This is a genomic window from Parafrigoribacterium soli (genome assembly GCF_040227235.1).
Classification (GTDB): Bacteria; Actinomycetota; Actinomycetes; order Actinomycetales; family Microbacteriaceae; genus Parafrigoribacterium_A; species Parafrigoribacterium_A soli.
In genome coordinates, this window is record NZ_JBELNZ010000001.1 from 508,772 (window position 1) to 565,720 (window position 56,949).

49 protein-coding genes and 1 tRNA gene (2 of these 50 only partly in view) are annotated in these 56,949 nt (G+C 67.1%); 24 read left to right on the forward strand and 26 right to left on the reverse strand.

Annotated features, from left to right (window positions below; translation table 11 throughout):
* On the reverse strand, nt 1-215 hold the 5' end (the start) of the coding sequence (gene glmU, locus ABUA37_RS02445) for a bifunctional UDP-N-acetylglucosamine diphosphorylase/glucosamine-1-phosphate N-acetyltransferase GlmU (RefSeq protein WP_349897524.1). 1,237 nt of this gene lie to the left of the window's left edge; the window shows 215 of its 1,452 coding nt (coding positions 1-215); the start codon lies at nt 213-215; its stop codon lies beyond the left edge, outside the window.
* Nucleotides 216-242: 27 nt separating this feature from the next.
* Nucleotides 243-314 (reverse strand) — tRNA-Gln (locus ABUA37_RS02450).
* 91 nt (nt 315-405) lie between these two features.
* Here ABUA37_RS02450 and ABUA37_RS02455 point away from each other — a divergent pair.
* On the forward strand, nt 406-897 hold the full coding sequence (locus ABUA37_RS02455) for a MarR family winged helix-turn-helix transcriptional regulator (protein WP_349897525.1): 492 nt from the start codon (nt 406-408) through the stop codon (nt 895-897).
* A gap of 3 nt (nt 898-900) precedes the next feature.
* On the opposite strand, the gene ABUA37_RS02460 is transcribed toward ABUA37_RS02455, so the two are convergent.
* The gene (locus ABUA37_RS02460; RefSeq protein WP_349897526.1) at nt 901-2,697 is read right to left on the reverse strand and encodes an ABC-F family ATP-binding cassette domain-containing protein; all 1,797 of its coding nucleotides are present in this window, start codon (nt 2,695-2,697) and stop codon (nt 901-903) included.
* A 112-nt stretch (nt 2,698-2,809) separates the two neighbouring features.
* Between ABUA37_RS02460 and ABUA37_RS02465 the strand changes: the two genes are divergently transcribed.
* Nucleotides 2,810-4,330 carry a GntT/GntP/DsdX family permease gene (locus ABUA37_RS02465; protein WP_349897527.1) on the forward strand — a complete coding sequence of 507 codons (1,521 nt, stop codon included), beginning with the start codon at nt 2,810-2,812 and terminating at the stop codon, nt 4,328-4,330.
* A 52-nt stretch (nt 4,331-4,382) separates the two neighbouring features.
* On the opposite strand, the gene ABUA37_RS02470 is transcribed toward ABUA37_RS02465, so the two are convergent.
* Genes ABUA37_RS02470 through metG form a run of 4 tightly spaced genes read right to left on the reverse strand, consistent with a single transcriptional unit; the run spans nt 4,383 to nt 8,745 of the window.
* The gene (locus ABUA37_RS02470) at nt 4,383-5,318 is read right to left on the reverse strand and encodes a 4-(cytidine 5'-diphospho)-2-C-methyl-D-erythritol kinase (protein ID WP_349897528.1); all 936 of its coding nucleotides are present in this window, start codon (nt 5,316-5,318) and stop codon (nt 4,383-4,385) included.
* A 33-nt stretch (nt 5,319-5,351) separates the two neighbouring features.
* Nucleotides 5,352-6,194 carry a 16S rRNA (adenine(1518)-N(6)/adenine(1519)-N(6))-dimethyltransferase RsmA gene (gene rsmA / locus ABUA37_RS02475; RefSeq protein WP_349897529.1) on the reverse strand — a complete coding sequence of 281 codons (843 nt, stop codon included), beginning with the start codon at nt 6,192-6,194 and terminating at the stop codon, nt 5,352-5,354.
* Between the two features lie 45 nt (nt 6,195-6,239).
* Nucleotides 6,240-7,148 (reverse strand): TatD family hydrolase, encoded by a 909-nt coding sequence (locus ABUA37_RS02480; protein ID WP_349897530.1) that lies wholly within the window; start codon nt 7,146-7,148, stop codon nt 6,240-6,242.
* A 13-nt stretch (nt 7,149-7,161) separates the two neighbouring features.
* A complete protein-coding gene (gene metG, locus ABUA37_RS02485) occupies nt 7,162-8,745 on the reverse strand; it encodes a methionine--tRNA ligase (protein ID WP_349897531.1) in 1,584 nt (527 codons plus the stop codon).
* Nucleotides 8,746-8,856: 111 nt separating this feature from the next.
* Between metG and ABUA37_RS02490 the strand changes: the two genes are divergently transcribed.
* The 3 genes from ABUA37_RS02490 (at nt 8,857) to ABUA37_RS02500 (ending at nt 12,301) form a co-directional block, all read left to right on the forward strand.
* Nucleotides 8,857-9,723 carry an aldo/keto reductase gene (locus ABUA37_RS02490; protein WP_349897532.1) on the forward strand — a complete coding sequence of 289 codons (867 nt, stop codon included), beginning with the start codon at nt 8,857-8,859 and terminating at the stop codon, nt 9,721-9,723.
* A gap of 3 nt (nt 9,724-9,726) precedes the next feature.
* Entirely contained in the window at nt 9,727-11,001 is a 1,275-nt protein-coding gene (locus ABUA37_RS02495) for an LCP family protein (RefSeq protein ID WP_349897533.1), read from the forward strand.
* A gap of 145 nt (nt 11,002-11,146) precedes the next feature.
* Entirely contained in the window at nt 11,147-12,301 is a 1,155-nt protein-coding gene (locus ABUA37_RS02500) for a hypothetical protein (protein ID WP_349897534.1), read from the forward strand.
* Here the strand turns inward: ABUA37_RS02500 and rsmI are convergent.
* Complete coding sequence (rsmI, locus tag ABUA37_RS02505; RefSeq protein ID WP_349897535.1) at nt 12,298-13,116, reverse strand: 16S rRNA (cytidine(1402)-2'-O)-methyltransferase; 819 nt, start codon at nt 13,114-13,116, stop codon at nt 12,298-12,300. The two genes, ABUA37_RS02500 and rsmI, sit on opposite strands and share 4 nt — an antisense overlap.
* Nucleotides 13,117-13,169: 53 nt before the next feature.
* Here rsmI and ABUA37_RS02510 point away from each other — a divergent pair, with 53 nt between their 5' ends.
* The 5 genes from ABUA37_RS02510 to ABUA37_RS02530 all read left to right on the forward strand — a co-directional run bounded on the left by ABUA37_RS02510 (nt 13,170) and on the right by ABUA37_RS02530 (nt 20,733).
* Nucleotides 13,170-14,855 carry a dolichyl-phosphate-mannose--protein mannosyltransferase gene (locus tag ABUA37_RS02510; RefSeq protein ID WP_349897536.1) on the forward strand — a complete coding sequence of 562 codons (1,686 nt, stop codon included), beginning with the start codon at nt 13,170-13,172 and terminating at the stop codon, nt 14,853-14,855.
* Between the two features lie 148 nt (nt 14,856-15,003).
* Entirely contained in the window at nt 15,004-17,898 is a 2,895-nt protein-coding gene (locus ABUA37_RS02515; protein WP_349897537.1) for a DUF2189 domain-containing protein, read from the forward strand.
* 68 nt (nt 17,899-17,966) lie between these two features.
* Nucleotides 17,967-19,289: an O-acetylhomoserine aminocarboxypropyltransferase/cysteine synthase family protein gene (locus ABUA37_RS02520; RefSeq protein WP_349897538.1), complete on the forward strand. Its 1,323-nt coding sequence runs from the start codon at nt 17,967-17,969 to the stop codon at nt 19,287-19,289.
* A complete protein-coding gene (locus ABUA37_RS02525) occupies nt 19,289-19,858 on the forward strand; it encodes a CoA-binding protein (RefSeq protein WP_349897539.1) in 570 nt (189 codons plus the stop codon). Before ABUA37_RS02520 ends, ABUA37_RS02525 begins: the two co-directional genes overlap by 1 nt.
* A 2-nt stretch (nt 19,859-19,860) precedes the next feature.
* On the forward strand, nt 19,861-20,733 hold the full coding sequence (locus tag ABUA37_RS02530; RefSeq protein ID WP_349897540.1) for a sulfurtransferase: 873 nt from the start codon (nt 19,861-19,863) through the stop codon (nt 20,731-20,733).
* Here ABUA37_RS02530 and ABUA37_RS02535 read toward each other — a convergent pair.
* Nucleotides 20,730-22,676: a thioredoxin domain-containing protein gene (locus ABUA37_RS02535; protein ID WP_349897541.1), complete on the reverse strand. Its 1,947-nt coding sequence runs from the start codon at nt 22,674-22,676 to the stop codon at nt 20,730-20,732. The two genes, ABUA37_RS02530 and ABUA37_RS02535, sit on opposite strands and share 4 nt — an antisense overlap.
* A gap of 80 nt (nt 22,677-22,756) precedes the next feature.
* Between ABUA37_RS02535 and ABUA37_RS02540 the strand changes: the two genes are divergently transcribed.
* Complete coding sequence (locus ABUA37_RS02540; protein ID WP_349897542.1) at nt 22,757-23,521, forward strand: MBL fold metallo-hydrolase; 765 nt, start codon at nt 22,757-22,759, stop codon at nt 23,519-23,521.
* Nucleotides 23,522-23,578: 57 nt separating this feature from the next.
* Here the strand turns inward: ABUA37_RS02540 and ABUA37_RS02545 are convergent, their stop codons facing one another.
* Genes ABUA37_RS02545 through ABUA37_RS02560 form a run of 4 tightly spaced genes read right to left on the reverse strand, consistent with a single transcriptional unit; the run spans nt 23,579 to nt 27,974 of the window.
* Nucleotides 23,579-24,406: an aldo/keto reductase gene (locus ABUA37_RS02545; protein WP_349897543.1), complete on the reverse strand. Its 828-nt coding sequence runs from the start codon at nt 24,404-24,406 to the stop codon at nt 23,579-23,581.
* Nucleotides 24,403-25,527, reverse strand: coding sequence for a bifunctional 2-methylcitrate synthase/citrate synthase (locus ABUA37_RS02550; protein ID WP_349897544.1), 1,125 nt, complete (start codon nt 25,525-25,527; stop codon nt 24,403-24,405). Before ABUA37_RS02550 ends, ABUA37_RS02545 begins: the two co-directional genes overlap by 4 nt.
* 33 nt (nt 25,528-25,560) lie before the next feature.
* Nucleotides 25,561-26,466 (reverse strand): methylisocitrate lyase, encoded by a 906-nt coding sequence (gene prpB / locus ABUA37_RS02555; RefSeq protein WP_349897545.1) that lies wholly within the window; start codon nt 26,464-26,466, stop codon nt 25,561-25,563.
* Entirely contained in the window at nt 26,466-27,974 is a 1,509-nt protein-coding gene (locus ABUA37_RS02560; RefSeq protein ID WP_349897546.1) for an MmgE/PrpD family protein, read from the reverse strand. Before ABUA37_RS02560 ends, prpB begins: the two co-directional genes overlap by 1 nt.
* Before the next feature lie 114 nt (nt 27,975-28,088).
* On the opposite strand from ABUA37_RS02560, the gene ABUA37_RS02565 reads away from it, so the two are divergent.
* Entirely contained in the window at nt 28,089-28,556 is a 468-nt protein-coding gene (locus ABUA37_RS02565; RefSeq protein WP_407075342.1) for a GNAT family N-acetyltransferase, read from the forward strand.
* 7 nt (nt 28,557-28,563) lie between these two features.
* Here ABUA37_RS02565 and ABUA37_RS02570 read toward each other — a convergent pair whose 3' ends face one another.
* Entirely contained in the window at nt 28,564-29,124 is a 561-nt protein-coding gene (locus ABUA37_RS02570; RefSeq protein WP_349897549.1) for an RDD family protein, read from the reverse strand.
* Between the two features lie 125 nt (nt 29,125-29,249).
* Here ABUA37_RS02570 and ABUA37_RS02575 point away from each other — a divergent pair, with 125 nt between their 5' ends.
* Both ABUA37_RS02575 and ABUA37_RS02580 read left to right on the forward strand, forming a co-directional pair.
* Nucleotides 29,250-29,696: a VOC family protein gene (locus ABUA37_RS02575; protein ID WP_349897550.1), complete on the forward strand. Its 447-nt coding sequence runs from the start codon at nt 29,250-29,252 to the stop codon at nt 29,694-29,696.
* Nucleotides 29,697-30,380 (forward strand): winged helix-turn-helix transcriptional regulator, encoded by a 684-nt coding sequence (locus ABUA37_RS02580; RefSeq protein WP_349897551.1) that lies wholly within the window; start codon nt 29,697-29,699, stop codon nt 30,378-30,380.
* A 2-nt stretch (nt 30,381-30,382) separates the two neighbouring features.
* Here ABUA37_RS02580 and ABUA37_RS02585 read toward each other — a convergent pair whose 3' ends face one another.
* Nucleotides 30,383-31,852 (reverse strand): MDR family MFS transporter, encoded by a 1,470-nt coding sequence (locus ABUA37_RS02585; protein ID WP_349897552.1) that lies wholly within the window; start codon nt 31,850-31,852, stop codon nt 30,383-30,385.
* A gap of 104 nt (nt 31,853-31,956) precedes the next feature.
* Between ABUA37_RS02585 and ABUA37_RS02590 the strand changes: the two genes are divergently transcribed.
* Nucleotides 31,957-32,547, forward strand: a complete 591-nt coding sequence (locus tag ABUA37_RS02590; RefSeq protein WP_349897553.1) for a TetR/AcrR family transcriptional regulator — start codon at nt 31,957-31,959, stop codon at nt 32,545-32,547.
* Nucleotides 32,548-32,581: 34 nt separating this feature from the next.
* Here ABUA37_RS02590 and ABUA37_RS02595 read toward each other — a convergent pair whose 3' ends face one another.
* Nucleotides 32,582-33,931: an HNH endonuclease signature motif containing protein gene (locus tag ABUA37_RS02595; RefSeq protein WP_349897554.1), complete on the reverse strand. Its 1,350-nt coding sequence runs from the start codon at nt 33,929-33,931 to the stop codon at nt 32,582-32,584.
* A 217-nt stretch (nt 33,932-34,148) separates the two neighbouring features.
* On the opposite strand from ABUA37_RS02595, the gene ABUA37_RS02600 reads away from it, so the two are divergent.
* Entirely contained in the window at nt 34,149-34,988 is an 840-nt protein-coding gene (locus ABUA37_RS02600) for a formate/nitrite transporter family protein (RefSeq protein ID WP_349897555.1), read from the forward strand.
* Nucleotides 34,989-35,072: 84 nt separating this feature from the next.
* Here ABUA37_RS02600 and ABUA37_RS02605 read toward each other — a convergent pair whose 3' ends face one another.
* The gene (locus ABUA37_RS02605; protein WP_349897556.1) at nt 35,073-35,312 is read right to left on the reverse strand and encodes a hexameric tyrosine-coordinated heme protein; all 240 of its coding nucleotides are present in this window, start codon (nt 35,310-35,312) and stop codon (nt 35,073-35,075) included.
* A gap of 95 nt (nt 35,313-35,407) precedes the next feature.
* Between ABUA37_RS02605 and ABUA37_RS02610 the strand changes: the two genes are divergently transcribed.
* Genes ABUA37_RS02610 through hrpA form a run of 3 tightly spaced genes read left to right on the forward strand, consistent with a single transcriptional unit; the run spans nt 35,408 to nt 40,215 of the window.
* Nucleotides 35,408-35,863 carry a MarR family winged helix-turn-helix transcriptional regulator gene (locus tag ABUA37_RS02610; protein WP_349897557.1) on the forward strand — a complete coding sequence of 152 codons (456 nt, stop codon included), beginning with the start codon at nt 35,408-35,410 and terminating at the stop codon, nt 35,861-35,863.
* A gap of 30 nt (nt 35,864-35,893) precedes the next feature.
* A complete protein-coding gene (locus ABUA37_RS02615) occupies nt 35,894-36,334 on the forward strand; it encodes a VOC family protein (RefSeq protein WP_349897558.1) in 441 nt (146 codons plus the stop codon).
* Nucleotides 36,335-36,387: 53 nt separating this feature from the next.
* On the forward strand, nt 36,388-40,215 hold the full coding sequence (gene hrpA / locus ABUA37_RS02620) for an ATP-dependent RNA helicase HrpA (RefSeq protein WP_349897559.1): 3,828 nt from the start codon (nt 36,388-36,390) through the stop codon (nt 40,213-40,215).
* A 594-nt stretch (nt 40,216-40,809) separates the two neighbouring features.
* Here hrpA and msuE read toward each other — a convergent pair.
* A complete protein-coding gene (gene msuE / locus ABUA37_RS02625) occupies nt 40,810-41,460 on the reverse strand; it encodes an FMN reductase (RefSeq protein ID WP_349897560.1) in 651 nt (216 codons plus the stop codon).
* Nucleotides 41,461-41,566: 106 nt separating this feature from the next.
* On the opposite strand from msuE, the gene ABUA37_RS02630 reads away from it, so the two are divergent.
* Together ABUA37_RS02630 and ABUA37_RS02635 are read left to right on the forward strand one after the other, a co-directional pair.
* Nucleotides 41,567-42,721, forward strand: a complete 1,155-nt coding sequence (locus ABUA37_RS02630; RefSeq protein WP_349897561.1) for a thiolase family protein — start codon at nt 41,567-41,569, stop codon at nt 42,719-42,721.
* The gene (locus ABUA37_RS02635; RefSeq protein WP_349897562.1) at nt 42,721-43,476 is read left to right on the forward strand and encodes an SDR family NAD(P)-dependent oxidoreductase; all 756 of its coding nucleotides are present in this window, start codon (nt 42,721-42,723) and stop codon (nt 43,474-43,476) included. Before ABUA37_RS02630 ends, ABUA37_RS02635 begins: the two co-directional genes overlap by 1 nt.
* 87 nt (nt 43,477-43,563) lie before the next feature.
* Here the strand turns inward: ABUA37_RS02635 and ABUA37_RS02640 are convergent, their stop codons facing one another.
* The 5 genes from ABUA37_RS02640 to ABUA37_RS02660 all read right to left on the reverse strand — a co-directional run bounded on the left by ABUA37_RS02640 (nt 43,564) and on the right by ABUA37_RS02660 (nt 50,142).
* Complete coding sequence (locus ABUA37_RS02640; protein ID WP_455430376.1) at nt 43,564-44,346, reverse strand: amino acid ABC transporter ATP-binding protein; 783 nt, start codon at nt 44,344-44,346, stop codon at nt 43,564-43,566.
* Nucleotides 44,343-45,299: an amino acid ABC transporter permease gene (locus ABUA37_RS02645; protein ID WP_349897563.1), complete on the reverse strand. Its 957-nt coding sequence runs from the start codon at nt 45,297-45,299 to the stop codon at nt 44,343-44,345. Before ABUA37_RS02645 ends, ABUA37_RS02640 begins: the two co-directional genes overlap by 4 nt.
* A gap of 45 nt (nt 45,300-45,344) precedes the next feature.
* Nucleotides 45,345-46,226, reverse strand: a complete 882-nt coding sequence (locus tag ABUA37_RS02650; RefSeq protein WP_349897564.1) for an ABC transporter substrate-binding protein — start codon at nt 46,224-46,226, stop codon at nt 45,345-45,347.
* 231 nt (nt 46,227-46,457) lie between these two features.
* The gene (locus tag ABUA37_RS02655) at nt 46,458-47,456 is read right to left on the reverse strand and encodes a ribonucleotide-diphosphate reductase subunit beta (RefSeq protein ID WP_349897565.1); all 999 of its coding nucleotides are present in this window, start codon (nt 47,454-47,456) and stop codon (nt 46,458-46,460) included.
* A gap of 184 nt (nt 47,457-47,640) precedes the next feature.
* Nucleotides 47,641-50,142 (reverse strand): ribonucleoside-diphosphate reductase subunit alpha, encoded by a 2,502-nt coding sequence (locus ABUA37_RS02660; RefSeq protein WP_349897566.1) that lies wholly within the window; start codon nt 50,140-50,142, stop codon nt 47,641-47,643.
* 350 nt (nt 50,143-50,492) lie between these two features.
* On the opposite strand from ABUA37_RS02660, the gene ABUA37_RS02665 reads away from it, so the two are divergent.
* Entirely contained in the window at nt 50,493-51,698 is a 1,206-nt protein-coding gene (locus ABUA37_RS02665) for an MFS transporter (RefSeq protein ID WP_349897567.1), read from the forward strand.
* 29 nt (nt 51,699-51,727) lie between these two features.
* Here the strand turns inward: ABUA37_RS02665 and ABUA37_RS02670 are convergent, their stop codons facing one another.
* Nucleotides 51,728-52,726: an aldo/keto reductase gene (locus ABUA37_RS02670; RefSeq protein ID WP_349897568.1), complete on the reverse strand. Its 999-nt coding sequence runs from the start codon at nt 52,724-52,726 to the stop codon at nt 51,728-51,730.
* A 97-nt stretch (nt 52,727-52,823) separates the two neighbouring features.
* On the opposite strand from ABUA37_RS02670, the gene ABUA37_RS02675 reads away from it, so the two are divergent.
* Nucleotides 52,824-53,699 carry a DUF4349 domain-containing protein gene (locus ABUA37_RS02675; RefSeq protein WP_349897569.1) on the forward strand — a complete coding sequence of 292 codons (876 nt, stop codon included), beginning with the start codon at nt 52,824-52,826 and terminating at the stop codon, nt 53,697-53,699.
* An 18-nt stretch (nt 53,700-53,717) separates the two neighbouring features.
* Here ABUA37_RS02675 and ABUA37_RS02680 read toward each other — a convergent pair whose 3' ends face one another.
* Complete coding sequence (locus ABUA37_RS02680; protein WP_349897570.1) at nt 53,718-54,164, reverse strand: MarR family winged helix-turn-helix transcriptional regulator; 447 nt, start codon at nt 54,162-54,164, stop codon at nt 53,718-53,720.
* A 14-nt stretch (nt 54,165-54,178) separates the two neighbouring features.
* On the reverse strand, nt 54,179-55,930 hold the full coding sequence (locus tag ABUA37_RS02685; protein WP_349897571.1) for an MFS transporter: 1,752 nt from the start codon (nt 55,928-55,930) through the stop codon (nt 54,179-54,181).
* 109 nt (nt 55,931-56,039) lie between these two features.
* Here ABUA37_RS02685 and ABUA37_RS02690 point away from each other — a divergent pair, with 109 nt between their 5' ends.
* On the forward strand, nt 56,040-56,949 hold the 5' portion of the coding sequence (locus ABUA37_RS02690; protein WP_349897572.1) for an FAD-binding protein. 344 nt of this gene lie beyond the right edge of the window; 910 of the gene's 1,254 nt are visible here — the first part of the coding sequence; the start codon lies at nt 56,040-56,042; its stop codon lies off the right edge, out of view.

Consider the following 56,949-nt stretch of genomic DNA (forward strand, 5'->3'; position numbering starts at 1 on the left):
GCGACCACCGCGGCGATGGCGTCGCGCTCGTGCCGCACGACCGTGATGACGTGAGCGGCGCCGAGCTGGCCTGCTGTGGTGAGAACGTGGCCGAGCATCGAGACGCCCGCGAGTTCGTGCAGCACCTTCGGCCTCGACGACTTCATGCGCGTGCCCTGGCCCGCTGCGAGGATGATGACGGCCAGTGCCGAGTCGCGCTCTGCTGAATCGGTCATGTTCCCTCTTTCTCGTGCCTGCTGCAGCTCCGCCTCCAGGACTCGAACCTAGACCTAACAGCTCCAAAGGCTGTCGTGCTGCCATTACACCAAGGCGGACCGCACGGAGGCCGCAGCATCCGGTGCCCGTCAATTCTGCCAGACGCACGGCCCGTCACTACCCGGTTCGCGCGTCGGCGATAATGGGCGCATGCCAGAACGCGACGAAGTCGACCGCGTCGTCGGGGCCTGGGAGCGGGAGCGCCCCGACCTCGATTTCGCTCCGCTGCAGGTGCTCTCGCGCGTCGGGCGGCTGGCCCGGCACCTCGATCGGGCGAGGCGAGCGGCGTTCACGGCATCCGAATTGGACTCCTGGGAGTTCGACGTGCTGTCGGCGCTGCGTCGCGCGGGCAAGCCGTACCAGTTGAGCCCGAAGGCGCTGCTGCAGCAGACCCTGGTCTCAAGCGGCACGATGACCAACCGGATCGACCGGCTGGTGGAACGACAGCTGGTCGAGCGCCGCACCGATCCGCACGACGGCCGCGGCATCCTCGTCGTCATGACGCCGACCGGTCGCGTGCGCGTCGACACGGCGATCAGCCTGCTTCTTCGGGCAGAGACCGAACTGCTCGAGGGGCTCTCCGCATCCGACCAGGAGCGACTGGCCGGGTTGCTGCGCCGCCTCAGCCTCGACTTCGACTGAACTTCAGCCGAGCAGCTCGCTGAGCTCGAGCCATCGCGTCTCGACCGCGGAGAGTGATGCCTGCAGCGTGCTGAGCTCGGTCGACAGCTCGCCGAGTCCCGCATAGTCGCTCTGGTCGTGCTCCGCCATCTTCAGGTGCAGCGCCGCGATCTGGCCGTTCAGCTTCTCGATCTTGCGACCACCGGCGGCGAACTCCTTCTCCGCGTTGCGCAGCTCCGCGCCCGCCAGCTTCGGCGGACCCGACGGCTTCTGCGCGGCCGGTGCCTCGGTCTTGCTGCCGCGCTCGGCATCCCGCTGCTGCTTCGAGCGCAGCTCGAGATACTGCTCGACGCCCCTGGGCAGGTGCCGCAGGCCGCCATCGATCACGGCGTACTGCTGGTCGGTCACTCGCTCGACCAGATATCGATCGTGCGACACCACGAGCAGGGTGCCGGGGAAGGAATCGAGCAGGTCCTCGATGGCGGCGAGCATGTCGGTGTCGAGGTCGTTGGTGGGCTCGTCGAGGATGAGCACATTGGGCTCCGAGAGCAGGATCAGCAGCAGTTGAAGGCGGCGCTTCTGCCCGCCGGAGAGATCCTTGACCGGGGTGCTCAGCTGCGCGCTCGAGAACCCGACGCGCTCGAGCAGTTGGCCCGGTGTCATCTCCTTGCCGCCGGCGATGTAGCTGCTCTTCTGCCGCCCGAGCACCTCGCTCACGCGGTCGTTCCAGATCTCCTCGAGCTCGAACAGCTGCTGCGTCAGGGTCGCGACCTTGATCGTCTTGCCGCGCTTCACGCGGCCGGTGGTCGGCAGCAGGCTCCCCGCGACGAGGCTCAGCAGCGTGCTCTTGCCAGCGCCGTTCACCCCGAGGATGCCCGTGCGCTCGCCCGGCGCGATGCGCCAGGTCACGTCTTTCAGCACGTTCTTGTCGTCGTAGCTCACCGACACGTTCTCGAGGTCGACGACGTCCTTGCCGAGGCGCTGCATCGCCATCGAAGCGAGCGAAACGCTGTCGCGCGCGGGCGGTTCGTTCTCGATCAGGGCGTTCGCCGCGTCGATGCGGAACTTCGGCTTTGCTGTGCGAGCCGGAGCTCCGCGGCGCAGCCAGGCCAGCTCCTTGCGCATCAGGTTCTGCCGCTTCGACTCGGATGCCGCAGCCATTCGATCACGCTCGACCCGCTGCAGGATGTACGCGGCGTAGCCGCCCTCGAACGGCTCGATCAGCCGGTCGTGCACCTCCCAGGTGGCGGTGCAGATCTCATCGAGGAACCACCGGTCGTGGGTGACGACCACGAGCCCACCGGAGTTCGCGGACCAGCGCTGCTTGAGGTGCTTCGCGAGCCAGGCGATGCCCTCGACGTCGAGGTGGTTGGTGGGCTCATCGAGAAAGATCACGTCGTGGTCGCCGATGAGGAGTGCGGCGAGCGCCACCCTCCTGCGCTGGCCGCCCGAGAGGTCTGCCACCTTCGACTCCCAGGGGATGTCGGAGGCGAGTCCCGCGATGACGTCGCGGACCTTCGGGTCACCAGCCCACTCGTGCTCATCGAGATCGCCGATGATCGTCTGGTGCACGGTGAGCTCGTCGTCGAGATCATCCGCCTGGTCGAGCATGGCGAGGGTGATGCCGCCGCGCCTCGTCACCCGGCCGGAGTCGGGTTCGAGCCGGCCCGCCAGCATCCGGAGCAGCGTGGACTTGCCGTCGCCATTGCGGCCGACGATGCCGATGCGGTCGCCCTCGTCGAGACCGATGGTGACGCGATCGAAGATGACGCGGGTCGGGTATTCGAGGTGAAGCGCTTCCGCGCCGAGCAGGTGGGCCATTCGTTCGAGACTAGCCGAGGCAGACCCGGAGCATACACCGGCGATGGCCGGCGCGGAGGGCGTTGACACCGCTCAGGGCGAGGGAAACGATGGAAGAGACGAAGGGCAGAACATGACCACACTCGCACGCCTCGGCACCTCGCTCTCCGCGGTATTCACCGACGACACCACCAAGGCGATTCACGAACCCTGGGGACCGCACGACACGCAGGTGCTCATCGTGGCGGCCATCGGCATCCTCATCGTGGTCGCCCTGATCGTGTGGCTGAAGATGCACGCGTTCCTCGCGCTGACTATCGGCGCACTGTTTGTCGGGCTCGCCTCCGGCATCGACCTCGGCAAGGTCACCGCATCCTACGAAACGGGCGTCGGCGGCGTGCTCGGCTACGTCGGCGTGTTGATAGCCCTCGGCGCCATGCTCGGCAAACTGCTTGGCGATTCAGGCGGTGCAGACCGGATAGTGAACACCCTTCTGCGGGGACGGCCCGCTTCCCTGCCGTGGAAGATGGGCCTCGTCGCCGTGATCATCGGCATCCCGATGTTCTTCGAGGTCGGACTCGTTCTCCTCATCCCCGTCGTCATGCTCGCCGTGCACCGCTCCAAGGGGCCCGCGATGCGGCTCGGAATCCCGGCGCTCGCCGGCCTCTCGGTACTGCACGGCTTCATCCCGCCGCACCCCGGTCCCGTCGCCGCCATCGGCATCCTGCACGCCAACGTCGGCGACACCCTCGCGCTCGGCCTCCTCATCGCGATCCCCACCGTCATCGTCGCCGGACCGCTGTTCAGCAGACTCGCCGCCAAGTGGGTGCCGATCGGCCCCGCCGGTGCCGGGCTCGCCTTCGTCGGCGCGGGAGCGGCATCCGGTTCGGACGAGGCCGCCGGCACGGGCGCTGCGGCGACGAAAACCGCGACCCGCGCGGAGACCAAGACGGTTCAGCAGGGTGCGGCCGACCCGGCCGTCACCCGAACACCGTCGTTCGGCTGGACGCTGACGACGGTGCTCTCCCCCGTCGTGCTCATGCTGCTGAGGGCGGGATCCGACCTGTGGATCTCCCCGACGACGCCGATCTACAAGATTCTCCAATTCATCGGTGACCCGGTGGTCGCTCTGCTCATCGCCGTGCTGCTCGCGATGATCACCTTCGGAACCACCGTCGGATTCTCGGTGAGCACGCTCTCCAAGAAGATCGGCGACTCGCTGCTGCCCATCGTCGGTGTCGTGTTCATCGTCGGTGCCGGTGGCGGCTTCAAGCAGGTGCTCGTCGACGGCGGCACGAGCGTGGCGATCGGCAAGTTCGCGGTGGCCGCAAGCCTGTCGGCGCTCGTGCTCGGCTGGATCGTGGCGGTGCTCATCCGAGTGGCCACCGGTTCGGCGACGGTCGCGACCGTCACCGCGGCCGGAATCGTCGCGCCCCTGGCGGCGAACCTCCCGCCCGCCCAGCTCGCACTCGTCGTGCTCGCCGTCGGGGCCGGGTCGCTGTTCTTCTCCCACGTCAATGACGCCGGCTTCTGGCTCGTGAAGGAGTACTTCGGCATGACGGTGTGGCAGACGATCAAGACCTGGTCGGTGATGGAGACGATCATCTCGATCATCGGCGGCCTGCTGGCGCTGCTGCTCTCCCTCGTCCTCTGAACTTCTCCGCCGCCCGATTGTTCGATCCACCTCGCCGCGAGGAGAGGAGGGGTTACTCGTTTACCAGTCGGGCGCCGTGCACGGGACCCGTGGCGCGCACGACCGTGAGGCGGGCGGCGCTGAGCGCGATCTGCAGCTCGAGGGCGTGGTCGAGGTCGGCTGCGAGGAACGCGACGGTGGGACCGGAGCCAGAGATCATGCCCGCGAGAGCGCCGTTCTCCTCGCCCAGCTCGATGATGGCCGCGAGCTCGGGTTCGAGGTGCAGCGCCGGCGCCTGCAGGTCGTTGTGGAGCACCTCGGCAAGCATGTGCGGGTCGCCGGCGCGCAGGGCCTGCAGCACGAGAGCGTCGACCTGCGGCTGCACCTCGGCCGGGAAGATGTCCTGGGAGTGACGCTCGCGATGCCGGTCCAGCTCGCGGTAGACCTCCGGAGTGCTCATGCCGAAGTCGGCGAACGCGAAGACCCACTGGAAGACGCCCTTGGCGAGGGCCGGGCTCAGCTGATCACCCCGGCCGGTGCCGATCGCGGTGCCACCGCTGAACGCGAAGGGCACATCGGAGCCGAGTTTCTGTGCGAGCTCGAGCAGCTCCTCGCGACTGAGGCCGGTGCCCCACAGCGCGTCGCAGGCAAGTAGCGTGGCAGCGGCATCCGCGGAGCCCCCGCCCATGCCGCCCGCGATCGGAACGTGCTTCTCGATCTCGAGCCGCACGCCGCCGCGGAAGTCGGCCTTGCGCGCGAGCAGCGTTGCCGCCTTGATCGCGAGATTCGAGCCGTCGGTGGCGAGGCCGGAGACATCCACGGTGCCAGAGAACGACACGGAGAAGTCGTCTGCCGGGTAGGCGCGCACGTCTTCGCAGAGCGAAACGGCCTGGTACGCGGTGGCAACATCGTGGTAGCCGTCGTCGAGCAGCGCCCCCACTTTGAGGAACACATTGATCTTGCCCGGTGCTCGCGCGTGTACCACCTGTGGAGCGGCCGAGGTGGTCATGACTCCAACCTAGCCGACCGTTTCCGGCACTCGTTACTCGCGGGCACGGGCTATCGCGACGAAGTCGTCTACCGTAAGCTCCTCGCCCCGCGCGGTCGGGGCGATTCCGACCTTCTCCATGACCGCGGATGCCGTGGCACTGCCGCCGAGGACGCCCGCGAGCGCCTGCCGCAGCATCTTCCTTCGCTGCTGGAATGCGGCATCCACGAGCTGGAACGTGGCGAGGCGCTCGGCCTCACTGCCCATCGGCCGGGACCGCAGCTCGAACCCGACGAGGATCGAATCGACGTTCGGTACCGGCCAGAACACCTGCCTGCTCACCTGGCCCGCGACCCTCCATTCGCCGTACCAGGCGGCCTTCACGCTCGGGCTCCCGTAGACCTTGGAACCGGGCGGAGCTGCGATCCGCTGGCCCACCTCCGCCTGCACCATGACGAGCCCGGAGGTGATCGCCGGGAAGTGCTCCAGGAAGTGCAGCAGCACAGGCACGGAGATGTTGTACGGCAGGTTGGCGACGAGCGTCGTCGGTGCGCCCGGGAGCTCGGTGACCTTCATCGCGTCCTCCGTGACGACGGTGAGGTCGGCGCCGGGCTGCATGAGTTCGACGGTGAGCGGCAGCTGGGCCGCGAGCCGCTTGTCGATCTCCACCGCAACGACGGACGCGCCGGTCTCGAGCAGCCCGAGCGTGAGCGAGCCGAGCCCCGGACCGACCTCCACGACGGTCTCGCCAGACTGCACTCCGGCCACCCTGACGATGCGGCGGACCGTGTTCGCATCGATGACGAAGTTCTGCCCCAGCTTCTTGGTGGGCTGGATGCCGAGCAGTTCCGCGAGGTCGCGGATCTCGGCCGGGCCGAGCAGCTTCGACTCAGTCATGCGCGCTCTCCCCTTCGACAAGCTCAGGGAACGAAAGGTGATGCATCAGGCGAGGTCGGCCGGATCAATGGCCTCGTCGTAGGGCGAGCCCGCATCCTGCGTCACGGCCTCGGCGTTCCAGCTTCCGTAGACCAGCTCGGTGTTCGAGGAGATCTGCGCCGCGAGCATCGAGACCTCGGTTCCGAGGTGGTCGGCCATCGCGCGCAGAGTGTGCGGTATGAGGTAGGAGGAATTGCGGCGCCCGCGGAACGGCGTCGGCGTGAGGTAGGGCGCATCCGTCTCGACCAGGATCTGGGCGCGCGGAACGACCTCAAGCGCCTCGCGCAGGTACGCCGCGTTCTTGAACGTCACCGTGCCGGAGAAGGACAGATACCAGCCGTTATCGGCACAGATCTTCGCGAGTTCCGCGTCGCCGGAGAAGCAGTGGAACACCGTGCGCTCGGGGGCGCCGACCCGGCGAAGGGTGGCGAGCACGTCGTCGTGCGCGTCGCGATCGTGGATCTGCAGGGCGAGGTCGTGGCGCTTGGCGATCTCGATGTGCGCCTCGAAGGAGCGAAACTGTGCCGCCCTGCCCGACTCGTCGGTGCGGAAGAAGTCGAGCCCGGTCTCGCCGATCGCCCGAACCCTCGGGCGCGTGGCGAGGTCGTCGATCTCGGCGAGCGCGGCATCCAGTTCGCCCGCCGCCTCATACCGCGGCGCCTCGTTCGGGTGGATGGCCACGGCCGCGAGCATCCGCGGCTCTCGTGCCGCCATTTCGGCCGACCAGCGCGAGGACTCCAGGTCGTCGCCTACCTGCACCACGCCGCGAACGCCGACGCTGCTGGCCCGATCGAGAAGCTCGAGGTAGTCGAGCGAGTCCGGCCAGTCGCTGGGATTGAGATGGGTGTGGTTGTCGTAGACCGGCACGACCAGCGCCTCGGGCAGAGGCGGGTAGCTCGTGTCGCGTTCACTCATCGTGTGCGCCCCGTCACGCTTCCTGGGTCTCGATTCGCGGGAAGAGCGCCTCGAGCACGCTGACCCGGCTGCCCACGGGCAGCTGGCCCCAGCGGGACGAGTCCGAGATCAGCTGCTCCTCGAGCGACCCGAGTGAACCTGCGGTGCCGAGCGCGTCCCACAGCTTGGCGGTGGCCTCCGGAATGACCGGCGACAGCAGCACGGCGAGCGCCCGAAGACCCTCGGATGCGGTGTACAGCACCGTGCCGAGCCTCGCGCGAGTCTCGTCCGACTTCGCCAGCACCCACGGCTCCTGCGTCGTGATGTAGCCGTTGAGCTCGTCGACGACGGTCCAGACCGCGGCAATGGCCTCGTCGATCGCGAGGCGCTTCATGGCGGCATCCGCCTGGATGTAGGCGATCGCGAGGGTGCTCTGGATCTTGACGTCGACATCCAGGTATTCGGCCGGGGCCGGGATGACGCCGTCGTAGTAGCGATTCACCATGGCGATGACGCGCGAGGCGAGGTTTCCGAAACCGTTGGCGAGTTCTGCCTGGTAGCGGGCCGCGAGGTCCTCCCAGCTGAACGAGCCGTCCTGCCCGAAGTGGATGGCGCTCAGGAAGTAGTAGCGGAACGCATCCGCCCCGAAGGTGTCGGTGATCTGCTGCGGCGCGATGCCGGTGAGCTTGGACTTGGACATCTTCTCGCCGCCGACGAGCAGCCAGCCGTGACCGAAGACCTGCTTGGGAGGCTCGAGGCCCGCGGCCATCAGCATCGCGGGCCAGATCACGGCGTGGAAGCGCGCGATGTCCTTACCCACCAGCTGGGTGGCCGGCCAGCGACGGTCGAAGTTCTCCTGGTCGGTGCCGTAGCCGATCGCGGTGATGTAGTTGAGCAGAGCGTCGAACCAGACGTACAGCACGTGGCTGTCGTCCCAGGGCAGCTTGATGCCCCAGTCGAAGCTCGAGCGGGAGATCGAGAGGTCGTCGAGGCCACCCTTGACGAACTGGATGATCTCGTTGCGCACGCTCTCCGGCTGCACGAAGTCCGGCCGCTTCTCATAGAGGTCGAGCAGCTGCTGCTCAAACTGGCTCATCCTGAAGAAGTAATTGCGCTCCTTGAGAATTTCCACAGGAATCGAGTGGATCTTGCAGACCAGCTGCCCCACGTAGTCGCCGTCCTTGGTCTCGAGCAGATCGTCGAGTTGCTTGTACTCCTCGCAGCCGACGCAGTAGTAGCCCTCGTACTCGCCCGAGTAGATGAATCCGTCGTCGTAGAGCTTCTGCAGGAACAGCACAACGGCGCTCTCGTGGCGCTCGTCGGTCGTGCGAATGAAGTCGTCATTGCGGATGTTGATGGTCGCAAGCAGAGGCTGCCAGGCATCCGCCACCAGCTTGTCGGCCCAGGCCTTCGGGGTCGTGTCGTTCGCGACTGCTGTGCGCAGGATCTTCTGGCCGTGCTCGTCGGTGCCCGTGAGCAGCCAGGTGTCGTCGCCGCTCTGGCGATGCCAGCGAGCGAGCACGTCCGCCGCAACTTCGGTGTACGCGTGGCCGATGTGCGGCACGTCGTTCACGTAGAAGATGGGGGTCGCAATATAGAAGGAGTTACGCGCGGCCATGCTGAACATCCTAATTGGCGGATACCGGGCGCCCCGCTGCGTGACGCCGAGACGGGGTCGAGCGGCATGCCGTCTCGGTTTTCTCGCAGAAGGTCCGGTTAAGCTGCGGTAATGAGATTTCGCCGCATCGGAGACGTGACGGTCAGCGCCATCGGACTCGGCGGGATGCCGCTGTCGGTGCAGGGCAGGCCCGACCGGGATCGAGCCATCGCCACGGTGCACGCCGCGCTCGACGCGGGAATCACCCTCATCGACACGGCGGATGCCTACACGCTCGATGCCGACGGCCAGGGACACAACGAGCTGCTCATCGCCGAGGCGCTCGCCGCATACCCCGGCGACAGCTCGGCTGTGCTCATCGCCACCAAGGGCGGCCTGATCCATCGCGACGTCAGTCCGTGGGACCGCGACGGCTCCCCCGAGCACCTGAAGCGCGCGGCCGAGGAGTCTCGCGAACGGCTCGGGGTCGACTCGATCGGGCTGTACCAGTTCCACCGGCCAGACCCCGCGGTCGAGTATCGCGAGTCGATCGAGGCGCTCGCCGCCCTGCTCGACGACGGCGTCATCCGGATGGCAGGCATTTCGAACGCGAGCGTCGAGCAGATCACCCTGGCGAACGAGGTGCTCGACGGGAGGCTGGCCTCGGTACAGAACCGCTTCTCCCCCGTCTACCGCGACTCCATGCCCGAACTCGAATATTGCGCGCACCACGAGATTGCCTTCCTGCCGTGGAGCCCGCTCGGTGGCATCGGCAAGGGGGCGGAAGTATTCGCTTCGCAGCCCGCGTTCACCGAGGTCTCGGATGAGCTGGGCATCAGCCCACAGCGGCTCGCGCTGGCCTGGGAGCTGGCTCTCGAGCACGTCGTCATCCCCATCCCCGGATCGACGCGACCGGAGAGCATCCGAGACTCGGCCGCGGCGGCCGAACTCGTGCTCACGGCGGAACAACTCGCCGGCTTCAACGGCGAAGGGGCCTAGAGCATGGCCGCAGGAACCCGGGGCAAGCGATCCGCATCGCCCGCGCCCGTGCGGCACGGGCAGCAGAAGGTTCGCGGGCCCGTCGGCACCCTCGCGCGCATCCTCGCAGTGGTTGTTGCCGTCGCCGTCGTCTCGACCGCATCGATCGCGGGGTTCGCGGTCTGGAACCTCGCCAGCAGTGTGAAGCCGGGCATCCACCTCTCTCACCTTGCCGGCAAGCCGAAGGTCGACGTCACCAACATCGGTGCGATCGAGGGTGGCGTCAATATGTTGCTCACCGGTACGGATACGCGCTCCGGCCAGGGCGGTTCGTTCGCGACCAAGGATGAGTTGCGGGGCAGCTCCGGCGTCGGCAACAACGACGTGACGATGCTCATTCACATCGCCGCCGACCACAAGAGCGTCACCGTGATCAGCTTTCCGCGTGACCTGCTCGTTCCGGTGCCGTCGTGTCCGCGCGCCGGCGGCGGCTCGTACCCTTCCGAGTCGCGGGCCATGCTCAACTCGACCCTCCCCCGCGGCGACCTGCCCTGCGTGGTGCTGACCATCGAGAAGCTGTTGGGCATCGACATCCCCTTCGCTGCAAAGATCACCCTCGACGGTGTGATCGCCATGTCGGATGCCGTGGGCGGCGTCAGCGTGTGCATTGCGAGCCCCATCAACGACAGGATGGTGATCCCGCCCGTTCACCTGCCCGCTGGGGAGGCCACGCTCGTGGGTGCGGACGCGCTGTCGTTTCTGCGCACCCGGCACGGCCTGGTCGGCGGAAGCGACCTTGCCCGCATCAGCAACCAGCAACTGTTCATGTCGGCACTCGCGCGCAAGGTCACGAGCGCCGGAGTGCTCAGCAATCCGCTCGAGCTCTATTCGCTCGCCAATGCCGCCGTGCACAACGTGACGATGTCAGACACGCTGACGAACCCGACGACCCTCGTGGAAATCGCCCTGGCGCTCAAGAACGTCGGACTCGACCACATGGTCTTCCTGCAGTTCCCCAGCGTGGCCGACCCCAGTAATCCGAACCGGGTCGTGCCGCAAATCTCCGCAGCCACCGCACTCAAGGCCGCGCTCGCCGCCGACCAACCGGTCGCGCTGAGCGGAACAACCGGCGGGGGCACGGTGCTCGTGCCCACCACTCCCACGACGCCGCCCACCGCATCCGGCTCGGCGACAGCGGCGCCCACCACGGCCCCGACTCAGGATGCCGTGGTGCTTCCGCCGAGCGTGACCGGGCAGACCGCTGCCGATCAGACCTGCGCGAAGGGTCAGGGGCGTTGACCTAGGCAGCAGCGCAACAGGAGATCCTGTCCGAGCGATGCTGGTTGCTCCCGTATGAAGCAAGGCGAGCACCCCGGACGAACGCCAGCGGGCGACCGAGCGGCTCGCGGTGGGACAGTCCAGCCGCCGAAGTTAGGCTCTACCCATGCCGCTCGACTTCCCGCAGGGCGCTGCGAACAGTAGTGCAGAGGAGTTGCGGCGCATCGCGTTCGGACCGTCCAGCACCGAGGAGGCGCGAGCGGCCGCGACGCGTGAACTCGCGCGCAGGGCGACCGAAGCGGAGCGCGCCGACAAGAGCGAGTCCGCGGTTGAGACGGCGGTCGAGACGGCGGTTGAGCCGGAGGTCGAGCCAGCGCCCACGGAAGACCCGGTCGCGTCCGCCGACGAGGTCGCGGCGCCGCGCGCGCGACGCAGCATCCCACTCGTGTGGGTACTGCCGATCGTGATCGTCTCGCTCGTCGTCGGCGCGATTGCGGGCGGAGCGCTCGGGCCGGCAGCCGCTCCGCGCGCCCCCGCCACGGCATCCGATGCCGTGAACGGGTCACAGCCGTTGCGAGGCAATCTGGATGCCGCCAGGGCCCAACTCGCCGCGGCGAGCAGCGCCACCGCTTTCCCCGACCCCGGCTTCGTCGACGGGCAGGGCCTGGAATCCGTCATCCAGGTCGGCGACGATCACTTCAACGACCTCCACATCACGGTGTGGGGTGCCACGAACGCCAGCAACGACATCTGTCTCATCGCCGGTGTTCCCGACGGCGTCTTCGCCTCGCAGTGCGTGACGGCGAGGGAGTTCGTCAAGCGCGGAATCACGCTCGGTTTCAACGGATTCGAGGTGTCGTGGGACGGCGTCTCCACTTCGGAGGTGCCGTCGACCTCGGGGCCGGGGGCGGCGGGACCGTCGGCGAGTCAGGAGACCGTGCCCGTCGTCGGGAGGGACACCAACCTGCCCCTGGGCGATCTCGATTCCGCCCGCACACTCTTCGCGGCAGCGGCGAGCGAGCAGGTGACCTACCCACACCCCGCGCTGCTGAGCGGCCTGCGGGAATCAACCGTGCGATACCTCGGCGGAGATCGGGAACTCGTGAGGGCGTGGGTCGCCGAAGACCGCGCTGGCGGGATCTGCCTGCTGCTCGATCAGAACGGCAAGGGCGCGGTCCACTGCAGCACGGCCTCCGACTTCGTCGCACGCGGGATAGCGGTCGGTATCGGCGAGTACAGCGTCTCCTGGAACGGACGCGACTGGGCCAGCTCCTCGCCGAGCGGCTATCGACAGGGCATCAGCACGCCCGCGGCAGGCTAGCCTCGAGCGGCGAGCGCGCCCTCGTAGAGTTCACGGCGGCCAAGCCCGGTCGCCTCTGCGACCTCGACAGAGGCATCCTTCAGTCGGATGCCATCGGCCACGAGTTTCAGCACCTGCGCCACCCCGGTGCCCAGGTCGATCTCACGAGCAGCGGCGCCCTCGACCACAATGCAGATTTCACCCTTCACACCCGGGGCGGCCCACTCCGCGAGCTCGGCCGCGGTGCCGCGCTTGACCTCCTCGAAGAGCTTGGTCAGCTCGCGCACGACGACGACCCTGCGGTCAGCGCCGAACGCGGCAGCGACATCCGCAAGGCTGTCGGCCAGCCGGTTCGGGGACTCGAAGAAGACCATCGTGCGCTCCTCGCGCGCGAGGCTCCCGAGCGCCTTGCGACGGTCACCGCCCTTGCGCGGCAGGAAACCCTCGAAGCAGAAGCGGTCGGTCGCGAGCCCCGACACGGCGAGCGCGGTGAGCACGGCGGAGGGGCCCGGCAGCGCGGTCACCCGCACCCCGGCGGCAGCGGCGGCGCTCACGAGAGAGAAGCCCGGGTCGCTGATGGCCGGCATGCCCGCGTCGGTCAGCACGAGCACATCCGTCTCGCGCGCCAGCTCGACGAGTTCGGCCGACTTCGCCACCTCGTTGTGCTCGTGCAGCGGAATCAGCCTGGGCCGGTTCTCGATGCCGAGCGCCCGCATGAGGTGGATGGTGACGCGGGTGTCCTCGGACGCGATCACCGTCGCAGAACCGAGCGCTTCAATCAGCCGGGCGGATGCGTCGCCGAGATTGCCGATCGGAGTCGCGGCGAGGATGATCACGGTTCCATCCTCCCATCCCCCTGTTCGCGGTCGTGCTGGTTAGCATTGCCTCTGTGACCAGCGCCCCGGACGACTTCGACACGGTTGTCACGGGCGCGGCATCGGGGATCGCCGCGGGGGAACCGGCGCGCGGCGGGGTCTCGACAGGCTCGACCGGCGAAAACGGCTCGACCAGCGCACCGCTACTCCGCATCGACCGGTGGTGGGGCCGCGTGCTCGCTCGCCCCGGCGCATTCCGCCTCTGGTACTGGGGCGGTCCGCTCGCGGTCACGCTGCTCGCCGCGGTGCTGAGGCTGTGGCATCTGGGGCATCCGAAGGCGCTCGTGTTCGACGAGACCTTCTATGTGAAGGATGCGTGGAGCCTCATCCACCTCGGCTACGAGGGCAGTTGGCCCGCCAACCCCGACCCGAACTTCGTGGCCGGGCACGTCGACATCTTCACGTCCGTGGGCGGCTATGTTGTGCATCCGCCGGTCGGCAAGTGGCTGATCGGGCTCGGCATGGCCGCATTCGGCGGCGACAACAGCGTGGGATGGCGCATCAGCACGGCGATCGTGGGCATCATCGCTGTGTTCGTGGTCGCGATGATCGCGCGCGAACTGCTGAAGTCCACGCTGCTCGCCACGATTGCGGGCGGCCTGATGGCGATCGACGGTCACGCGATCGTGATGTCGCGGGTGAGCCTGCTCGACAACTTCCTCATGCTGTTCGCGCTGCTCGGCTTCTGGGCGATCCTGAAAGACCGGCGGCAGAGCGCCGGGCGGCTCGCGCTGTGGATGGCGCAGCGCAGCGAGCGGGGCCTGCATACCGATTGGGGTCCTGCGCTGTGGTGGCGCCCCTGGCTCATCAGCGCGGGGTTCCTCTTTGGTCTCGCCTCCGCCGTCAAGTGGAACGGCCTCTACTTTCTCGCCGGATTCGCGGTGTACACGCTCGTGGTGGACGCGGTGGCCAGGCGCCGCGCGGGCGTCACACTGTGGGCGAGCGGCACGGTCTTCAAGCAGGGTCCGGCGAGCTTCCTGCTGACGGTGCCGATCGCGCTCGCGACCTATCTGGCGAGCTGGACCGGCTGGTTCGTGACGAACGGCGGTTACGGCCGGCACTGGGCCGACACTCCTGGTAACGCGCTCACCGGGCCCTTCGCCTGGATCCCGCACTCCCTGCAGAGCTTCTGGCACTACCAGGTGATGGCGTACGACTTCAATGTTGGGCTGCATGCGGCGCACCCCTACGCGGCGAACCCGCTCGGCTGGTTGCTGATGCTCCGGCCGACGAGCATGTATTACGTCGCCTCTAACCTCGGCGAGAAGGGCTGCACGGCAAGCCGCTGTGGCGAGGCGATCACCGACATCGCGAACCCGCTCATCTGGTGGGCGGCCGTCGCCGCGGCGGTCTACCTGCTCTACCGGCTCATCCGCTTTCGGGAGTGGCGGGCCGGTCTCGTACTCGCGGGGGTCGCCGCCGGCTACCTGCCGTGGCTGCTGTACCTGAACCGCACGGTCTTCCAGTTCTACACGATCGCGTTCGAGCCCTATCTGATCCTCGGCCTCACCATGGTGCTCGGGCTCATTCTCGGTTCGCGGCACGATCCGCGGTGGCGACGGCTCAGCGGCATCCGACTCGTGGTGATCTTTCTGGGCTTCGCTGCGCTGCTCAGCGCCTTCTGGTATCCGATGTGGACGGCGGTGCAGGAGCCGACCTGGTTCCTGGATCTGCACTACTGGCTGCGCAGCTGGATCTGAGCGACACGGGGCAAAAGTGAGCACCGTGACAAAACGGTGCGAGCGGGAGTAGCATTCGAGCGCATTCTTACCCGATGCACTACCCGAATTCTGCAGCAGTCGGACTCCCCATCCGGTTCTTGCCCTTACCCTCCCCTGGACTGCTGCCATGCGCATTGGCAAGACCGGTGGCGCCGTTGCCACCCTCGCACTCGTTTCGCTGTTCGTCTTCGGTGGAGCGGAGGCGGCTCACGCCGACGACTTCACGCTCGCGCCGTTCGACTCGAGTGGTGCAACCAACTCGAGCCTGCACAATGCAAGTCAGCCGCCGATTCACGGCACCGCTGAGCACGGCACGACGGTCACCGTAAAGTCGAGCAATCCCGATACCGGCGTTGCGGACTACTGCGTCGTGGCCGTGGACTACTACGGCACGTGGTCGTGCCCCAGTGGTCCGGATGTCGCCTTCGGCAGCACCACCTTCACCGCCACCGATGGCCACGCCTCGGTCACCAGCGCGACCATCACCGTCTACGGCCCGAATGGGCCCACGCTCACGTCACCGGCGAGCGGCGCGGTCATCCAGCCGAACACCACCTTCGAGGGCAGCGGGCCCGCTCGCGGCAGCATCAGGGTGATCACCGACTCGAACCAGACCCTGTGCACCGTGACCGTGGTGCCAGACAGCGGCCAGTGGAGTTGCACACCGAGCAACCCGGTGCCCGCTGCCACGACCGGCGTCCTGGTCGAGGCATCGACGCCCGGCTCGCCATCCGACACCTTCTATACCCAGGATGGTGCGCTCGTTCCGATGACCGTCGACGACGGCTCTGAGTCCGGATCTGATCCGCCACCAACGGTGGCGCCGAACCCGCCCACGATGGGCTACGAGTTCAGCCCGGCCGCGGTCGCCATCACGGGCACCGGGGATCCCCACGGCGAGGGCACCCACATCGAGATCTATGTGGTGAACGTGGGCGCCGGCGAGGGCAATACCAATACCTTTACGCCCTACCCGGGCTGTTCGCGGAACGGCGGTGACGAAGGCACCGCCTTCGCGACCGCGGAGCTCTCGACCACACAGGTGTGCACGCTCAGCGACCTCGCCCCCGGAGTCTGGAATGTGTTCAGCTGGCAGGCGGTCGGCGGCGAGCAGTCGCTCTACCAGGATGACTACTTCCGAGTGCCCGCGGCACCCACCGTCACGGCGCAGTCCAGCGCGCCCCAGAGCGTGACCCTGTCGGGCAGCGGCACGACGGGCGACATCGTCAGCGTCTTCGAGAACGGAGCCGAGGTCTGCCAGGCGACTGTCGTTGCGGGAGCGTGGAGCTGCACGATCTCGACCACCGCGGGCCCGCATTCCTACACGGCATCCGAACTGGATCAGGGCCTCGTCGTCCCCGGGTCCGGCAACTACGGCGACAGCAACCTCTACAACGCGGTCTCCGCGCTGAGCGCACCGGCCGAGGTGTCGGTCGCCGATCTCCCGGGTACTCCGACCACGCCCACCACACCTACTACTCCGGTAACCCCCACCACGCCTACTACGCCCGTCACCCCCGAGGCGCCCGGTACACCCGTCACGCCGGTGAACCCCGTGATTCCGCCGAAACACGGCACGGCGGTCACCCCACCGGTCATCCCGACGCTGTTCTTCTGGGTGCTCAACGTCTCCGGCGGTGACGCGCCACTGCGCGCTGGCGATGTCGTGACCGTGAGCAGTTCGGGACTTCCCGTCGGCGCCAGCGTCAACTTCGAACTGCACTCGACGCCCCGCTCCCTCGGCAGCATGGTTGTGCAGGCCGACGGCACCTTCGCGAGGACTCTCGTCATCCCGGACGACGTCGAGCCGGGCGATCACCACATCGTCGTCACGGTGACTCCGATCGGCGACGCACCGTCGCCGCAGCAGGCCGCGATCACGATCGTTCCCGTGGATGCCGTCGCTGTCACCTCCGCGGCCGCCGGCGCGGACGATGCCGGCGGCGCGTCCACCACGGCCAGCAAGCATCACTCGCGCACGCCGAGTCGGGACGCCATCACCGCCCCGAGCTCCTTCACCAATGCGCTGCCCACCGTCTCAGCACTGTTCGAGAACCCGGGCGTGCTTGCGATCGCGGCGGCACTCGCGCTCGCCATCATGCTGCTCGTCGCCCTACCGACCGAGATCCTCGACAGCGCGGTCAGTTCTAATCTCGACCGCTTCGGTCCGCTGATCGCACGGGCGGGCGCGGCAACGGAACGGGCGACGGCCTGGCTGAACCGGGTCACCAGGGGCTCGGCAGCGTCATCCGTCGTCATGATCGTGCTCTCGAGCATCATCTTCGGCTTCGCCGACCCGAGCTACGGCTTCGACCTCGTCTCGCTGCGGCTGACCGTGTCGATCGTGCTCGCACTCGTTGTCGTGTACTTCATTGCGCCGAAGATCAGCGGGGCGATCATCCGCAGGCGTTGGGGCGTCTCGAGCGACATCTCGATCCAGCCGACGGCGCTCATCTTCGCGATCATCGGTGTCGTCATCGGCCGGTTGCTCGGCTTTTCCCCCGGCTTCCTGATCGGGCTGGCGATCGGCCTCGAACTCGCGGCGAGCGCAGCGCTCCGCCATCGCGCGCGGTCGATGGCGGTGCAGGTCGGCGTCATCGTCGGTCTCGCGCTGCTGGCGTGGGTGGGGTACTCGCTCATCGCGCTCGGGGTCGGAGACGGCACGGGCACGATCTGGACCGGTCTCGTGCAGGACGCGCTCGCGACGGTCACGGCAGAGGGCCTCACCGGCATGCTGCTCGGGCTCTTTCCGCTCACCTTCTTCGAGGGCAAGGCCGTCTGGGAGCACTCCAAGTGGCTCTGGGCGTCGCTCTTCCTTGTCACCGCAACGGCGTTCGCGTTCCTCGTGCTGCCCACGGCGATCGCTCCGCGGGAGATCGCCCAGAGCCTGCCCGTCTGGCTGTTCGTGCTCGGTTGTTTCACCGTGCTCACCCTCGCGCTCTGGCTCTACCTCAGACTCACCACCAAGCCCGAGGCCGAGCCCGACAACGCGGCGGAGGTCCTGGAGAGCGTCGAGCGGTGACCCCCGCCGTGTTACCGTCCGTGGCGAAACAAAGTTGACCGCGCGGGCCGCTCCGGTAGCGTGAACGCATGGCAGATCCCGACCGCACCGGCGCAGACCGCACAGACCGGGAGTGGGGCTTTCGCACCCGCTCCATCCACGCAGGCAACGTTCCCGACGCCGTAACGGGCTCCAGGGCCCTGCCGATCTACCAGACCACCGCCTTCGTCTTCGACGACACCGCGGATGCCCAAGCCCGGTTCGCACTGCAAAAGTACGGCAACATCTATTCCAGGGTTGCAAACCCGACGGTCGCCGCGTTCGAGGAGCGCGTCGCGAGCCTCGAGGGCGGACTCGGAGCCGTGGCGACCTCGAGCGGACTGTCGGCACAGTACCTCACCTTCGCCTCCCTGGCCGGCGCGGGCGACCACATCGTGGCATCCGCTGGTCTGTATGGCGGTTCGGTCACCCAGCTCGACGTGACGCTGCGCCGCTTCGGTGTGGAGACGACCTTCGTGCCGGGCACCGACCCGGCTGACTACGCCGCGGCGATCACCGACAAGACGAAGCTGATCTTCGCGGAGTCGATCTCCAACCCGTCCGGCGACATCGCCGACCTCGAGGGGCTCGCCGAGGTAGCGCATGCCGCGGGCATCCCGCTCATCATCGACTCCACGTTCGCCACCCCGTACCTCAACCGCCCGATGGAGTGGGGCGCCGACATCGTCGTCCACTCCGCCACCAAGTTTCTCGGCGGCCACGGAACGACCATGGGCGGCGTCGTCGTCGAGTCGGGCCGCTTCAACTGGCACAGCGACAAGTTTCCGCTGTTCGACGTGCCGGTTCACACCTACGGCAACCTCAACTGGTCGGGCAACTTCGGCGAATACGCCTTCCTCACCAGGCTGCGCGCCGAGCAGTTGCGCGACATCGGGCCCGTGCTCGCGCCGCACTCCGCCTTCCTGCTCGCACAGGGCGTCGAGACCCTTCCGTTCCGGATGGACGCGCACGTCGCAAACGCCCGCATCGTCGCCGAGTGGCTCGAGGCCGACCCGCGCATCGAGTTCGTGAACTGGGCCGGTCTCCCGTCTCACGCACACTTCGAGCGCGCCAAGCGGTACCTGCCGAAGGGCCCGGGCTCGATCTTCAGCTTTGGAGTCAAGGGCGGTCGTGATGCCGGGCGCATCTTCATCGAGTCGGTGAACCTGGCCAGCCACCTCGCCAACGTGGGCGATGCGAAGACGCTCGTGATTCATCCGGCGTCGACCACCCACGGCCAGCTCACGGAACAGCAGCTCGTGGACGCCGGAGTGCTGCCGGGGCTCGTGCGCATCAGCGTGGGAATCGAAGACCCGGAAGACATCATCTACGACCTCGACCAGGCGCTGGCCGCGGCCACGGAAGGCAACTGATGAGTACAGCAACCGTCACCTCGCAACTGGCCAACGGACTGAGCTGCGAGCTCCCGGCCGATTCGCCGCTCGCGAAGCTGCTCAGATCGCAGCGCACCTGGGTGGGGCCGAGCGCCAAGCAGCGCCTGAAGATCCTGCAGGGCGCGAAATCGGTCGCCATCGTCGGAGCGTCCCCGAACTCCGCTCGCGCGAGCTACTTCGTCGGCACCTACCTGCTGCAGTCGAGCAACTACCGGGTGTACTTCGTCAACCCGAATGCCTCGGAGATCCTCGGTCACAAGACCTACCCCGACCTGGCCTCGCTGCCGGAGGTGCCCGACATCGTCGACGTGTTCCGCAAGGGCAGCGACATTCCCTCGGTGATCGACGACGTCGTGGCGATCGGTGCGCCGACCATCTGGGTGCAGCTCGGCATCTGGAACCAGGATGCCGCGATCTACGGTGAGAGCAAGGGCCTGAACGTGGTCATGGACCGCTGCATCAAGATCGAGCACGCGCGCTTCAATGGCGGCCTGTACCTGCTCGGCTTCGACACGGGCGTGATCTCCGCGCGCAAGACCGCGCGCTGACGATGACGACGCTCGCCCCCCTCATCACGTCCCCCGTGGTGTCGACCCAGTGGCTCGCCGACCACCTCGGCTCCGAGAAGCTCGTCGTGCTCGACGCGACGGTGCACGTGGTCTCGGCACCACACCACGGCCATGTCAGCGGGCACGAACAGTTCATCCTCACCGGTCACATCCCGGGCGCGCGGTTTGCCGACCTGCTCGAGACGTTCTCCGATCCGGATGGCCAGTTCCCGTTCACCAAGCCGGATCAGGCGCGCTTCGAGGCCGCCGCGGCCTCGGTGGGTATCGACAACGACACGACGGTGGTCGTCTACGACTCCGCGCTCGGCCAGTGGGCATCCCGCATCTGGTGGCTGTTCCGCTCCTGGGGCTACGACCGCGTGGCCGTGCTCGACGGTGGCTACACGAAGTGGCTCGCGGAGGGTCGCGACACCGAGATCGGCCACCGCGACATCCCGGAGGGGCACTTCGTCGCGAAGGCCAGGCCGGAACTGTGGGCCGACCGCGCCTACGTCGAGAGCGTGGCCGCCGGCACGGAGAACGCGGCGCTCGTCTGCGGCATCGCGCCGAAGGAGTTCAGCGGTGAGGTGTCGAGTCGCCCGCGCGCGGGGCACATTCCCGGCAGCATCAGCATTCCGGCGGGGTACCTCGTCGACCGCAGCACGAACGCGCTGCTCGGCGAGGATGCGCTACGCGAGAAGTTCGCAGCCGTGCTCGATGAAGAGAAGATAGTCGCGTACTGCGCCGGCGGCATCACCGCGTCGGCGGATGCGCTCGCGCTCACCCTCCTCGGTCATCGCAACGTGGCCGTCTACGACGGCTCGCTCAACGAGTGGGCAGCGGACCCTCGGCTGGAGCTGGTGCTCGGAGCCTAGCTCGGTCGCTGAGCGTCTTCGAGCGCAGCCAGCAGGTCCGCCGGCGCCGTGAGCGGCAGCCTGCACACGAAGTCGCGGCACAGGTAGGCCGTCGGCATCGAGTCGAGCGCGCTGCGAGCCTCGAACAGCTCGAAGCCGGCGTCCGCGAACTCCGCGGCAGCGGCATCCGTCACCTGCACCGAGACGCTGCCACCGCGATACCAGCGACGGGCCACGGATGCCAGCGGCGAAACCGAATCGCCCACGACGACCAACTGGCTCGTCGGCGCGGCGAGCGCCGAGGCAAGGCCGAGCGCGCCGCCGAACGCGATCGGCTGGCGCAGCGCGAGCGGCGCAAGCTGCTGCGCGACGGCGGTGGCCGCATCCAGGTATCGGGACTCTGCCGTGAGCAGGTACAGGCGATGAGCCGCGGATGCCATAGCACTCGACCCGGAGGGATAGGCACCCTCGGAGGGGTCGGCCTCGATCGCGACCCCCTGCGCGACGAGCACGGGGTCGGCGCCGCCGGGCACCGCGAACGGCGTGCCGCCGCGAGCGGACCCAGCATCAGCCAGCGTCGCGTCGACGAGCCGGCGGCCCACACTCGCGTACCGCACCTCCCCCGTCACTTCGCCCACATGAAGGAGTGCTCCCGCGAGCATCCCGTAGTCCTCGAGCGTCGCGCTTGCGGCAGAGGGTCTGTCGGCGACGGATGCGCGGATGAGCGCTCCCGACTCCTTCACGTGGGCGGGGTCGGACGCGGCAGGATCGACCGCGACCGGCTCGGGCGACACGAGGTGGTGCGCGAGCAGGTAGTCGGCGGCGGCGCGCGCGGCATCCACCCAGTCGGCGCGACCGAGCGCGGAACCGGCCTCGACGAGTGCATCGATCGCGAGGCCGTTCCATCCGGTGAGCACCTTGTCGTCGAGCGCGGGAGGTGCGAGCGTCGCACGAGCCTCGGCATCGAGCAGGTAGTAGCGGCCTTCGACGCGTTCCCCGTCGATGATGCTCTCGCTGTCCTGTGCGGAGGCGAAGGCGCCGCCGGGCAGGCGGAGGGTCGCGAGGAGGAAGCCGGCGATGCCCGTGGCCGTCCCCCCGGCGAGCGTGCGGGAAGACGCCGAGAGCAGCGACAGCCGAGTGTAGGCCGACAGCAACTGGGCGTTGTCGTAGAGCATCCGTTCGTAGTGGGGCTCGGACCAGTCCCGCCGGGTCGCGTAGCGGAAGAAGCCGCCGTCCCGGTCGCGCAGCGGGGAGCCCGCCATCGCCACGAGGGTGCGCTCGGCGAGGTCGAGCGCCGCGCCGTCACCGAGCGAACCGCGGTCGAGCAGGAACAGCAGCACCGGCACCACAGGGAACTTGGGTGCCGTGCCGAAACCACCGAAGACGCCGTCTTCGCGGTCGAGCAGTTGCCGCACGGAGCGAGCCAACGCATCCCCATCGGGAAGCTCGCTGCCGACGTGGGCGACCTGTTCGGCGAGAGCCTGCATCAGCTCGGCCGCGTTACCCTCCACGGCGTCGCGGCGCTCCTTCCATGCGTCGATCACGGCCTCGAGCACCTGACGAAAGGTCGGATGCCCGCCCTGCGGCACCGGCGGCCAGTACGTCCCGGCAAAGAACGCTCCACCGCGCGGTGTAACGAACACGTTGAGCGGCCAACCCAGGTTCTCCGTGAATGCGCCGGCGGCCGCGAGGTAGCTCGAGTCAACATCCGGATGCTCCTCCCGGTCCACCTTGACCGCCACGAAGTGTTCGTTCAGGTACGCCGCGAGCGCGGGGTCGCTGAAGCTCTCGCGAGCCATCACGTGGCACCAGTGGCAGGTCGAGTAGCCGATCGAGACGAGCACGGGCACGTCGCGGCGAGCCGCCTCCTCGAAGGCCTCGGCGCCCCACTGGCGCCAGTCGACCGGGTTATCGGCGTGCGAGCGAAGGTATGGGCTGACGGCATCCGCGAGGCGATTGGGCATGCTCCCACGCTACCCGCGCCGTTCGACGCGGGCGGGCGCGATCCCAGCACTAGAGCCTGCTCGAAAGCTAAGCTCGAAGCGTGTCTACGTCAGCCATCACCCTCATCGGCGGACCCACCGTGCTGCTCGAATGGGCCGGCCTGCGGATCGTCACCGATCCCACCTTCGACCCGGCCCAGGTCTACGCCCCCGATCCGGGGCGAGCTCCGCTGGAGAAGACGCAGGGCCCAGCGATCGCCCGAGAAGACCTGGGCGCCGTCGACCTCGTGCTGCTCAGCCATCATCAGCACAGGGACAACCTCGACTATGAGGGCCTCGAACTGCTCGCGACAGGCGTTCTCACTCTCAGCACGCGCAAGGCGAGTCTCGACCTCTTCGGCGGCAACGTCGTCGGTCTCGACTCCTGGGAGAGCTACCAGCTCGGCGACGTGACGATCACGGCCGTTCCCGCACTGCATGGGCCGCCCGGTGCGGAGGCCAGCACCGGGCCGGTCATCGGCTTCATGCTCGAGGCGCAGGGCGAGCCCACCGTCTACGTGAGCGGCGACAATGCGTCCGTGGCGCTCGTGGAGCAGATCGCCGACCGCTTCGCGCCCGTCGACCTTGCCATCCTGTTCGCGGGAGCGGCGCGGGTTCCCATGATCAATGCGGCGCTCACGCTCACCGGTACGGATGCCGTGGCAGCGGCCAAGGCGCTGCGAGCCGGCAGGGTGGTCGCCGTGCACACCGAAGACTGGAAGCACCTCTCCGAAACCCGCGAGGACTTCGAGGCCGCCTTCGCCGCTGCGGGGCTCAGCGATCTCGTGCTGGGCGTGCCGCGCGGCGAGCGCGTCGTGGTGGAGTAGCCGCGCACCAAGTTTCGATACGCTCGTCCCTCGCTACTCAACCCGCCTGTGTGGGCGCTACTTCACCTCGAAGGGATCTCCGCCGACGCGACCAGCGCGCTCCAGTCCGGTGATCGAGGCCTGCTCCGCCGCCGTCAACTCGAAGTCGAACAGGTCGAAATTCTCGGCCATCCGCTCGCGCCGGTTCGACTTGGGGAACACGATGTGACCCTGCTGCAGGTGCCAGCGCAGGACGACCTGCGCGGCGGACTTGCCGTGCGCATCCGCGATGCTCGTGATCTCGGGCAGCTCGAGCAGCGGGTACTTGCCCTGTCCGAGCGGGCCCCAGGCCTCTGTGGCGATGCCGTGATCCGCACCGAACGCCGTGACGGCCGGCTGCTGGTGGTACGGGTGCAGCTCGATTTGGTTGACCGCGGGCACTGTGTCGGTCTCCGCGAGCAGCCGCTCGAGGTGCGGAACCATGAAGTTCGAGACGCCGATGCTGCGGGTCTGGCCCTTCTCGCGAATCTTCTCGAGCGCACGCCACGACTCGACGTAGCGGTCCTGCGCGGGGCTAGGCCAGTGGATCAGGTACAGGTTCACCTGCTCGAGGCCGAGCTTCTCGAGGCTGCGCTGCATGGCGTCGTAGGCCGACTGCGTGCCCTGATCGTTGTTGTAGAGCTTCGTCGTGACGAAGAGCTCCCCGGGCTTCAGCCCGGAGGCGGCGATCGCTCGACCCACGCCCTCCTCGTTGCGATAGATGGCCGCCGTGTCGATGTGGCGGTAGCCGACCTCGAGGGCGTCGGACACGATCCGCTCCGCCTCGTCTGGGTCGACCAGGAACACGCCGAAACCGAGCTGCGGAATCTCGGTTCCGTCGTTGAGCTTCACTGTGGGGACGGTCATGAAAGGTGCCTTTCTTCCTCGCCGTTGTAGGCCGAGAGCGGTCGAATGAGGGCGTTGGATGCCTGCTGCTCCATGATGTGCGCGGTCCAACCGACGATGCGGCTGGCCACGAAGAGCGGGGTGAACTGCTCCGTGTCGAAGCCGATGAGCTTGTAGACGGGGCCGCTCGGGTAGTCGAGGTTCGGCTTGATGCCCTTGCGGTCGGCCATCGCCCTCTCGAGCGCCTCATACAGTTCGACGACGTCGGGCCGGTCGAGTTCGGCGACGAGGGTGTCGAGCGCGGCCTTCATCGTCGGCACGCGGGAGTCGCCGTTCTTGTAGACCCGGTGACCGAAGCCCATGATCTTGCGCTTCTCGGCGAGGGCGGCATCCAGCCATGCCTCGGCCCTGTCTGCCGTGCCGATCTCGTCGAAGGCGTGCATCACGGCCTCGTTCGCCCCGCCGTGGAGCGGCCCCTTGAGCGCGCCGATTGCGGCGGTGACGGCCGAGTAGAGGTCGGCGAGGGTTGAGGTGACGACCCTGGCGGTGAAGGTGCTCGCGTTGAACGAGTGCTCGGCATACAAGATCATCGAGATGTCGAAGGCGTTCACGACAACGAGGTCGGGCAGCTCGCCGAACGTCATGTGCAGTAGGTTCGCCGAGAAACCGAGGTCGTCGCGCGGCTCGATCAGGTCCTGGCCGCGGCGGCGACGCTGGTCGTAGGCGACGATGCTCGGCAGTTGCGCGAGGAGGTAGACGGCGCGACCCTCATTGAGCTTGCGGTCGCCGATGCTCTCGGCGTCACCGAGCGTGGGATCTGTCGCACCGAGGACGCTGACCGCGGTGCGCACGACATCCATCGGATGCGCCGTCAACGGCAGCTCGTCGATGACCCGCTTGGTGCGCGCATCGAGCGGCCGCAGCGAGCGCTCCAGCGTCTGGAACTCCTCGAGCTGCACCGGGGTGGGCAGCTCGCCGTGCCAGAGCAGGTAGGCGACCTCCTCGAAGGTGCACTTCTCGGCCAGTTCCTGCACCGGATAGCCCCGGTAGAGCAGGGAGTTGCTCTCCGGGTTGACCTTGGAGATCGCGGTGTAGTCGACGACGACTCCGGCGAGACCCTTGTGGATTTCTGTGTCTGTCATGCTGCTCCTCTGCTGTTGTCGACCACGAACCGCTCAGCGGACAGTGGGTACCTCGAAGTTGAAGACGCCGGAATCGAAGCTGTTGTACGCCTCGTAGTCCAGCAGTTCGTAAAGCCTGGCGCGAGTCTGCATCTCCGGCACCGCCGACTGCTGCGTGCCCTCGGATGCGATCAGGTCGAGCGTACGCTCGGCCGCACCCATCGCGCTGCGCAGCAGGGTCACCGGGTAGATGACGATGTTGATCCCCACGCCCTCGAGCTGCTCGGTCGTGAACAGCTCGCTCTTGCCGAACTCGGTCATGTTGGCGAGGATCGGCACGTCCACGGCCTTCCGCACGGCCTCGAACTCGGCGAGGTCACGCATCGCCTCGGGGAAGATCGCGTCGGCGCCGGCATCCACGAGCGCCTTCGCCCGATCGATCGCGGCATCCATTCCGTCGATCGCCCGGATATCGGTGCGGGCCATGATGAGCAGGTTCGGGTCGCGCCTGGCCTCGGCTGCGGCCCGGATGCGCTTGGTCGCGGTTCCCTCGTCGACCACGGCCTTGCCATCCAGGTGGCCGCAGCGCTTGGGGTTCACCTGGTCTTCGATGTGGATGCCGGTGATGCCAGCATTCTCGAGCTCCTGCACGGTGCGTGCCACATTCATCGGCTCTCCGAAACCGGTGTCGGCGTCGACGAGGGTCGGCAGCGACGTCATCCGGTTGATCTGCTGGGCGCGACCGGCGACCTCGGTGAGTGTGGTGAGCCCGATGTCGGGCAGGCCGAGGTCGGCGGAGATGACGGCGCCGGAGATGTAGACGCCCTCGAAGCCCTTGTCTTCGATGAGTTTCGCGCTCAGCGGGTTGAAGGCACCGGGGTAGCGCAGCAGCTTGCCCGTGGCGAGGTGCTCGCGCAGCAGTTGCCGCTTCGTTGCGGGGGTGATCGGGGAGTACAGCACTAGAAGATGCCTTTCGACGGGGCCGGGAAGGGGGTCGCGGGCGTGACGGTGAGGCCCGCGAGATCGGCCGGGGCCAGTTCGGGAAGGCGCTGCACCGTCTCGAGAAAGCGATCGATCTCCGCCTGCTCGAGCACGCCATCCGCAAGCGTTCTGAACTTGCCGATGTACTGCTCGCGCGCGAAGGGTCTGGCACCGAGCGGATGCGCGTCGGCGACCGCGATCTCGTCCACGATGCGGGTGCCATCGGCGAGGTCGATCTCGACCCGGCCACCGAAGGCCTTCTCCCTGGGGTCGAGGGAGTGATACCGGCGGGTCCACTCGGCGTCTTCCTCGGTGCTGATCTTCCGCCAGAGCTCGACGGTGTCGGGGCGGGCAGCGCGCTCGGGCGCGTAGGAGCGCTCGTGGTGCCACTCGCCGTCCTGCAGCGCGACCGCGAAGATGTACGGGATCGAGTGGTCGAGGGTCTCGCGGCTCGCCATGGGGTCGTACTTCTGCGGGTCGTTCGCGCCGGAGCCGATCACGAAGTGGGTGTGGTGGCTCGTGTGCAGCACCGCGCGCACGACGTTCGCCGGGTCTCGCAGTTCGGGATGCTGCTGGCCGAGCCTGCGCGCGAGGTCTATCCACGCCTGCGCCTGATACTCGGCGGAGTGCTCCTTGGTGTAGCTGTCGAGAATGGCGCGCTTGGCTTCGCCGCGCTCGGGCAGCGGCACCTCGTAGCGGGCATCCGGTCCGTCGAGGAGCCAGGCGATCACGCCGTCTTCGCCCTCGTAGATCGGGGTGGGGCTCGTCTGGCCGCGCATGGCACGGTCGACAGCTTCGACCGCCATCTTGCCCGCGAAGGCCGGAGCGTGCGCCTTCCAGCTGGAGATCTCGCCCTTGCGCGACTGGCGGGTAGCGGTGGTCACGTGCAGAGCCTGGCCGATGGCCTGGAAGATGGTGTCGACCGGGAGCCCGAGCATGGTGCCGATGCCGGCCGAGGCAGACGGGCCGAGGTGAGCGACATGGTCGATCTTGTGCGCGTGCAGGCTGATGCCCTTGACGAGGTCGATCTGCACCTCGTAGCCGGTCGCGATCGCGCGCACGAGGTCGTGCCCGGTGCTGCCGAGGTGCTGCGCCACGGCGAGGATCGGCGGGATGTTGTCGCCGGGGTGCGAGTACTCGGCAGCCAGGAAGGTGTCGTGGTAGTCGAGCTCGCGCACGGCGACGCCGTTGGCCCAGGCCGCCCACTCCGGGCTGTGCCGGCCATCCACGCCGAACACGGCTGACCCGGCCCCGCCCGTGGACACCGGATGCGCCTCGGCCTGCGCCCGCGCGGCCAGCACCGGCGCGCGGCCCAGCGACGCGGTGGCGACGGCGGCGTTGTCGATGATGCGATTGATGACCATGTCGGCCACCTCATCCGTCACCTCGACCGGGTCGGTCGCGACCTCGGCGAGCTTCCAGGCGAGCTGGTCTTCGCGGGCCAGGTTTTCGTCACTGCGATGTACTCGAACCTCATGTAACTGCACCTCTACAGCCTAGGTGTCGCCGCCCGCATTAGTCTGGAGAGGCTCATGAGAACCGGTAACGCCACGGAAAGCCCCACAGGCTCCGCGCCCGAAGGCGCGCTTCGACCTGGCGATGTGTTCCTGCACACGACCCCGCTCGATCCGCTCGCGGCGCCCCTGCTGGTTGACCTGGAGCGCGAATACCAGGAGCGGTACGAATCGCTGTTCAGCGGCGGAGCTGCCGCCGAAATGAACCGCTACGCCGCGGAGACCTTCTCCCCGCCTGGGGGCACCTTCCTGCTCCTGCTGCGTGACGGCGCGCCCATTTCGGGCGGAGCACTCATGACCATCGATGAGCACACCGCCGAGATCAAGCGGGTGTGGACGCATCCGCAGCACCGCGGCCAGGGACTTGCGCGACTCGTGCTCACCGAGCTGGAGGCCGAGGCGTCGAGACGTGGGTTCACGGATGTCGTGCTCAGCACGGGCCCGCGCCAACCCGAGGCCGTACACCTCTACCTGGCGACCGGCTACGAGCCGCAGTTCGACCCGACGCTCGACCCCATGGACATCGGCGAACACGGGTTCCGCAAGCGGCTCTGATCCTGCCTCAGACCCGAACGACTCGCGTTCCGGCGGCGAGATCGTGCGGGCCGCGTCGCTCACGCTGCAGCAGCACGACGAGCACGTAGATGATCGGCAGCACGTTGGCCACGACGAGCCCCGCACCGACCCAGCCCGGCAGCGCCTCGCCGGATGCGACCGCCTGCCAGACGAAGAAGTGCGCGACCTCCCAGGGAATGAGCTTCACGACCGCGCGCACAGCAATGCGCCCGGCGGATGCCCGCCCGAGTCCCCCGGCGCGAACCACCACGAGGCCGAGCGCCCGTTTGCCGACCGTCGCGCGGCGCGAGGAGGCCTCGCAGAGGAAGAAGTAGATGCCGATCGGGAGCACGAGCACGAGGAATCCGAAGAACTCAGCGCCGAGCGAACCCCAGGCGAGCCAGTCGATGAACCTCCCCGTGCGCACGAAGCCGAGCAGCGCAACGCCCCCGATCACCGCCATGTACGCGAGGATGAGCGCGTAATCGATCGCCAGGGCCGCGATGCGGCGACCGAAGCCGGGCACCGGAGCACGCGGGACGGCGGAGACGGCAGCAGCGGAAGTCATGCCTACATCGTGGCCCATCCCGAATCTTCGCGCGGCCGGATCGCCTCTTGACAGCGTTACTTGTTATTTGCAAGTATCACTCCAGGCACGAGATCCCACCCGGACGGCACGCAAAGGAGCACACCATGTCCACCGACATCTTCGTCAACCTCACCACCACCGACCTGCCCCGCGCGAAGGCCTTCTTCGAAGGTCTCGGGTGGAGCATCAACCCCAATTTCACGGACGAGAACGCCGCCTGCGTCGTCATTGACGAGCACATCTACCTCATGGTGCTCCTGCGGGAGTTCTTCGCGACCTTCACCTCCAAGCCCCTCTCCGACCCTCGCGCCTCAGCGCAGATGCAGGTGTCGCTCAGCGTCGAAAGTCGCGAAGCCGTGGATGCGTTCCTCGAGAAGGTGCTCGCCGCTGGCGGCACCGAACCGCGCGACCCGCAGGACTACGGCTTCATGTACTCGCGCGACTTCGAAGACCCCGACGGCAACGAGTTCGGCATCCTGTGGATGGATCCGAAGGCGGCGGAGCAGGGCCCCGAGGCGTACCTGGCCGAGCAGGGCGGAGCATCCGCCTAGGTGGCCGCCCGGAATTACGGCCAGTACTGCGGCGTCGTCACGGCTCTCGACCTGATCGGTGAACGCTGGGCCCTGCTCATCGTGCGCGACCTGCTCGTGGGGCCGAGGCGGTACAGCGACCTCAAGGCGGGGCTTCCGCGCATCCCGACGAACATTCTGAGCACGCGCCTCAAGGAGCTGCAGCAGGCTGGCGTCGTGCGCCGGCTGCCCATGGCGCACGGCCTTGCCTACGCGCTCACCGACTACGGGAAGGGGCTCGAAGACGTTGTGCTCGCGCTCGGCCGCTGGGGGTTCCAGGCGATGGGCGAACCCGCCGAGGGCGACATCGTCACCTCGGATTCGATGACCATGGCTTTCAGAACCGCATACCGGGCGGATGCGGCGGCCGCGTTTCCGACGACCGCCTACGAGGTGCACATCGGCGAGGTTGCCCTCGGCTTGCGCGCCGGCGTGGGGGGACTGCTCGTCGCGCCGCATCCGCTCGGCCTCGCCGCGGGCGTCGACCCCGTGGCGGGCGGTGCCGATCTCGCCTTCGCGGCCGGGCCCGGCATCCGCTCACTCATCTCGGGAGAGTTGAGCGCACGCGAGGCGATCGCGAGCGAGACCGTGCATATCCTCTCCGGGGAGCCCGCGCTGCTCGATCGCTTCGCGGCTACCTTCCACCTCGAGCCGCCCGCCACCTGAGGCTAGGCGCGAGCGGGCGTGGGCCTGACGTCCTGCGCTGCAGCGGTACCTGCGTCGGCAGCAGCCGCAGCCGCCGCGGCGGCCTCCCGCACCTGCTTGCGCCCGGGGAGCCAGGCGCAGAGCGCCATCGCGACCACGGCGAAGCCCGTCGCCCACCCGAACGCGATGTGGAAGGCGCCGCCGAGGTCGCTGGCACCGCCCGCGGTGAAGGCGTACTGCAGGATGACCGCGAGCACGGCGGTGCCGAAGGATCCACCGAGCTGTTGCGCGATGCGGGTGAGCACGCTCGAGTGTGCGACCTGCTCGTGCTTGAGACCCACGTAGGCGGCGGTCATGACGGGCATCGTCACGGCGCCGAGGCCGATGCCGCGCACGAGCAGCCAGAGCGCGAGTAGCCAGTCGCTGCTCGTTGCCGAGACGAAACTGAACGGCACGGTCGCGGCGGCGACGATGAGGAAGCCGACGGCCGCGATGGAGCGTGCCCCGAGCCTGTCGGTGAGTGGGCCTGCGATCTGCCGGCTGATGAGCGTGCCGATCCCCTGCGGCACGAGGATGAGTCCGGCGGTGAGTGCGCTCGTGCCGCGCACCTCCATGTAATAGAGCGGCAGGAGCAGCATCGCGCCATACAGCGCGAAGCCCGAGAGGAACAGCACCGACGAGGAGGAACCCACCGAGCGAACGGCGAGCAGCCGGATGTCGACGAGCGGCTCGTCGCGCCGCAGCGCGTAGAGCGTGAAGGCCACCAGGAGCGCCACACCGATCACGAGCGGCACGATCACGTCGACCTGGTTGAAGCCGGCGGCACCACCCGCGTTGCTCAGTGCGAGCACGATGCCAGCGATGCCGGGCGCGAGCAACACGAGCCCCCAGACATCCAGCCGTGGTCTGGTCGCGGGCACCGCATCCTTGGCGAGGTACAGGCCGGCGAGAATGAGGCCCGCGACGCAGAAGGGCACGTTTACCCAGAACATGAACCGCCAGCTGAGGTTGGTGACGATCGCGCCGCCGATGAGCGGGCCGAGGATCGGGCCGAGCAGGGCGGGCAGCGCGACCCAGGTCGCAGTGCGCCCGAGCGCCTTGCCCTTGGCGGCCTGGAAGACGAGGGTGGCCATGACGGGCAGCATCAGACCTCCGCCGATGCCCTGCACCACGCGCCAGCCGATGAGTGAGCCGACATCCCAGGCCATGCTCGAACCGAGCGAGCCGAGCAGGAACACGGCGAGCGCGAACATCCAGACCCGCTTACCCCCGAATCGGCCGAGCGCCCAGGTGCTGAGCGGCACGGAGACCCCGAGCGCGAGCAGGTAGCCGGTGGTCACCCACTGGATCGTGGCGACCGTCGTGCCCAGATCGTGCGCGAGTGTGTGCAGTGCGACACTGACGATCGTGGTGTCGAAGACGACCGCCATGACGCCGACGGCGAGCACGAGCGCCGTCTTCAGCACGTGCGGATCGATCTTGTTGCTCGACATGCAATTCTCCTTCGATAAGACTTGTTTTCGTTTCTTATGGAGAGTACGACTCCTAAGAAAGGAATGCAAGTCTTATTACGCGGCGGCCCGATACACTGGATGCCATGGCGGAGGAAGTGCGAACGCGTCGACGCGGCGAGGTGCTGGAGGCTGCGATTCTGGATGCCGCCTGGCAGGAACTGGTGGAGGTCGGGTTTCCGAGGCTCACGATGGAGTCGGTCGCCACGCGGGCCGAGACGAGCGTTCCGGTGCTGTACCGGCGTTGGGCGGGAAAGGACGTTCTCGTCATCGCGGCGATCGAGCGTTACCGGGCAACGCATCCGGTGCACGTTCCCGACACGGGCTCCCTGCGTGGCGACCTGCTGGGGCTGATGACGGAGATGAACGAGGGGCGGTTGGGCTTCACGACCGTGATCACCTCGGTCTTCGCGGGACTCCTCGCAGACTCCGGACTCACCCCCGACGAGATTCGCACCCGCATCCTCGAGAACCAACCACGACTGTCGGATGCGATCTTCCGTCGCGCACACGAGCGCGGCGAGATCGACCTCGACCGCCTGCCCGCATCCGTGCTCGCGATGCCCTTCGACCTGATCCGCCAGGACCTGCTCATGACGCTGAAACCGGTGGCCGCGAAGCGCATCGTCTCGATCGTGGATGAGCTGTTCCTGCCGCTTGCGGCGCGGCGCGGCTGAGCCGTTCCTGCCGGCGTGTGCCCTCTCCGCTCGCCTACCGCCGCAGGGGCGCGGACACCCGCGACCGACCGACGTGCCATTCCCGGCCGGTCGGCTCGAGGCGCTGAGGCGGCTTCAATCGCGGCAGGCCGTTCTCCATCCGCAGGGTGAAGTCACTGTTGTGCAGCAGATGATGGTGTGCCGGGCAGAGCAGCGCACCGTTCGACACGTCCGTAGCGCCGCCCGCCTGCCACCATTCGACGTGATGCGCATCGCACCACGCCGGCGGCGCCGTGCACTGCGGCCAGATGCAGCCACCGTCTCGCACGGCGAGCGCCAGGCGCTGCGCGGGAGAAAAAAGTCGCCGCGTGCGGCCCAGCGCGAGAACCTCTCCGCGCAGGCCGAAGGTCAGCAGTCGAATGTCGGCGTCGCATCCGAGTTCTCGAACGCTCGCACTCGACACCGGCTCGCTGACGCCATCGAGCCACCCCACGCCGCGGCCCGATTCGAAGTCCTCGGCGCGCACCGTGGCAACGATGGTCGCGCGCGCTCGCGGCACCGTGTCATCCGAGTTCATCCCGGCGGTGATCACTCCCAGGAGAATGTCGAGGTTGCGCTGGCCCGTGGTGCGCTGATCGTCCAACGCGCCCGCGGTGGCGCCATGCGACCCGGCGGCATCCTCGACGAACGCGGGTGTGGATCCCGGCGCAGTGTAGGCATTGAGCATCGCGCGGAGCTTTGCCGCGGCGATCGGATCAGCTTCACCGCCGAACGGGGTCATGCCATGGCGTTCGCGCCCGAGATGGAAGTGACCGCGCTGGCGAAGTTCATCGTCGCGTGGTTGCGCGCCGTCGGCGTCCAGCGCATCTCGCCACAGGCGAGCGTTCACGGCGACGAGGTCGGCCGATTCGGTGAGCGCGCTCTCGACGAGCATCGCTTCGGCGTGGAGCACATCATCCGGCGCACACCGCCCGCTCACCTTCTCGAGCTCGCGAGTGATCTGCATCGCTGCTTCGACGCCGATACTCCCCGCCTCGAACGCCTCGGCAACACGCGCGAACAGCGGAGGAAGCGGATGTCCGTCGAGCGCCCTGCGAGCAGTCACAACGGCGCCGAGCCGCATCCGGCGTGCGGACTCTGCGCCCGACACCAGCGCGATCTGTTCGATGAGGTGGCCCGGTCGACGCTGGCCGAGTCGCCAGGACAGCCCCTCAGAACCGAGTTCGTGACGCGATCGGTGGGCGACCTCTGTCGCCACGGCGACACGGATGCGGTCAGCCTGGCGCCCCAATTGCTCGGTGAGCGCGAGCATTCCGACGAGCCGATCGTCGGGCAGTTCGGGCACGTCCGCGACGGAGGCGAGCAGCGCGGTTGCCCGCTCGAGAATGTCCTCCGTCGTTTCCATGAATTCACTATCCCAGCGACCACCGACATTCCGTTTATGCTGATCAGACCGGGTTTATCACTGTGGAGAGCCGGCTGTGGCGCAGGCCTGTGGAGGAGAGGAGAGCGACCGCTACGCTCCGTCCCTGGGGACTCACATCAGCCGAAATCCGAGGACCGCTGAGTAGGATGACGGCATCAACTGGGCGGCCTCACCCTCGATGACGAAACGGGCGACGATGAGCGACGAGCGACGCAGAGAATTGGGCGAGAGCGACGCGCCCGTCGAAGACGAACTCCACGAAGCGTTCGACAGCATCGTCGAAGAGGGCGCGGAGCGACTGCACAGAACCCTGACCAACATCCTCATCACCGGGCTGTTCGGCGGCCTCGAGGTAGGCGTCGGGGTCATGGCATACCTCGCCGTTCTCCACGAGACGGGTGACCATCTGCTCGCCGGAGTGGCGTTCGGTATCGGCTTCGTCGCGCTCCTGCTCGCGCACAGCGAACTCTTCACGGAGAACTTCCTGCTGCCGATCGCCGCAGTCGTCGCGCGGGAGGCGAGCGTGGCAAAGCTTGCGAAACTCTGGCTCGGAACGCTGCTCGCAAACCTCGCCGGCGGCTGGGTCTTCATGTGGTTCATCGCGCAGGCGTTCCCGCAGTGGCACGAGACGATGATGACCGCGGGCGAGCACTTCGCGGGCGCGCCGCTCACGCTGCAGACGGCGGTTCTCGGCATCCTCGGCGGCAGCACCATCACCCTCATGACCCGCATGCAGAACGGAACCAGGTCAGATCCGGCGAAAATCGTTGCGGCGGTCGCTGGTGGGTTTCTCCTCGCGGGACTGCAGCTGTTCCACTCGATCCTCGACTCACTTCTCATCTTCGGCGCGATCCAGGCCGGCGCAGACATCAGCTACCTGCAATGGCTCGGATGGTTCGGTTACACGCTGCTGTTCAACCTGATCGGCGGCGTGGTGCTCATCACAGCCCTGCGCCTGGTGCGCACGAAGGACCTCGTCAAGGAGCGACGTGATCACTCCCCCGCCGACCCGGATGCCCCGCGCAAGAACCGCTGAGCGGCGGCGGTAGACCGAAGGTCGGCCCGGGTGAGTGGCGTGCGGCGAATCGCCGTCGCACCCCGCTCATCCCACGGGCATCCGTCAGCTACCGGCGCCGCGCCAGTAGTTGTTCGCTGCGGCGACCGTCTGGAAGTTCGTCGCCACGACCTGCGAGGTCGCAATCAGTGAATTCGCGTCTTCCGAGTACGCGGGGCGCAGCTTCGTGCGAATCTCGCCGTCGGGTTGGGTCAGGCCGACAACCTTCCGCGACAGCTTCATCGCCAGCATGAAGCCCTCTTCGGGGCTCGACGTGATCAACGTCGGCAACCACTGCTCTGCCATCATCCCTCCATTCAGTTGCGTACACGTAAGTTGTGCACGACTGAATCGTACACGCTTTACCGGCGTAGACTGATGGGGACGAAAGGGGGAAGCTCATGACACCGAGCAGCGCACACGCGAAGCTGGACGACCAGCTCTGCTTCGCACTCTATGCGGCATCGCGGGCAGTCTCCGGTGCGTACCGCCAGTTGCTCGCCGACGTTGGGCTCACGTACCCGCAGTACCTCGCCATGCTGTCCCTCTGGGAAGAGAACGCCCAGAGCGTCGCAGCGCTTGGGGGCGCTCTCGATCTCGAATCAAGCACTCTCTCGCCGCTCATCCGTCGCCTCGAAACGCTTGGCCTCGTGCGCCGGCAGCGTTCCGGCACCGACGAACGCGTGGTGCACGTGCACCTCACCGATGCGGGGCGGGCGCTGGAGGCGCGCTGCGCCCCGGTTCGCGAACAGGTCGAGGCATCAACAGGGCTCAGCGATGACGAGTTTGCTGGCCTGCGAGCGGCGCTTCATCAGCTGCGCGCGACCGTGCAGGAGGTCCCGGCCGCGAGCGCGTAAAGTGTCGGTCGCAAGTGCCAGTGTGTCCGCATGACAAAAGACGTGCAGATCACTTTCGATTGCGCCGACCCGGGAGGATTGGCGGAGTTCTGGGCCGAGACACTCGGATACCAGCTTCAACCGCCGCCTGAGGGATTCGACTCGTGGGATGCGGCCCTTGCCGCGGTCGGCGTGCCACGCGAGCAGTGGAATTCGAGATCGGCGATCCTGCCCATAGAGGGCACCCATCCCCGCATCTTCTTCCAGCGCGTGCCCGAGGGCAAGACGGTCAAGAACCGGGTTCACCTCGACGTGCGCGCTGCGCCCGGACTCAAGGGCGATGCGCGGATGAGCGCCCTCGAAGCAGAGGCAGACCGCCTCGGTGCGCTCGGGGCGACGCGCGCATACCGAGTCGAGCCCGACGAGGCCACCATGGAAGTGGGCTTCATCACGATGCGCGACCCCGAGGGCAACGAGTTCTGTCTCGACTAGTGCCGACGCGGGGTCGACGAGCTCCACCGGCCGAGCCCTAAACTGGAGGGCTCATGATTCCCGCCGCCATCCACTACCCGGAGGACCTCCCGGTCAGCCAGCGGCGCGAGGAGATCGCGAAACTCATCTCCGAGCATCAGGTCGTGATCGTGGCCGGCGAGACGGGCTCGGGCAAGACGACGCAGCTGCCGAAGATCCTGCTCGAGCTCGGTAAAACGAGCATCGGCCACACCCAGCCCAGGCGCATCGCTGCGCGCACCATCGCCGAGCGGGTCGCCGAGGAACTCGGCCAGGAGATCGGCGACCTCGTCGGGTATCAGGTGCGGTTCACCGACCGCGTCGGCCCGAACACGCGCATCAAGCTCATGACCGACGGCATCCTGCTCAACGAGATCCACCGCGACCGCGAGCTGCGCAAGTACGACGCCATCATCATCGACGAGGCGCACGAACGCAGCCTCACCGTCGACTTCCTGCTCGGCTATCTCAAACAGCTGCTTCCCCGCCGCCCCGACCTCACGGTCGTCATTACCTCCGCCACCATCGACCCCGAGAGTTTCGCGCGCCATTTCTCCGATGCGGATGGCGCCCCAGCGCCGATCATCGAGGTCACCGGGCGCACGTACCCAGTCGAGATTCGGTACCGGCCGCTCGTCGCCGAAGCAGCGGATGACGAGGAGGTCTCCACAGGCTCGACCAACGAATCGGCGGAAGACCGCGACCCCATCGACGGCATCAACGCGGCCATCGACGAGCTCGGGCGCGAGGGCAGCGGCGACATCCTGGTGTTCCTCAGCGGTGAGGCCGAGATTCGGGATGCCGAGGAGGCTATCCGGGGACGGAACCTTCCGGGCACGGAGGTCCTCCCCCTCTACGGTCGGCTGAGCGCGGCAGACCAGCACCGCGTCTTCCAGCCCTCGCATGCCCCCGGCATCCGCCGCAGGATCGTGCTCGCGACGAACGTCGCCGAGACGAGCCTCACCGTGCCCGGCATCAAGTACGTCATCGACGCCGGGACCGCGCGCATCAGTCGCTACAGCGTGCGCTCGAAGGTGCAGCGACTGCCGATCGAGGCGATCTCGCAGGCGTCGGCAAATCAGCGCTCCGGGCGCAGCGGCCGCACGAGCAACGGCATCGCCATCCGTCTGTACTCAGAAGAAGACTTCATGCGCCGGCCGGAATATACCGAGCCCGAGATCCTGCGCACCAACCTCGCGGCGGTCATCCTGCAGATGATCTCGCTCGGCCTCGGCGACATCCAGAACTTCCCGTTCCTGCAGCCGCCGGATTCGCGCGGTATCAAGGATGGCCTGGATCTGCTGAAGGAACTCGGCGCCGTTCGCTCCGTCGGCGCTTCGACAAGCTCAGCGACCGCATCCACCATCACCACCATCGGCAAGCAGCTCGCCCAGCTGCCGATCGACCCGCGGCTCGCCCGCATGGTGATCGAGTCGAAGGCCCAGGGCACCACCCGCGAGGTCATGGCGATCGTCGCGGGGCTCAGCATCCAGGATCCGCGCGAGCGCCCGCTCGAGAAGCGCGCGCAGGCCGATCAGGCGCACGCCCGCTTCGTCGACAAGACGAGCGACTTTCTCACCCTGCTGAACCTGTGGAACTACCTGAGGGAGAAGGAGAAGGAGCTCTCGGGCAACCAGTTCCGTCGGCTCTGCAAGGCCGAATACCTCAACTTCCTGCGGGTGCGCGAGTGGTTCGACGTCTACCGGCAGTTGAAGCGGATGGCCAAGCCGCTCGGCCTCGTCGTGGGCGAGGCGAGCGCGAACCCGAATGGCATCCACCGATCAATCCTTGCCGGACTGCTCAGTCAGATCGGCATCAAGGATGTCGCGAAGGATGCCAAGGCGAAGGGCAAGCAGGGCGACTACATCGGTGCGCGCCAGGTGCGGTTCACGATCTTCCCCGGCTCCGCCCTCGCCAAGAAGCAGCCCGCGGAGATCATGAGCGCCGAGCTCGTCGAGACGAGCCGCCTGTTCGCGCGCATGAACGCGGCCATCGACCTCGCCTGGGTCGAGCCGCTCGCGGGCGACCTGGTCAAGCGCAGCTATGGCGAACCGCACTGGGAGAAGAAGCAGGGTGCGGCGGTCGCCTATGAGAAGGTGACGCTCTACGGCGTGCCGATCGTCGCTCGGCGAAGGATCCAGTTCTCCCGGGTCGACCCGGTCTACGCGCGCGAGCTGTTCATCCGCCATGCCCTGGTCGAGGGCGAGTGGGATCTGGACCGCACCGGCGCCCAGGTGAAGGCCTTCGACCTAGCGAACCGCGGGCTCCGTGCCGAACTCGCCGAGCTCGAGGAGCGCACCCGCCGCCGCGACATCCTCTACGACGACGAGGCCGTCTTCGAGTTCTATGATCGGCGCATCCCCGCGGATGTCGTGAGCCAGCGCTCCTTCGAGTCCTGGTGGAAGAAGGCCAGGCTCGAGTCACCGACGCTGCTCACGATGACGCGAGAGAACCTGGTCGCCGACGAACCGGGTGCCGAACCGGTCGACGAAACCTCCTATCCGACCCACTGGCAGCAGCGCGACCAGCGCCTCTCGCTGAGCTACCACTTCGAGCCGGGAGCCTCGGACGACGGCGTCACGGTCACCATTCCCATCGCCCTGCTCGCGGGCCTCAGCGCCGACGGTTTCGACTGGCAGGTTCCGGGCCTTCGCGAGGAACTCGTGACGAGCCTCATCAAGTCGCTGCCGAAGGCCATCCGTCGCAACGTCGTTCCCGCCGCAGACTGGGCGCGCAGGCTCACGGCCGAGCTGCCGCTCGAGCCGGATGGCGGGCTCACCACGGTGCTCGCCGAACTCATCCGTTCGAAGACCTACGTGCCGGTGGCTGGCACCGATTTCGACCTCGGGCGCGTTCCCGCCCATCTCAGGATGAGCTTCGCCGTGGTCGATGAGCGCGGCCGAGAACTCGCGAGAGGCAAGGAGCTGCGGGCGCTGCAGGAACAGTTGAAGTCGAGCGTTCGCACGAGCGTGGCCAAGGCATCCGTCGCCGTGCACAGCGACCTCGAACGCGCCGGCCTCACGAGCTGGGACTTCGACTCCCTGCCGCAGACGCTCGACACGAAGCAGGCGGGCAACACGATCCGCGCCTATCCCGCGCTCGTGGACGAGGGCTCGAGCGTGGCGATTCGCCTCATGAGCACCCCGCAGGACCAGGCCAAGGCCATGCGCGCGGGCGTGCGCCGACTGCTGCTCATCGCCGTACCCTCCCCCACCGGCTACGTGCAGTCCCACCTCACCGGCCCCGAGAAACTCGCGCTCGCCCAGAGCCCGTACCGCTCGACCGCCGAGCTCTTCGCCGACTGCCTCGCCGCCTGCGTCGACGCGGTGCTCGGCGAGCAGGAGGTCTGGACCAGGGCGGACTTCGAGCGGATGCGCGACACAGTCTCCGAGACCATCGTCGACTCGCTGTTCGCCACGGTCTCGCTGCTCGCCAGTGTGCTCGGCTCCGCGCGCGAGGCCGAGAAGGCCATCAGCGGCGCCTCGAATATCGCGCTGCTGAGCCCGCTCGCCGACATGCGCGAGCAGCTGAGCAACCTCGTCTACCCCGGCTTCGTCTCGGCGACGGGCAACCGGCAACTCGCAAGGCTGCCGATCTACCTGCGCGGCATCACCCATCGCGTCGGCAAGCTCACCGAGAACCTCGGGCGCGACCGGGTCTGGATGACCGAGGTGCAGTCCGCAACGGAGCGCTACACGGCGGCGGGCGGCACGCTACCCCTAGCGTCGGAGGCGCCGGAGCGCATCCGTCACGCTCGCTGGCTGCTCGAGGAACTGCGGATCAGCCTCTTCGCCCAGCACCTCGGCACGGCCGAGTCCGTGAGCCTGCAGCGCATCGTGAAGGTGCTCGCGGAGAGAATCTAACCCTCCGAACATTCAACCAAGAGTGAGCGGTACCCGTCCTTGCGCGCGATCGCACGGACTGACTTCGTATACGAGTCGTTGCTGACGATCCCGAGCGCCACCGGTTGTGACGGCTCGAGTGCCGTGGACCTGCCGCATGCGACAACGACGGTATAAAAGTCGCTCGCCTGCTTGCCGGAATAGGTAGCTGGGCCGTCCGCGATGGGCTTCGTCAAGTCGTATATGACGAACGATCCAGAGGCGGCCAGTAGGTCTTCGGCTTGCGCGAGAGTCTTGCCAACTGCGGACGACAACTCGATTGGTCGGGCCGTACAGCCGCTCGCGCTCGCTGCGAGGAATACGATCCCGGCTACGAGTACACATCGCACGTGACTGCGCCATACAGCCCGACTGGCAATCATGAACAGTTAGCCTAGCCCGCAGGTAACTCCCGTAGGGAGAGCGACGAGAGGCTGACCGGCCGCCACCAAGCGCGAGCAAGAAATGGCATAGGTTTGCTCCACTGCGCGGGAAACCTCAACGCAGCTAAGGCGACGGATACGCCGATGGACGCCTCCAACGACTCGAAGCTTCACCTCCGAGAGCGAGCGATAGTCAGCTGAGCAGGCGCACCGGCTTGCGCGGGTCGAGCGGCTCCTCGACGGGTGCGCCTTCGCCCGCGAGGGTGCGCGCGATTTCGTCCTTTTCGGCGACGTTCGAACGGATGAGCGGGATGGCCTTCAGCACGGCCTTGTCGAGTCGCTCCTGCAGGCGGATGCTCGAGATCTGATAGTCGGTGAAGTCCGAGTCGTGCGCGTACACGCCGACCGGCAGCGTGAGTGCTTGGAAGAAGCCGAACAGCGGTCGGAACTGGTGTTCGATGATGAGCGCGTGCCGTTCGCTTCCTCCGGTCGCCGCCAGGAGGATCGGGGTGTCGACGAGCGCGTACTGGTCGACGAAGTCGAAGAGGTGCTTGAACAGCCCGGTGAAGGATGCCCGGTAGACGGGGCTCGCGACCACCAGCACGTCCGCGATCTCGATCGCCTGCAGCGCGTTCTCCACCTCATCCGGAAGCTCTTCGCGGGTCAGCGCGCCGGCGAAGAAGGGGCCGAGTTCGTTGATGCGGATGTGCAGCGGCTCGATGTCGAGCTGCTGCCCGAGCGCCTCGATGATCCCGTCCACGAGAGCGATCGTGCGTGAGGGCGCCTTCAGGCTTCCCGACACTCCGACGACGCGCAGCTTTCTGGCATCCGTTGTTTCTGGCATAGGCCCAAGGATCGTCTCAATCGCCCGCGACCGCACGTCGCGTTACGAACTTTGTCGTTCGCAGGCGATCGGGGCGCAGCGGCGCCGACGGCGTTAGAGTCGAATCATGGCTCAGGCAGTGATCGTCGATGCAGTTCGAACCGTCTCCGGAAGGGGCAAGCCGGGCGGCCTGCTCTCGGCCTTTCACCCGGTCGACCTGCTCGCCCAGACGCTCCAGGCGCTCGTCGCCCGCAGCGATCTCGACCCGGCGCTCATCGACGATGTGATCGGCGGATGCCTCAGCCAGGTCGGCGAGCAGGCCGTGAACATCACGCGTAATGCCGTGCTGGCCGCGGGCTTCCCCACGAGCGTTCCCGGCACCACCGTGGACCGGCAGTGCGGATCAAGCCAGCAGGCGGCACATTTCGCCGCGCAGGGCGTGATCGCCGGCGCCTACGACGTGGTGATCGCCTGCGGCGTCGAACTCATGAGCAAGAACCCGATCAACTCCGCGACTCTCGGGCAGGACCCCTTCGGTCCCATGGTCGGCGCCAGGTACCCGGATGGGCTGGTCGGCCAGGGCATTTCGGCCGAGTTGATCGCGGCCAGATGGGGCTTCGATCGGCAGATCCTGGACGCGTTCTCCGAGCGTTCCCACCGGCTGGCTGCGGCATCCGATTTCTCCAGTGAGCTCGTGGATGTCGGGGTCGGCCTGGTCGACGAGACCGTGCGTCCCGGCACCACGGTCGAGACTCTCGCGGGACTGAAGCCCGCGTTCTTCAACGAGGAGCTGGGCGAGCGCTTTCCCGAGATCGAGTGGCGGGTGACGGCGGGCAACTCCTCGCCGCTCACCGACGGTGCATCCGCCGTGCTCATCATGAGCGAGGAGAAGGCGGCGGCGCTCGGGCTCACCCCTCGCGCACGCTTCCACAGCTTCGCCGTGACCGGCTCCGACCCGATCGAGATGTTGACCGGCGTGATCCCGGTGACGCAGCGCATCCTCGAGCGTTCTGGACTCGGCATCGACGACTTCGACACCTTCGAGGTGAACGAGGCCTTCGCCTGCGTTCCGCTCGCCTGGGAGAAGGAGACCGGCGCCAATCCGGAGCTCGTCAATCCGCGAGGCGGCGCGATCGCCCTCGGACACGCCCTCGGTTCCTCGGGAACGCGGCTGCTCACGACCATGGTCAACACCCTCGAGCAGACGGGCGGACGCTACGGCCTGCAGACCATGTGCGAGGGCGCCGGCATGGCCAACGCCACCATCATCGAGCGCATCTGATGGACATCACGGGAACGGTTGCCCTCGTCACGGGCGGCGCATCAGGTCTCGGCTTCGCCACGGCGACAGCACTTCGGGCGGCCGGCGCCGAGGTGCTCATCGTCGACCTGCCGAGCTCAGACGGTACAGCGCAAGCCGACAGGATCGGAGCGGCCTTCGTGCCCGCCGATGTCGCCGACGCGGCCCAGGTGCAAGCGGCCGTTGACATCGCGGCCGGTCTCGGCCCGCTGCGCATCGTCGTCTGCTGCGCGGGCATCGCGACGCCGGGCAAGGCGGTCGGAAGGTCCGGACCGCTGCCGCTCGAGGACTTCGAGCGGGTGATCCGGGTGAACCTCCTCGGAACCTTCAACGTCATCCGGCTCGCGGCCGCGGCGATGCAGGCCACCGAGCCCGTCGGTGAGGAGCGCGGCGCTATCGTCACGACGGCGTCGGTCGCAGCGTTCGACGGGCAGGTGGGTCAGCCCGCCTATTCCGCATCGAAGGCGGGCGTGGCCGGGATGACGCTTCCGCTCGCCCGCGAGTTCGCCTCCAGCCGCATCCGGGTGATGACCATCGCGCCCGGCATCTTCCAGACCCCGATGATGGCGGGCCTGCCGCAGGCGGCGCAGGACTCCCTCGGAGCGCAGGTGCCGCACCCGTCACGGCTCGGCAAGCCCGAGGAGTACGCCGCGCTCGTGCAGCACATCGTGCGCAATCCGATGCTGAACGGCGAGACCATCCGGCTCGACGGTGCGATCCGGATGGCGCCCCGCTGACCACACTCGCTGGTCGAGCTTATCGAGACCTTATCTCCGAGTTTCCTCGTCGGTGAGGTCTCGATAAGCTCGACCAGCGGCGTTCAGCTACAAAACCTTCGACAGGAACGCCTTCGTGCGCTGGTGCTGCGGGTTGCCGAGCACCTCGTCCGGGTCACCGGCCTCCACAACGACGCCGCCGTCCATGAACACGAGTGAATCGGCAACCTCGCGCGCGAAGCCCATCTCGTGGGTCACGACGATCATCGTCATGCCGGATGCCGCGAGCGCCTTCATGACGTCGAGCACCTCACCGACGAGCTCGGGGTCGAGTGCCGAGGTCGGCTCGTCGAACAGCATGAGCTTCGGATCCATGGCGAGAGCACGCGCAATCGCGACACGCTGCTGCTGACCGCCGGAGAGGTGAGCCGGGTAGGCATCCGCCTTCTTGGCGAGCCCCACCCTGGCCAACAGCTCCTTGGCCCGCTCGACAGCGGCATCCTTCTTGACGCCCTTGACCCGCATCGGCGCCTCGATGATGTTCTCGAGCGCTGTCATGTGTGGAAACAGGTTGAAGCGCTGGAACACCATGCCGATGTCACGCCGCTGCCTGGCCGCCTCCTTGGGGTGCAGTTCGTAGAGTCTGTCGCCGCGCTCCTCGTAGCCGACCAGCACGCCGTCGACGGTGAGCCTGCCGGCGTTCACCTGCTCGAGGTGGTTGATGCAGCGCAGGAACGTGGACTTGCCCGAGCCACTCGGTCCGACGAGGCACAGCACCTCGCCGCGCTTCACGGTGAGCGAGATGCTCTTCAGCACCTCGTTCGAGCCGAAGCTCTTCGAGACGCGATCGGCCTGCACCATGGCAACTTCTGTGTCTGGCAGCATGGTCATCCCTTGCCTCCCTCGCTCCTGTCGATGTCTACGGAGGGCAGTGCGCCCGTGACGAGGGGAAGGCTGTCCGTGTCGCTCCCGCCCTTCTTGTTCGGCCTGGCCTGGCCGACACCGCGAGAGAACCGCTTCTCGAGGAAGTACTGCCCGATCATCAGGATCGAGGTGAACAGCAGGTACCAGGCGGATGCCACCAGCAGCAGCGGGATCGGGTCGAAGATTTCCACGGAGATGTCACGAGCGCGACCATAGAGGTCGAAGCTGTACGGGATGGCCGTGACGAGCGAGGTCGTCTTCAGCATCGAGATGACCTCGTTGCCGGTGGGCGGGATGATGATGCGCATCGCCTGCGGGATGACGACCCTGCGCATGGTCTGCAGCCACGACATGCCGAGCGCGGTTGACGCCTCTTCCTGTCCCGGATCGACAGACAGGATGCCGGCGCGCACGATCTCGGCCATGTACGCGGCCTCGTTGAGCGAGAGTCCGATCACCGCGAGCCAGAAGACGTCGATGACGGCCTTCGTCTGGAAGACCGCCCACGGCGCCGTGAACGGAATGCCGATGTCGATGGTGGCGTAGATGGTGGAGATGAGTCCCCAGAACGCCAGCTGCACGTACACAGGAGTGCCGCGGAAGATCCAGAGGTAGAGCCACGCGACACCCTTGACGACCGGGTTGTCAGACAGCCGCATGACCGCGAGGGTGATGCCGAGCACGATGGCGATGACCATCGAGTAGATCGTCAGCATCACGGTGTTGAAGGCCGCCTGGGATATGCGCCTGTCGAAGATGTACTTCGCGAAGTTGTCCCAGCCATAGGCGGGTCGCTGCGACGCATCGATCACAAACAGGATGAGCGCGGCGATGAGGATGACAGCGAAGACGATTCGGCCCGGGTGCCTCAGCCGGATGGCTTTGATGGGAGCCGCACGGCCTTCGCCGTTCGGCGACACGGTGCTCCGTGTCGCCGAACGGTTGTGCTCTGGTGAACTCACGAACTAGCCCTTGGAGGCTGCGTTGATCGTGATTTCGCTCAGGGCGCCGCTCTCGACGCCCCACTTGCTCAGGATCTTCGTGTAGCTGCCGTCATCGACCATCGACTGGAGCGCCTTCTGGATCGCCTTGGTGAGGTCGGAACCCTTCTTGACCGCAACACCGTACGGGGCCGCATCGAATGCGTCGCCAGCCGGCTCGATCTTGTCCTTGAGCTTCGAGATCGCGTAGAGGGTGATCGGTGAGTCGGCGCTCATGGCGTCGGCGCGGCCATCCGCGACGGCGGTGGTGGCGTCATCCTGCTTGTCGAACTTCAGGATCTTGATGGCCGGCTTGCCCGCGTCGGTGCACTCTTTCGATGCTGCCGGGAGCTCTTCAGTCTCTTCGAAGGTCGTGGCCTGCACTGATACCGTGAGACCGCACGCGTTCTTGGGGTCGACCTTCTTGCCGATGGGCTGTGCCCACTGCACGCCCGCGGTGAAGTAGTTCACGAAGTCGACGGCCTTCTCGCGCTCCGTGTTGTCGGTGAAGGATGAGACACCGATGTCATAGGTGCCTCCCTTGATGCTCGGGATGATCTTGTCGAATCCGGAGATCTGGTACTTGGCCTTGAGACCGAGCTTCGCGGCCATCGCATTCGCGAGCTCCACATCCCAGCCGATCGGGTTGCCCGCGTCGTCCTTGGACTCATTGGGCGCGTATGTGGGGTCGATGCCGATGATGATCTTGCCGGCATCCTTGATCTTCGCCGGCAGCAGGGCGACGGCTGCTGCATCCGCGCCTACGCTGACCTTCTTGCCGTTGTCGGCGGGTGCCGTGCTGTTGTCAACACAACCGCTGAGGGCCAGGGCCGCAACTGCTGCGACTGCCAGCACTGAATATCTCATGCGCATAGAAAGTTCCTATCTATCTCTTGGTGGGTGCTGCCATTTATACGCCGGGTAGCCACGAGGTGGAAAGGGACCTATCAGACGCTACTTCGTTGTCACGCCGGTAATCGCAGCCTAGCGCAACTTTTGAGCAAGAATTCGTCGAAGGAAGGCGAGAGGAGGGGGCAAACGCGCCGAAACGCGCGAATTGCGCGAATTGCGCGAATTCGGGCGAACCCCCTCCCGATGCTACTTTTCCTTGGCTCCCACCGACGCCTTGGCATTGGCCTCGTAGGAGGTGTTCGTCGACTCGAAGAAGTTCACGAGCTCGAGCGTGTCGTTGGCCGTGGCCATCCACTTCGCCGGGTTCGACACTTTGTAGTGCGCGTCGAAGCCGAGCTCCTCCAGGCGGCGGTCGGCCAGGTACTTCACGTACTGGTTGATGTAGCTCGCGTTGAGGCCGAGGATGCCGCCCGGGAGCAGATCCATGTTGTACTGCTCCTCCATCGCCACGGCCTCGAGGATCATGCTGCGGATCTCCTCCGCGAACTCCGTGGTCTGCAGGTCGGGGTTCTCCTCCAGCACCGTGAGGATGAGGTTGATGCCGAACTTGAGGTGCAGGCTCTCGTCGCGCACCACCCAGTCCATGAGCGAGCCGAAGTTGCGCAGCAGGTTGCGCTGGCGGAACGACAGGGCGACCATGAATCCCGAGTAGAACCAGATGCCCTCGAGGATCACGTTGTAGGCCACGAGGTTGCGAACGAAGTCCTTCTTGCCCTCGGTCGTAGTGATGTCGAGGGTCTGCTCCGTCATCCTGCGGATGAACTTGACCTGGAACTCCTCCTTCAGCGCCATCGACGGGATGTCGATGTGGGCGTCGTAGGCGGCGGCGCGATCGATGGGGAAGGTCTCGAGCACGTACTCGAACGACATCGAGTGGTTCGCCTCCTCCCACATCTGCTTGGCGAGGTACATGTGCGCCTCGGCCGCATTCAGGTAGGGGTAGACACCGAAGGCGAGCGCCTTGTTCACGAGCAGCTCGTTGGGGTTGAAGTAGCTCATCAGGAAGGTGACCGCGTGACGTTCCTCGTCGGTCATCTTCTTGAAGTCGGCGATGTCCTGGTCGAGCTGGATCTCGTTGGGGAACCAGGTGTTCGCCACGGCCTGGTCGTACAGGTCCATGGCCCACTGGTAACGGATCGGCTTGAGGAGGAGTCCCTCCTGAATGCCTGTACCGAGAATGCCCATTGCTACGTCATCTTCTTTCTATCTCTACTTATTGCGGTGGTGAGGTCTCGACAAGCTCGACCCGCGTGCGGTGCTGAGGTCTCGACAAGCTCGACCCGCGGAGCTGCCTACTGGCAGCTATCGCACTGCAGTTCGTCCATGGGGTCGACGGGTACCGAATACTCCTCGAAGGCCTGTCCAGACATCATTCACCCGCCTTCGTGAGTCCACCGAAGCCGAAGCCGCGGCGTGCCGGCGCCGCCACCGCTGGCTCTGCCTCGGGCACGGCCGAGACAGCGGATGCCTCGCCCGGCGTCACGGGAGCGGCGGCTCCGAAGCCGCGCTTGGTGCCACCGCTGATCTCCTCGGACTTGTTCACCTTGACCGTGGACTGCTCCGCCTGGTGACGCGGCTTCATGTGCAGGTAGTACGTGGTCTTGACGCCGCGCTCCCATGCCCCGTAGTAGATGTCCATCATGTCGCCGAGGTCGCGCGTCTCGAGGTACATGTTGCGACTGATGGCCTGGTCGATCCACTTCTGCGCGCGGGCCGCCACCTCGAGGAAGGCGTAGGGCGAGAGCTGGAAGCTGGTCTTGTACGTGGCCTTCACGTCATCCGGGATGGCCGCGATGTTCTGGATGTCGCCCTGGCTGCGAAGGATGTCTTCCTTCACGGCGTTCCAGATTCCCAGGCGCTGCAGGTCGGAGACCAGGTTGCGGTTCACCTCGAGGAACTTGCCGTTCGAGGTGGAGCGGCTGAAGATCTGCGAGAACTGGGGGTCGAACCCGGGCGTCGTGCCGGCAACGAGACCGATGGATGCCGTCGGCGCGATCGCCATGAGCGTCGCGTTGCGCATGCCGCCCTTGACCTTCGCGCGCAGCGCATCCCAGTCGAGCCGGGTCGTGCGGTTCACCTTGATCGGCACGCCGCGGTCAGCCTCGGTGAGCGCGATGCTGTCGATCGGCACCATGCCCTTCGACCAGCCGGAGCCCTCGAAGTTCGGGTAGGCGCCCCGCTCCTTGGCGAGGTCCGCGCTCTCATCGATCGCGGCGTAGGAGACGTGCTCCATGATCTCGTCGATGAGGTCGTACGACTCCTCGGACTCGTAGCTCAGGCCGAGCTTCTCGACGACATCCGTGAAGCCCATGACGCCGAGGCCGACAGCACGGTTCTGCTGGTTGGAGAAGTCGGCCTCCTTGACTGACGAGCGGGTGATGTCGATGAGGTTGTCGAGCTGGCGCACGGCGAGACGCGCGGACTCGTCGATCTTCTTGTAGTCCACGGCCACCGTGCCGCCGGAGACGAGCAGGTGCTGCGAGAGGTTGATCGACGCCAGGTTGCAGACCGAGACGTTGTCTTCGTCCTGCGGGAGGGTGATCTCCGTGCAGAGGTTGGAGAGGTGGATCGTGCCGGTGTTGTTGTTGAGGGCACGGTTGTTGATCGTGTCCTTCCAGGTGAGCCACGGGTGGCTCGACGCCGAGAGCGAGATCAGGATCGCCTTGAACTGCTCGCGGGCGGTGGTCTTCTTGAACATCCGCAGCTCGCCAGCCTCGGCCTTGGCCACGTACTCCTTGTACTTCGCGCTGAAGGCGGCACCGTAGAGCTCGTTGAGGTCCTGCACCTCGAGCGGGTCGAAGAGGTACCAGTCGTCGTCGTTCTGCACGCGCTTCATGAACTCGTCGCTGATCCAGACCGCGGTGTTGGCGGTGCGGGTGCGGCGGTACGGGTCACCCGAGTTCTGCCTGAGGTCGAGGAAGTCGGGGAAGTCGAGGTGCCAGTTCTCCATGTAGAAGCACAGCGCGCCGAACTTCTTGCCGCCCCGGCTGACCGCACGCAGGATCGAGTCGATCGTGTGCATGAACGGGATCGGGCCGGTGGAGGTGGTGTTGTTCGAGCGGATGGGCGAGCCCTGGGCGCGAAGCTTCGTCACCGAGAGCCCGATTCCGCCGGTGCCCTTGGTGAGCCACATCACGTCGCGGGTGGTCTTCGCGATGTGCTCCATGTCGTCCTGCATCTCCATGACGAAGCAGTTCGCGAGCTGCGGGTAGATGGTGCCCGCATTGACGAGGGTGGATCCGGCGGCGAGGTACTCGAGGCGCGACATCTTCTCGTAGAACGCGATCGCGGTCTCGTTGGGCTTCGCCTCGTTGAGGCTGAGGCCCATCGCGATGCGCATCCAGAAGTACTGGGGGACCTCGAGAGCGTCACCGTTGCGGCCCTTGATGCCGTAGCGGTTGTTGAGGGTGACGACGCCGATGTACTTGAGCAGTTCGTCGTGCGCCGGCTCGAGGTGCTGCGCGAGCAGGTCGAGGTCGAACAGCTGGGTGAGCCTGGAGTCGAGCAGCTGCTCCTCCACGCCGCGGGTGATGTTCGCGGCGAAGTGCTCGCGGTGGAGGTTCTTCAGCTCCTCGTCGGTCTCGTAGTCGCCGAGCACGCGCTTGTAGATCGTCTTGAGCAGGAGGCGAGCGGCAACGGTGTCGAAGGCCGGGTCGTCTTTGACGTTCTGCAGGGCGACCTGGATGACCGCCTCATCCAGCTGCTGGGTCGTGATGCCGTCGAACAGGGTGAGTTCGAGTTCGCTCGCGATCTGGGTGACCCAGGTGATGTTCTCGTCGAGGCCGGCGCTGGCGTGCTCGATGGCGAGGTTGATCTTGTTGGCGTCGTACGGCTCACGCTGCCCATCGCGCTTGACTACGGTAATTGCCACGTTTGCTCCTCAAATACTGCGACGAGGCTGCGGCGGCGGACTATGCCCGACCTGCAGTTCTCATCTCCCCGAAATGGCCCGAATAAGGCCACGAATCCCTGCTGTCGAGTGCATCAGTCTGGCCATCTGAGCGATGTGTCCAGGAGTTGCTGCTTGGCAGTGGAATCACTATATAGCGGGGTCGTGCGATTGTGCCAACCCCATATCTAGTGGGCGTGTCATCCACAGCTGTGCATAAGTTCGCCGAGTTTTCCACAGCCACCGAAGCCATTCTGGCGGGCACCACCGACACTGCGGTCGCGTTCCCTTCGTGCCCGAATGACACCGGCCCCGGATAGGATTGCAGCCTTGTGAACAGCTACCTCGACCTCCTGAAGACACGCGGTGTCGCGCGTCTGATGAGCGCGCAGCTGGTCGCGAGATTCCCCGGCGGCATGCTCTCGCTCGCCTTCCTCATCCACATCCAGGCGACCACTGGCTCCTATGCCGCAGCCGGTCTCGTGCTCGCCGCGACGAGCGTCGGTCAGGCCGTCGCCGGCCCACTGACGAGCCGCTGGATGGGCGTGTGGGGAATGCGCTCCGTGCTCATCCTCACGACCGCCGTCTGCGCGGCGTCCATCACGACGATCGCCCTCGCGACGCTCACCGTGCCCTGGTACATGGTCATCGGGCTCATCGGGGGCCTGAGCTATCCCCCCATCCAGCCCGCCGTGCGCACGATCTATCCGAAGATGGTCAACTCCAAGCAGCTCACCCCGCTGTTCTCGCTCGACGCGAGCGCACAGGAGATCATCTGGATCGCGGCCCCCGTGATCACGACCTTCATCGCCACCCAGGTCTCCTCGGTGCTCGCGATCCTGCTCGCCGTCGCCTTCCTCGTGGGCGGAGGAGCGTGGTTCATCGCCTCTCCGGAGGTTGGCCGGGTGCGCATTCCGCGCAGCAAGCGACGGCTCGGCCTCGTGCTCGCGAAGCGGCCGGTGCTGCTCGCCACGATCACCGGCTTCCTGCTCGTCGGAGCCTGCGCGGCGGTCGAGGCGGCCGTCGTCGCGACGTTCCGCGACCAGGGGTCGGAGGCCGGCTACGTGCTGGCGATCTGGTCTGTCGCGTCCCTTTTCGGCGGGCTCGCCTTCGGGCATCTTCCCGTGGGCCCGTGGGCCCTGGCCAGACGGATGTTCGTCACCTTCCTCGGCATGGCGCTCGCGATCTTCGCGTGGGAGTTCTGGTCGCTCTCCTTCACGCTGCTCATCGCGGGAATCTGCATCGCTCCCGCCCTCGCCGTGATGTTCTCCATCGTCTCGGCGAGCGTCAAGTTCAGCGACACCGCGGAGGCCTACGGCTGGGTCGGCACCGGGCAGCTCATCGGCGCCGCGCTCGGCTCGGCCATCGCTGGGCTCTTCATCGACCGCATCGGCCCGAGCGGCGCGTTTCTCACGGCGGCATCATTCGCCCTGCTCGGCTTCGTGATCCCCACGATCTTCCACCGCTGGCACCCCGACCTGCGCGGACGAGACGCGAGCCCCCTGCCCGACACCGAAGCGATCCCGGTCCAGAGCTGAGCCGCCGAGTGGGCGACGCGTTCGACCCGCTACCAGCGGGGGTGCACCGCCGAGCGGAAGTGGCGATCGTAGATCGACACGATCTCCGCGGAGAATGCCTCACCGAGCGGTCCAGCCGAGCCCGCGACGGCGTTTGAGCGGGCCTGCTCCACGTTGCGGGCACCGGGGATGACGCTGCTGACGCCATCGAGCTGCGCCACCCAGGCGAGAGCGGCCTGCGCGGTGCTGAGACCGGATGCGGCCGGCTCGTTCTCGACGAGCCGCGCGAATTCCTGCGCGGCCCGCACTCCCGTCTCGAAGTCGACGCCGGAGAACGTCTCACCCGCGTCGAAGGCCTCGCCGTGACGGTTGTAGCTGCGGTGGTCGTTCGCGGCGAAGGTGGTGTCGACGGTGTACTTTCCGCTGAGCAGGCCCGACGCGAGCGGAACGCGGGCAATGATGCCGACGCCGGCCTCGATCGCTGCCGGGAGCACGGCATCCAGGGGCTTGAGCCGGAAGGCGTTGAGGATGATCTGCACGGTCGCGGTGCCGGGCCTCGCGATGGCCGCGAGAGCTTCGTCCACGGTCTCGACACTCACGCCGTAGGCCGCGATGGCGCCGTCGGAGACGAGGGTGTCGAGGGCGTCGTAGACGGCATCCGTGGAGAAGACCGGCGTGGGCGGGCAGTGCAGCTGCACCAGGTCGAGCCTGTCGGTGCCGAGGTTGCGGCGCGAGCGATCGGTCCACTCGCGAAACTTTGCGAGCGTGAAGTTCGCGGGATCCTGTGCCTCGCGACGACCCATCTTGGTGGCCACGGTGATGTCGAACGCGGGATTGGCGGCGAGGAATTCGCCGATGAAGCTCTCACTGCGACCGTCACCATAGACATCCGCGGTGTCGAAGAAGGTGACCCCGGACTCTGCCGCCGCCTCGAGAACGGCGCGCGCGTCGGCGGCACTCACCTCGCCCCAGTCCGCTCCGAGCTGCCAGGTGCCGAGGCCGATGACGGATACTGTGCGGCCGGTGCGGCCGAGGGTTCGAGTCTGCATGCTCCGATTCTAGAGAGCGCGGCTGGCAGCGTCCGGTGTCCGAATCGTGATGAGCAGCGGCTAGTCGCGGCGCTCGTGCCGCCGGTACGGTGAAGCCATGAGGCGCCTACTCATTCCCACCGTCATCGCCCTCGCGCTGCTCTCGCTCGCCGGCTGCACCGGGAGTGGCAGCAGTTCGTCCGGAGCCGCCGATCGTGCACCGCTCACCTCGGACGCCGGCGGGGCGGTCGTGGGAGGCAAGGTGACCGCGCCAGACAAACGGCAGGTCATCACAACCGGCGACATGTCCATCACAGTCAAAGACCCCGCGGATGCCGCGGACCGGGCCTCCCACATCGTCGAGACCGCGGGCGGTCGCATTGATGGCCGTACCGAGCACGCCGGCGACGACGGCGGCACGGGCAGCGCGCAGGTCGTCGCCCGCATCCCCTCGGCGAAGCTCAACGACACAGTCGAGAAGCTGAAGAAGCTCGGCACCGCCCGGGACGTGTCCATCTCCTCGAGCGATGTCACGAGTCAGGCGCAGGACCTGGATGCTCGCATTTCGGCACTCCGCACCTCCGTCGACCGGCTGCAGCAACTCATGGCGAACGCGACGTCGACGGCAGACCTGATCACGATCGAGTCCGCGCTGTCGGAGCGGCAGGGCAACCTCGAGGCGATGGAGTCGCAGCGGCGGCAGCTCAAGGACCAGGTTGATCTCGCCTCTGTGACGATCACGCTGAACTCGCCCGCGACGGCGCGCGCTCAGTTGCCCGGGAACTTCCTCGACGGCCTCATCACCGGATGGAACTCCCTCGTCAGTTTCTTCGCGGGCCTCGTCGTGGTCGTCGGGGTGCTGCTGCCCTGGCTCATCCTCGGCGGAGTGATCGCCATAGCCGTCGTCGCCCTCGTGCGCTGGCGCAAGCGCGGCCCTTCGCCAGACGCCGCGACCCCCGACGCGCCGAACATTGAGACGCCTCCGGCCCCCTAGCTCTGCGGCAGCGAGGGCTCACTGACCGTCGATGAGCCGTTCCAGCGCGGGCAGCGCATCGCGCAGCGAATCGAGCTGCGCCTCGTCGAGGGAGCGGAGCAGTTCGCCGATCACCTCGGTTCGCGCCGTCCTCGCGCGGCTCACGAGTTCGGCACCGGCGGGCGTCGCCGCGATCACGACGGCACGGCCGTCGGCCGGGTCGCCCTCCCGCAGCACGAGCTTGTCCGCCTCCAGCCGCGCGACGATCCGGCTCGTCGCGGGAGCCCCGATGCGCTCCCGCCGGGCGAGGTCGCCGAGCCGCAGCGGTCCGAACCTGACGATGCTCGCAAGCGCGGAAAGTACACCGTGACTGAGGCCCTGACCGCCGGCGACCATCCGTCGGTTGAGGCGCCCGAACACGAGCGTGAGGCGGGCGGCGAGTTCGGCATCCGCGTCGTTCTGCATGCTCCCATCCTGCCCGGTCATCCGCACTCCCCTCGTCAGTCCCGGCCGATCGGCTGCGCCGCGAGAGGCTCCGGCAGATCCTCGTGCATGTACTTCGCGCCGCGCAGCGCCGAGGCGACGGCCGCGATGAGCGACATGATCGCGGCGGCCACGAAGACGACGACGAGACCGTCGTGGAATGGGCCGGAGATGAGCTCGGGAAAGAAGTGTTTGCCGGTGAGCGTGGCCGCATGCGCCGCCGAAAGGTGCGGCAGCACGCCGGTCGGAGCGAGCAGGCTCTGGATGGGGTTGTAGCCGAGGAACGCCGCGAACAGGCTGCCCACCGGCGGGGTCTGCGCGACGGCGGCGGCGGCCTGCTGGGGCACTCCGTTGGCCGTGAGTCCGGCGTGCAGCGCACCGGGCAGGTTCGAGGCGAGGCCCGCGATCATGAGCGAGAAGAAGATTCCGATCGACAGCGAGCTTCCCGCGTTCAGCAGCGTTCCCGCCATTCCGGATGCCGAGCCGCGCTGGTTCGCGGGAACGCTGTTCATGATGGCCGTGCGGTTCGGCGCGCTGAACAGGCCGGAGCCGATGCCGCTGAGGCCGGTGAGGATCGCGAACTCCGCATAGTCGAAGTTGACCGGGATCAGCAGCAGACCGATGAAGGCCACCGTGACGAGCAGCAGGCCGACGGTGGCGAAGCCCTTCGCGCCGAAGCGGTCGGAGAGCGCCCCCGAGATCGGTCCGGCGACGAGGAATCCGATCGTGATCGGCAGCAGGTAGATGCCGGCCCAGAGCGGCGTGCTCTCGTAGGAGTAGCCGTGCAGCGGCAGCCAGATGCCCTGCAGCCAGATGATGAGCATGAACTGCATTCCGCCCCGGCCGATGGAGGCGAGGAGTCCGGCGAGGTTCGCGAGGGCGAAGGCCCGGATGCGGAACAGCTGCATCCGGAACATCGGGGCCTCGCTGTGCAGCTCGATGAAGACGAACCACACCAGCAGCGCCACTCCGCCGAGAAGACCCGCGAGCACCCACGGATTCGTGAAGCCGGTCGAGAGGCCGCCATAGGGCTGGATCGCATAGGTGATGCCGGCGAGCAGCGCCGTGAGCCCCACCCCGAAGACGACGTTGCCCGGCCAGTCGATCTTGCCCGGGTTGCGCGTGCCCACCTCGTGCAGCGACTTGTACGACCAGATCGTGCCGATGATGCCGATCGGCACGCTCACGAAAAACACGGCACGCCAGTCGACCACGGCGAGGAGTCCGCCGACGATGAGTCCGATGAAGCTGCCAGCGATGGCCGCGACCTGGTTCGTGCCGAGGGCGAGGCCCCGTCGGTTGGCCGGGAAGGCATCCGTCAATATCGCTGTGGAGTTTGCGAAGAGCATGGCACCACCGACGCCCTGAACGAGGCGCCAGACGATGAGCCACATGGCGCCGGCCGAACCCGTGAACGGGTCGAAGGCGAGCGCGATCGAGCCGATCGTGAAGACGACGAAGCCGAGGTTGTAGATCTTGACCCGGCCGTAGATATCGCCGAGCCGGCCGAAGCTCACGACGAGGACCGCGGTGATGAGCATGTAGCCCATGAGGATCCAGAGTAGGTAGCTGACGTTCGCCGGCTCGAGCGGGTTGAGCTTGATGCCCGTGAAGATCGCGGGCAGGGCGATGATCACGATCGAAGAGTTGATCGTGGCCATGAGGGTGCCGAGCGTGGTGTTACTGAGCGCGACCCAGCGATACCGCGGATGATCGCGGTCGACGATGCCGATGCGGGCTGCGTTGCGGGCTGGTGGGGCAGAAGTCACAGGTGTCTCTCTGATTAGTTGCTTGTGATCAAGCAACTATATTCCGGCACCGCGTGCTCCGGGCAGAGCGCGTGCGTCACAGGCACCCAGCCTTTCCTAGACTGGGCGCATGACTTCGGCTAACTGGGCGGGCAATTACACCTATCGCGCGGGCACGATTCACCGCCCGACCTCGATCGAGGAGGTGCAGGAACTCGTGGCCGCCGCCGACCACATCAAGGCGCTCGGCTCACGCCACTCCTTCAACGACGTCGCCGACTCCCCCGGCGACCAGCTCTCCCTCGAGGCGATGCCGGTCGAGCTCACCATCGACCGCAACGCGAACACCGCCACCGTGAACGCCGGGGTGCGCTACGGCGCGTTCGCCGAGGAACTGCACCGCGCGGGCTTCGCCGTGCATAACCTCGCCTCGCTCCCCCACATTTCCGTCGCGGGCGCGATCGCCACCGGCACGCACGGATCCGGCGACCGCAACGGCAGCCTTCCCACCGCGGTCGCCGCGCTCGAACTCGTCACCGCCGACGGTTCGCTCGTTACCGTGCGACGCGGCGAGGCGGACTTCGACGGCGCCGTCGTCTCGCTCGGTGCACTCGGTGTTGTCACGCGAGTGACGCTGGATGTCGCCCCCACCTTCGATGTGCGCCAGGACGTCTACGAGACCCTGCCCTGGTCGACGCTCGACGCGCACCTCGACGAGATCACCTCGGCCGCGTACAGCGTGAGCCTGTTCACGAACTGGAGCGACAGGGGAATCGACCAGGTGTGGCTCAAGTCCCGTCCGGATGCCGGCGTTTCGAAGGCCGGGGAATCCGAATTCTTCGGGGCGGCGCTCGCGAGCCGGCAACTGCATCCGCTGCCCGAGGTCTCTGCCGAGAGCACGACCGAGCAGGGCGGCGTCGCCGGACCGTGGTGGAACCGCCTCTCGCACTTCAGGCTCGACTTCACGCCGAGCAATGGCGAGGAAGTGCAGACCGAGTACCTCTTCGCCCGCGAACACTCCGTGGAGGCGATCGCCGCGA

Coding starts and splice junctions, on each gene's coding strand:
- rsmA (WP_349897529.1), bottom strand. CDS start 6,194: ATGACTGAGTCGAAGCTGCTCGGCCCGGCCGAGATCCGCGACCTCGCG.
- ABUA37_RS02670 (WP_349897568.1), bottom strand. CDS start 52,726: ATGCAGACTCGAACCCTCGGCCGCACCGGCCGCACAGTATCCGTCATC.
- ABUA37_RS02675 (WP_349897569.1), top strand. CDS start 52,824: ATGAGGCGCCTACTCATTCCCACCGTCATCGCCCTCGCGCTGCTCTCG.
- ABUA37_RS02550 (WP_349897544.1), bottom strand. CDS start 25,527: ATGACAGACACAGAAATCCACAAGGGTCTCGCCGGAGTCGTCGTCGAC.
- ABUA37_RS02480 (WP_349897530.1), bottom strand. CDS start 7,148: ATGAGTGAACGCGACACGAGCTACCCGCCTCTGCCCGAGGCGCTGGTC.
- ABUA37_RS02470 (WP_349897528.1), bottom strand. CDS start 5,318: ATGACCACCTCGGCCGCTCCACAGGTGGTACACGCGCGAGCACCGGGC.
- ABUA37_RS02545 (WP_349897543.1), bottom strand. CDS start 24,406: ATGACCGTCCCCACAGTGAAGCTCAACGACGGAACCGAGATTCCGCAG.
- ABUA37_RS02455 (WP_349897525.1), top strand. CDS start 406: ATGCCAGAACGCGACGAAGTCGACCGCGTCGTCGGGGCCTGGGAGCGG.
- ABUA37_RS02490 (WP_349897532.1), top strand. CDS start 8,857: ATGAGATTTCGCCGCATCGGAGACGTGACGGTCAGCGCCATCGGACTC.
- ABUA37_RS02500 (WP_349897534.1), top strand. CDS start 11,147: ATGCCGCTCGACTTCCCGCAGGGCGCTGCGAACAGTAGTGCAGAGGAG.
- ABUA37_RS02610 (WP_349897557.1), top strand. CDS start 35,408: ATGACACCGAGCAGCGCACACGCGAAGCTGGACGACCAGCTCTGCTTC.
- ABUA37_RS02650 (WP_349897564.1), bottom strand. CDS start 46,226: ATGAGATATTCAGTGCTGGCAGTCGCAGCAGTTGCGGCCCTGGCCCTC.
- ABUA37_RS02525 (WP_349897539.1), top strand. CDS start 19,289: ATGAGTACAGCAACCGTCACCTCGCAACTGGCCAACGGACTGAGCTGC.
- ABUA37_RS02535 (WP_349897541.1), bottom strand. CDS start 22,676: ATGCCCAATCGCCTCGCGGATGCCGTCAGCCCATACCTTCGCTCGCAC.
- ABUA37_RS02575 (WP_349897550.1), top strand. CDS start 29,250: ATGTCCACCGACATCTTCGTCAACCTCACCACCACCGACCTGCCCCGC.
- ABUA37_RS02585 (WP_349897552.1), bottom strand. CDS start 31,852: ATGTCGAGCAACAAGATCGATCCGCACGTGCTGAAGACGGCGCTCGTG.
- ABUA37_RS02595 (WP_349897554.1), bottom strand. CDS start 33,931: ATGGAAACGACGGAGGACATTCTCGAGCGGGCAACCGCGCTGCTCGCC.
- ABUA37_RS02600 (WP_349897555.1), top strand. CDS start 34,149: ATGAGCGACGAGCGACGCAGAGAATTGGGCGAGAGCGACGCGCCCGTC.
- ABUA37_RS02495 (WP_349897533.1), top strand. CDS start 9,727: ATGGCCGCAGGAACCCGGGGCAAGCGATCCGCATCGCCCGCGCCCGTG.
- ABUA37_RS02615 (WP_349897558.1), top strand. CDS start 35,894: ATGACAAAAGACGTGCAGATCACTTTCGATTGCGCCGACCCGGGAGGA.
- hrpA (WP_349897559.1), top strand. CDS start 36,388: ATGATTCCCGCCGCCATCCACTACCCGGAGGACCTCCCGGTCAGCCAG.
- ABUA37_RS02520 (WP_349897538.1), top strand. CDS start 17,967: ATGGCAGATCCCGACCGCACCGGCGCAGACCGCACAGACCGGGAGTGG.
- ABUA37_RS02655 (WP_349897565.1), bottom strand. CDS start 47,456: ATGGGCATTCTCGGTACAGGCATTCAGGAGGGACTCCTCCTCAAGCCG.
- ABUA37_RS02515 (WP_349897537.1), top strand. CDS start 15,004: ATGCGCATTGGCAAGACCGGTGGCGCCGTTGCCACCCTCGCACTCGTT.
- ABUA37_RS02680 (WP_349897570.1), bottom strand. CDS start 54,164: ATGACCGGGCAGGATGGGAGCATGCAGAACGACGCGGATGCCGAACTC.
- ABUA37_RS02465 (WP_349897527.1), top strand. CDS start 2,810: ATGACCACACTCGCACGCCTCGGCACCTCGCTCTCCGCGGTATTCACC.
- ABUA37_RS02530 (WP_349897540.1), top strand. CDS start 19,861: ATGACGACGCTCGCCCCCCTCATCACGTCCCCCGTGGTGTCGACCCAG.
- ABUA37_RS02640 (WP_455430376.1), bottom strand. CDS start 44,346: ATGACCATGCTGCCAGACACAGAAGTTGCCATGGTGCAGGCCGATCGC.
- ABUA37_RS02570 (WP_349897549.1), bottom strand. CDS start 29,124: ATGACTTCCGCTGCTGCCGTCTCCGCCGTCCCGCGTGCTCCGGTGCCC.
- msuE (WP_349897560.1), bottom strand. CDS start 41,460: ATGCCAGAAACAACGGATGCCAGAAAGCTGCGCGTCGTCGGAGTGTCG.
- ABUA37_RS02635 (WP_349897562.1), top strand. CDS start 42,721: ATGGACATCACGGGAACGGTTGCCCTCGTCACGGGCGGCGCATCAGGT.
- ABUA37_RS02605 (WP_349897556.1), bottom strand. CDS start 35,312: ATGGCAGAGCAGTGGTTGCCGACGTTGATCACGTCGAGCCCCGAAGAG.
- metG (WP_349897531.1), bottom strand. CDS start 8,745: ATGGCCGCGCGTAACTCCTTCTATATTGCGACCCCCATCTTCTACGTG.
- ABUA37_RS02460 (WP_349897526.1), bottom strand. CDS start 2,697: ATGGCCCACCTGCTCGGCGCGGAAGCGCTTCACCTCGAATACCCGACC.
- ABUA37_RS02590 (WP_349897553.1), top strand. CDS start 31,957: ATGGCGGAGGAAGTGCGAACGCGTCGACGCGGCGAGGTGCTGGAGGCT.
- ABUA37_RS02630 (WP_349897561.1), top strand. CDS start 41,567: ATGGCTCAGGCAGTGATCGTCGATGCAGTTCGAACCGTCTCCGGAAGG.